51 protein-coding genes (1 of these 51 running past the window's edge) are annotated in these 57,671 nt (G+C 56.4%); 25 read left to right on the plus strand and 26 right to left on the minus strand.

Annotated elements, in window-relative coordinates; all coding sequences use genetic code 11:
* Positions 1–123: 123 nt before the first annotated feature.
* Complete coding sequence (locus EYQ49_08540; GenBank protein ID HIG25921.1) at positions 124–1,206, plus strand: hypothetical protein; 1,083 nt, start codon at positions 124–126, stop codon at positions 1,204–1,206.
* On the plus strand, positions 1,203–1,739 hold the full coding sequence (locus EYQ49_08545) for a hypothetical protein (protein HIG25922.1): 537 nt from the start codon (positions 1,203–1,205) through the stop codon (positions 1,737–1,739). Before EYQ49_08540 ends, EYQ49_08545 begins: the two co-directional genes overlap by 4 nt.
* Here EYQ49_08545 and EYQ49_08550 read toward each other — a convergent pair.
* Complete coding sequence (locus tag EYQ49_08550) at positions 1,736–2,545, minus strand: murein L,D-transpeptidase (protein HIG25923.1); 810 nt, start codon at positions 2,543–2,545, stop codon at positions 1,736–1,738. The two genes, EYQ49_08545 and EYQ49_08550, sit on opposite strands and share 4 nt — an antisense overlap.
* 30 nt (positions 2,546–2,575) lie before the next feature.
* On the minus strand, positions 2,576–3,157 hold the full coding sequence (locus EYQ49_08555; GenBank protein HIG25924.1) for a 3'-5' exonuclease: 582 nt from the start codon (positions 3,155–3,157) through the stop codon (positions 2,576–2,578).
* A 74-nt stretch (positions 3,158–3,231) separates the two neighbouring features.
* On the opposite strand from EYQ49_08555, the gene EYQ49_08560 reads away from it, so the two are divergent.
* Positions 3,232–4,485 (plus strand): MFS transporter, encoded by a 1,254-nt coding sequence (locus EYQ49_08560; protein ID HIG25925.1) that lies wholly within the window; start codon positions 3,232–3,234, stop codon positions 4,483–4,485.
* The gene (locus EYQ49_08565; protein ID HIG25926.1) at positions 4,485–5,171 is read left to right on the plus strand and encodes an alpha/beta fold hydrolase; all 687 of its coding nucleotides are present in this window, start codon (positions 4,485–4,487) and stop codon (positions 5,169–5,171) included. The genes EYQ49_08560 and EYQ49_08565 overlap by 1 nt, the downstream gene beginning before the upstream one ends.
* Positions 5,172–5,265: 94 nt before the next feature.
* Here the strand turns inward: EYQ49_08565 and EYQ49_08570 are convergent, their stop codons facing one another.
* Both EYQ49_08570 and gltB read right to left on the minus strand, forming a co-directional pair.
* The gene (locus tag EYQ49_08570) at positions 5,266–6,726 is read right to left on the minus strand and encodes a glutamate synthase subunit beta (protein HIG25927.1); all 1,461 of its coding nucleotides are present in this window, start codon (positions 6,724–6,726) and stop codon (positions 5,266–5,268) included.
* Positions 6,727–6,734: 8 nt separating this feature from the next.
* Entirely contained in the window at positions 6,735–11,366 is a 4,632-nt protein-coding gene (gene gltB, locus EYQ49_08575) for a glutamate synthase large subunit (GenBank protein HIG25928.1), read from the minus strand.
* A 227-nt stretch (positions 11,367–11,593) separates the two neighbouring features.
* Between gltB and EYQ49_08580 the strand changes: the two genes are divergently transcribed.
* Positions 11,594–12,841 carry a M18 family aminopeptidase gene (locus EYQ49_08580; protein ID HIG25929.1) on the plus strand — a complete coding sequence of 416 codons (1,248 nt, stop codon included), beginning with the start codon at positions 11,594–11,596 and terminating at the stop codon, positions 12,839–12,841.
* A 10-nt stretch (positions 12,842–12,851) separates the two neighbouring features.
* Here the strand turns inward: EYQ49_08580 and EYQ49_08585 are convergent, their stop codons facing one another.
* The 4 genes from EYQ49_08585 to EYQ49_08600 are packed head-to-tail and all read right to left on the minus strand — an operon-like array spanning position 12,852 to position 17,907.
* Positions 12,852–14,396, minus strand: a complete 1,545-nt coding sequence (locus EYQ49_08585) for a TrkH family potassium uptake protein (protein ID HIG25930.1) — start codon at positions 14,394–14,396, stop codon at positions 12,852–12,854.
* Positions 14,393–15,931 carry a TrkH family potassium uptake protein gene (locus tag EYQ49_08590; GenBank protein ID HIG25931.1) on the minus strand — a complete coding sequence of 513 codons (1,539 nt, stop codon included), beginning with the start codon at positions 15,929–15,931 and terminating at the stop codon, positions 14,393–14,395. The genes EYQ49_08585 and EYQ49_08590 overlap by 4 nt, the downstream gene beginning before the upstream one ends.
* Positions 15,928–17,319, minus strand: a complete 1,392-nt coding sequence (gene trkA, locus EYQ49_08595) for a Trk system potassium transporter TrkA (GenBank protein HIG25932.1) — start codon at positions 17,317–17,319, stop codon at positions 15,928–15,930. The genes EYQ49_08590 and trkA overlap by 4 nt, the downstream gene beginning before the upstream one ends.
* A 3-nt stretch (positions 17,320–17,322) precedes the next feature.
* Entirely contained in the window at positions 17,323–17,907 is a 585-nt protein-coding gene (locus EYQ49_08600; protein HIG25933.1) for a 5-formyltetrahydrofolate cyclo-ligase, read from the minus strand.
* A gap of 201 nt (positions 17,908–18,108) precedes the next feature.
* Here EYQ49_08600 and EYQ49_08605 point away from each other — a divergent pair, with 201 nt between their 5' ends.
* Entirely contained in the window at positions 18,109–20,205 is a 2,097-nt protein-coding gene (locus EYQ49_08605; protein ID HIG25934.1) for a sodium-translocating pyrophosphatase, read from the plus strand.
* 132 nt (positions 20,206–20,337) lie between these two features.
* Here EYQ49_08605 and EYQ49_08610 read toward each other — a convergent pair whose 3' ends face one another.
* The gene (locus EYQ49_08610) at positions 20,338–21,480 is read right to left on the minus strand and encodes a hypothetical protein (protein ID HIG25935.1); all 1,143 of its coding nucleotides are present in this window, start codon (positions 21,478–21,480) and stop codon (positions 20,338–20,340) included.
* A 45-nt stretch (positions 21,481–21,525) separates the two neighbouring features.
* On the opposite strand from EYQ49_08610, the gene EYQ49_08615 reads away from it, so the two are divergent.
* Positions 21,526–22,491 carry a 1,4-dihydroxy-2-naphthoyl-CoA synthase gene (locus EYQ49_08615; GenBank protein ID HIG25936.1) on the plus strand — a complete coding sequence of 322 codons (966 nt, stop codon included), beginning with the start codon at positions 21,526–21,528 and terminating at the stop codon, positions 22,489–22,491.
* A gap of 33 nt (positions 22,492–22,524) precedes the next feature.
* Positions 22,525–23,307 (plus strand): metal ABC transporter ATP-binding protein, encoded by a 783-nt coding sequence (locus EYQ49_08620; GenBank protein HIG25937.1) that lies wholly within the window; start codon positions 22,525–22,527, stop codon positions 23,305–23,307.
* Here the strand turns inward: EYQ49_08620 and EYQ49_08625 are convergent.
* A complete protein-coding gene (locus EYQ49_08625; protein HIG25938.1) occupies positions 23,304–24,101 on the minus strand; it encodes a 1-acyl-sn-glycerol-3-phosphate acyltransferase in 798 nt (265 codons plus the stop codon). The two genes, EYQ49_08620 and EYQ49_08625, sit on opposite strands and share 4 nt — an antisense overlap.
* Positions 23,983–24,606, minus strand: a complete 624-nt coding sequence (locus tag EYQ49_08630) for a uracil phosphoribosyltransferase (protein HIG25939.1) — start codon at positions 24,604–24,606, stop codon at positions 23,983–23,985. The genes EYQ49_08625 and EYQ49_08630 overlap by 119 nt, the downstream gene beginning before the upstream one ends.
* Positions 24,607–24,671: 65 nt before the next feature.
* On the opposite strand from EYQ49_08630, the gene EYQ49_08635 reads away from it, so the two are divergent.
* The 8 genes from EYQ49_08635 (at position 24,672) to EYQ49_08670 (ending at position 34,191) form a co-directional block, all read left to right on the plus strand.
* The gene (locus EYQ49_08635) at positions 24,672–25,952 is read left to right on the plus strand and encodes an aromatic ring-hydroxylating dioxygenase subunit alpha (GenBank protein HIG25940.1); all 1,281 of its coding nucleotides are present in this window, start codon (positions 24,672–24,674) and stop codon (positions 25,950–25,952) included.
* Between the two features lie 4 nt (positions 25,953–25,956).
* Positions 25,957–27,246, plus strand: a complete 1,290-nt coding sequence (locus EYQ49_08640) for an FAD-dependent oxidoreductase (protein HIG25941.1) — start codon at positions 25,957–25,959, stop codon at positions 27,244–27,246.
* Positions 27,246–27,488: a sarcosine oxidase subunit delta gene (locus tag EYQ49_08645; GenBank protein HIG25942.1), complete on the plus strand. Its 243-nt coding sequence runs from the start codon at positions 27,246–27,248 to the stop codon at positions 27,486–27,488. Before EYQ49_08640 ends, EYQ49_08645 begins: the two co-directional genes overlap by 1 nt.
* Positions 27,485–30,343 carry an FAD-dependent oxidoreductase gene (locus EYQ49_08650; protein ID HIG25943.1) on the plus strand — a complete coding sequence of 953 codons (2,859 nt, stop codon included), beginning with the start codon at positions 27,485–27,487 and terminating at the stop codon, positions 30,341–30,343. Before EYQ49_08645 ends, EYQ49_08650 begins: the two co-directional genes overlap by 4 nt.
* Entirely contained in the window at positions 30,303–30,890 is a 588-nt protein-coding gene (locus EYQ49_08655; GenBank protein HIG25944.1) for a hypothetical protein, read from the plus strand. Before EYQ49_08650 ends, EYQ49_08655 begins: the two co-directional genes overlap by 41 nt.
* Before the next feature lie 23 nt (positions 30,891–30,913).
* Complete coding sequence (locus tag EYQ49_08660; GenBank protein ID HIG25945.1) at positions 30,914–32,281, plus strand: amidase; 1,368 nt, start codon at positions 30,914–30,916, stop codon at positions 32,279–32,281.
* 117 nt (positions 32,282–32,398) lie between these two features.
* On the plus strand, positions 32,399–32,890 hold the full coding sequence (locus EYQ49_08665; protein ID HIG25946.1) for a thioesterase: 492 nt from the start codon (positions 32,399–32,401) through the stop codon (positions 32,888–32,890).
* Positions 32,887–34,191 (plus strand): MFS transporter, encoded by a 1,305-nt coding sequence (locus EYQ49_08670; protein HIG25947.1) that lies wholly within the window; start codon positions 32,887–32,889, stop codon positions 34,189–34,191. Before EYQ49_08665 ends, EYQ49_08670 begins: the two co-directional genes overlap by 4 nt.
* On the opposite strand, the gene EYQ49_08675 is transcribed toward EYQ49_08670, so the two are convergent.
* Positions 34,172–34,822, minus strand: a complete 651-nt coding sequence (locus tag EYQ49_08675) for a class I SAM-dependent methyltransferase (GenBank protein ID HIG25948.1) — start codon at positions 34,820–34,822, stop codon at positions 34,172–34,174. The two genes, EYQ49_08670 and EYQ49_08675, sit on opposite strands and share 20 nt — an antisense overlap.
* Before the next feature lie 108 nt (positions 34,823–34,930).
* Positions 34,931–36,499, minus strand: coding sequence for a SulP family inorganic anion transporter (locus tag EYQ49_08680; GenBank protein ID HIG25949.1), 1,569 nt, complete (start codon positions 36,497–36,499; stop codon positions 34,931–34,933).
* Positions 36,500–36,728: 229 nt separating this feature from the next.
* On the opposite strand from EYQ49_08680, the gene EYQ49_08685 reads away from it, so the two are divergent.
* The gene (locus EYQ49_08685) at positions 36,729–37,517 is read left to right on the plus strand and encodes an alpha/beta hydrolase (GenBank protein HIG25950.1); all 789 of its coding nucleotides are present in this window, start codon (positions 36,729–36,731) and stop codon (positions 37,515–37,517) included.
* Here the strand turns inward: EYQ49_08685 and EYQ49_08690 are convergent.
* The 3 genes from EYQ49_08690 to EYQ49_08700 are packed head-to-tail and all read right to left on the minus strand — an operon-like array spanning position 37,514 to position 39,297.
* The gene (locus tag EYQ49_08690) at positions 37,514–37,786 is read right to left on the minus strand and encodes a YciI family protein (GenBank protein HIG25951.1); all 273 of its coding nucleotides are present in this window, start codon (positions 37,784–37,786) and stop codon (positions 37,514–37,516) included. The genes EYQ49_08685 and EYQ49_08690 overlap by 4 nt on opposite strands.
* Positions 37,787–37,788: 2 nt before the next feature.
* Positions 37,789–39,054, minus strand: coding sequence for a flavin-dependent oxidoreductase (locus EYQ49_08695; protein HIG25952.1), 1,266 nt, complete (start codon positions 39,052–39,054; stop codon positions 37,789–37,791).
* Positions 39,055–39,081: 27 nt separating this feature from the next.
* Positions 39,082–39,297: a hypothetical protein gene (locus EYQ49_08700; protein HIG25953.1), complete on the minus strand. Its 216-nt coding sequence runs from the start codon at positions 39,295–39,297 to the stop codon at positions 39,082–39,084.
* A 97-nt stretch (positions 39,298–39,394) separates the two neighbouring features.
* Here EYQ49_08700 and EYQ49_08705 point away from each other — a divergent pair, with 97 nt between their 5' ends.
* The 4 genes from EYQ49_08705 to EYQ49_08720 are packed head-to-tail and all read left to right on the plus strand — an operon-like array spanning position 39,395 to position 42,884.
* The gene (locus tag EYQ49_08705) at positions 39,395–40,123 is read left to right on the plus strand and encodes a hypothetical protein (protein ID HIG25954.1); all 729 of its coding nucleotides are present in this window, start codon (positions 39,395–39,397) and stop codon (positions 40,121–40,123) included.
* Positions 40,124–40,162: 39 nt separating this feature from the next.
* On the plus strand, positions 40,163–41,335 hold the full coding sequence (locus EYQ49_08710) for a thiolase family protein (protein HIG25955.1): 1,173 nt from the start codon (positions 40,163–40,165) through the stop codon (positions 41,333–41,335).
* The gene (locus tag EYQ49_08715; protein ID HIG25956.1) at positions 41,335–42,114 is read left to right on the plus strand and encodes an SDR family NAD(P)-dependent oxidoreductase; all 780 of its coding nucleotides are present in this window, start codon (positions 41,335–41,337) and stop codon (positions 42,112–42,114) included. Before EYQ49_08710 ends, EYQ49_08715 begins: the two co-directional genes overlap by 1 nt.
* An 8-nt stretch (positions 42,115–42,122) precedes the next feature.
* Complete coding sequence (locus EYQ49_08720) at positions 42,123–42,884, plus strand: crotonase/enoyl-CoA hydratase family protein (protein HIG25957.1); 762 nt, start codon at positions 42,123–42,125, stop codon at positions 42,882–42,884.
* A 4-nt stretch (positions 42,885–42,888) separates the two neighbouring features.
* Here the strand turns inward: EYQ49_08720 and EYQ49_08725 are convergent, their stop codons facing one another.
* From EYQ49_08725 to EYQ49_08755, 7 genes are all read right to left on the minus strand, one after another.
* Positions 42,889–43,692, minus strand: coding sequence for a thioesterase family protein (locus EYQ49_08725; protein ID HIG25958.1), 804 nt, complete (start codon positions 43,690–43,692; stop codon positions 42,889–42,891).
* 56 nt (positions 43,693–43,748) lie between these two features.
* Positions 43,749–45,224 carry an aldehyde dehydrogenase gene (locus tag EYQ49_08730; GenBank protein ID HIG25959.1) on the minus strand — a complete coding sequence of 492 codons (1,476 nt, stop codon included), beginning with the start codon at positions 45,222–45,224 and terminating at the stop codon, positions 43,749–43,751.
* Entirely contained in the window at positions 45,209–45,979 is a 771-nt protein-coding gene (locus tag EYQ49_08735) for an alpha/beta fold hydrolase (protein ID HIG25960.1), read from the minus strand. The genes EYQ49_08730 and EYQ49_08735 overlap by 16 nt, the downstream gene beginning before the upstream one ends.
* Positions 45,980–45,999: 20 nt before the next feature.
* Positions 46,000–46,587: an amino acid synthesis family protein gene (locus EYQ49_08740; GenBank protein HIG25961.1), complete on the minus strand. Its 588-nt coding sequence runs from the start codon at positions 46,585–46,587 to the stop codon at positions 46,000–46,002.
* A complete protein-coding gene (locus tag EYQ49_08745) occupies positions 46,584–47,738 on the minus strand; it encodes an LLM class flavin-dependent oxidoreductase (protein ID HIG25962.1) in 1,155 nt (384 codons plus the stop codon). Before EYQ49_08745 ends, EYQ49_08740 begins: the two co-directional genes overlap by 4 nt.
* Positions 47,739–47,842: 104 nt before the next feature.
* Positions 47,843–49,057 (minus strand): alpha-hydroxy-acid oxidizing protein, encoded by a 1,215-nt coding sequence (locus EYQ49_08750; GenBank protein HIG25963.1) that lies wholly within the window; start codon positions 49,055–49,057, stop codon positions 47,843–47,845.
* A 42-nt stretch (positions 49,058–49,099) separates the two neighbouring features.
* Positions 49,100–50,101, minus strand: coding sequence for a hypothetical protein (locus EYQ49_08755; protein HIG25964.1), 1,002 nt, complete (start codon positions 50,099–50,101; stop codon positions 49,100–49,102).
* 74 nt (positions 50,102–50,175) lie between these two features.
* Between EYQ49_08755 and EYQ49_08760 the strand changes: the two genes are divergently transcribed.
* Entirely contained in the window at positions 50,176–51,069 is an 894-nt protein-coding gene (locus EYQ49_08760) for a ribokinase (GenBank protein HIG25965.1), read from the plus strand.
* A 22-nt stretch (positions 51,070–51,091) separates the two neighbouring features.
* Positions 51,092–52,567, plus strand: coding sequence for an NAD(P)/FAD-dependent oxidoreductase (locus tag EYQ49_08765; protein HIG25966.1), 1,476 nt, complete (start codon positions 51,092–51,094; stop codon positions 52,565–52,567).
* Positions 52,568–52,583: 16 nt separating this feature from the next.
* Here EYQ49_08765 and EYQ49_08770 read toward each other — a convergent pair whose 3' ends face one another.
* Genes EYQ49_08770 through EYQ49_08780 form a run of 3 tightly spaced genes read right to left on the minus strand, consistent with a single transcriptional unit; the run spans position 52,584 to position 56,096 of the window.
* On the minus strand, positions 52,584–53,789 hold the full coding sequence (locus tag EYQ49_08770) for a PLP-dependent transferase (GenBank protein ID HIG25967.1): 1,206 nt from the start codon (positions 53,787–53,789) through the stop codon (positions 52,584–52,586).
* The gene (locus tag EYQ49_08775) at positions 53,786–55,297 is read right to left on the minus strand and encodes an amidase (protein HIG25968.1); all 1,512 of its coding nucleotides are present in this window, start codon (positions 55,295–55,297) and stop codon (positions 53,786–53,788) included. The genes EYQ49_08770 and EYQ49_08775 overlap by 4 nt, the downstream gene beginning before the upstream one ends.
* Entirely contained in the window at positions 55,233–56,096 is an 864-nt protein-coding gene (locus tag EYQ49_08780) for a phytanoyl-CoA dioxygenase family protein (protein ID HIG25969.1), read from the minus strand. Before EYQ49_08780 ends, EYQ49_08775 begins: the two co-directional genes overlap by 65 nt.
* 109 nt (positions 56,097–56,205) lie before the next feature.
* On the opposite strand from EYQ49_08780, the gene EYQ49_08785 reads away from it, so the two are divergent.
* Both EYQ49_08785 and EYQ49_08790 read left to right on the plus strand, forming a co-directional pair.
* Positions 56,206–56,838 carry a hypothetical protein gene (locus EYQ49_08785; GenBank protein ID HIG25970.1) on the plus strand — a complete coding sequence of 211 codons (633 nt, stop codon included), beginning with the start codon at positions 56,206–56,208 and terminating at the stop codon, positions 56,836–56,838.
* Positions 56,835–57,671 carry the 5' portion of an MmgE/PrpD family protein gene (locus tag EYQ49_08790; protein ID HIG25971.1) on the plus strand. It continues 492 nt past the right edge of the window, so the window shows 837 of its 1,329 coding nt (coding positions 1–837); its start codon is at positions 56,835–56,837; its stop codon lies beyond the right edge, outside the window. Before EYQ49_08785 ends, EYQ49_08790 begins: the two co-directional genes overlap by 4 nt.

Raw genomic sequence — 57,671 nt, forward strand, 5'->3', positions numbered from 1 at the left:
AAGCGACCACGAACCGCCAGAAGTGGCAAAAGAAACCACAGCGTTAATGGCTTGCTTTTGTAGATAACGGATGTTATATTCAGGATAATCCTTCTTATCCAGAATATAAGGTGCTGTATTACAATGAATGAAACAAATTTTCAAAAAATTGATCTTGGGCCGGACTTCGAGCGTTGGGTAGAGCGACTAAGTGGCGAAGGTAAGTCAGAAGCAACGAAACGCGCATACATACAAGGCTTGAGGCGAACGGCCAAACTCTTGTCACCAAATGGTGGTTTCAACCCATGGGAGGTTGGCGACGACAAGGCGGTCCTAACTGAGAAATCGATTGACAGTCTCATGTCGTGGATGACGGCCAATAAGTTGAAACCACAAACTATGAGTACGACGTTAACCGCCCTTAAACATTTTCTGGACTGGACTGCTGCCGAGGTAGAAGAAACGCTCCGTAGAGAGGACCCACAGCGCATCTACGAAGGAAAAATGTTTGAATGGCCTATTAAGTGGGAACAAGTGCGAAAGACCTACAAAAAAGCCCTCTCTGCGCCGGAGCGGGCGCCCTCGCATTTGCGCGATACTGAGGTTATTGATCTCTTTGCAGCAGCTGGACGTTACCCACAAAAAGGAGACAAGGGGGAGCGAGTACGGTGGCCGGTTCGCGATCAAGCATTAATCATGCTTCTTATGTGGGGCGGGCTCCGAGTGGCTGAAGTCTGTAGTCTCAAAGTGAGTTCAGTTTTGAGAAAAGATGAGAACGGACAGCGGATGCTGCGAATAATTGGCAAGGGGAAGAAGATGCGCCTACTCCCCCTCTCCCCCACAGCAGAAGATTTTCTTGACCGGTATTTAGAGAAACGTGAAGACATCCCGGAAGTTGACCTCAAAAAGGACCCGCTTTTGGTCGACATTAATGGTAAAGGTTTAACCGCAAACAAAGTGACCTATCTCATGCAATTGTTGTATAAAGATGCCAAAGTGTCCGCCCCAGAAGGCGCTTTGGTACATGGTCTACGACATACCGCAGCGATCCAGTTGATCGGCGAAGGAGTTTCCGCTAATGAAGTACAAAACTGGCTCGGCCACAGTTCCCTCGAAACTACCGGTCGATACACCAAGGTAGTAGCCGTTGAGTTGGCCAAAGCAGCAAAAAAGTCGGGAATGAATAAAGTAATGAAAAATGCACCTATGAGTGAAGAGAAACAATGACTTATACCAAGGGGAAACTTCTGGTGGCGGGGGCGGCTTTAGAGGATCGTCACTTCAACCGGACGGTCGTTTTTATGCTTGAACACGACCATCAAGGTGCTTTAGGTGTGGTGCTGAACGACCCCATGTTGGTGCATCCCGAGGAAATCATTAAAGACTGGGCCGACCAGTTCGAAGACCAAGCGGTTATCTATCGGGGCGGCCCGGTAGCCACCGACGCCGTAATCGGTATTGCCCGTACTCAGGCAAGCAGCGAAAAGTCTTTGGTGGGCCGGGTGGAGATTATTGACCTGCACCTCTCGCCCGCCGAACGTTCCGACGTTAAACAGATACGGGTTTTTGCCGGTTACGGAGGTTGGTCGGCCGGTCAACTTGAGGCCGAAATCGAAGAAGGCTCCTGGTTGGTTCTCGAAGCCCAAGAAGACGATATTTTTCACCCCGAGGCCGACACGCTGTGGACCAAAGTGCTCACCCGGCAGGGTGGCCTAGTGGGTCGCATGGCGCAAGCACCCGACGACCTCTCGCAGAACTAATCGCTTACCACCACTAAAGCCCCCAACGGCAAAGCAAAGAGTGCTTCGGCAACCTCCGGGGCTACCCGCAGGCAACCCAACGAAACGGCTTGGCCTAGGAGCGACAGATCGACAGCCTCGTGGATGGCCACCGCAGGCACTCCCCCATCGACAATGGGCAGCACTTCTGAAAACCCTGAGGTCCCGAGAATCCGGTGCCCGAACACCGGGTCTTGGGCGGTCAGCGTTTCTTTATGGATCAAGAAAAAAGTACCGACCGGGGTCGGGCTGTCTACAGCGCCAATGGCTACTACGGCATCGGCAATCAACTCCCCGTCTAACCAAGCCTGCAAGGTGTGTTCACCTAAATCAATTTCTACCCGGGCGGCGTGTGTTGAGAGTTCGACACTAGACCGGAGCACCCAACCGGTGGTGCCGTTGGGTTTTACCGGCAAAGCTACTTGGAGCCAGTCGGGGTCTGAATCGTCAAGCACCCGAACTACCCGTGGGCCATCGCCGGGCCCGGGCGACAAAAACTCCCACCAAGGGTCGCCCCCGGGTTCTCGGTAGGTGACCAAAGAGTCCCCCAGCGCGGTAGCTACCTGCACCCAGTGATTGGCGGGGATTTCCACCAGTGTGGTGGTTGATGAACTGGTGGATGTTGTGCTGGTGCTCGTGTTACCCGCCGGGGTGGTGGTTGAAGGGGCTTGGGCGGGTACCGGGCCTCGGTTGGCCATGGTGGCCCATGCAGAAGGCTCAGGATCTCCAGAAGCGCTACAACTCACTATCAAAGCAGTGAGCAGGCCGACGGCCATCCATCGTCGCATACTATTTTCTAGCCGAAATAAGCGCAGGTTTCACGGCGAAGGCCTCAGCCACACCTTGCCAGTGGCTGCAGGGGTAAATAACGGCGGGCTAAAAACGGGGAAAGGCTTGGACATATCGTGGTCTTTAAGCAACTCCACCAGCACTCCAGCAAGTGCTCGAGTGTCATCAAGTGCCTGGTGGGCATCGACCAAGGGAACCCCCAGCGACTCGGCTAGAGCCCCTAACCGGCCGGGACGGCCTTGCTCGCGGGCCATGGCCAAAGTATCTAAGGCGGCAAGAGGCAGCGGACCCAGGTTGGCTCGTTCCCACTCGGTAGAAACAAACTTGACATCAAAACTGGCATTGTGAGCCACCGGAATGCAACCGTTGAAGAGTTCAGCGAGGTCGCCGGCGATTTCTACAAAAGTGGGTGCTCCAGCCAGCATGGAAGCAGAAATACCATGAATGTCGGGGCGCCCCATAACACTGGTGCCGGCATCCACTAATGAACACCATTCGGTGAGCACCTTGCCTTGGGCGGTTATTTGAACCACGGCGATTTCAATAATGTGGCCCGCTGAGGCATCCAAACTGGTGGTCTCAACATCAAAACACGCAAAGGGAGGGGTCACGTCCTAAACCGTAGCCGCCCGGTGTGATAGTCCCGGTTACTAGTTTTCATGCACCTACCCGCTAGGTTCTGCCGGTGACCGAACTTACTGCTCCCAATCATTCCGTTTTACAACGTCGGACCATCCGCACACTGATGATGGGTTTGGTGCCCGGAGGGGCGGCGTTAAGCGCTGCGTACTCCACAGCAGCGGTATTGGGTGAAGAACTCACTGGATCAGAAACCCTGGGCGGATTAGCGGCTGCCGGCATGACCACCGGTGCCGCTTTGGCTACGCTGCCTCTGGCCAAGGTGATGGCCGCTCGGGGCCGACGCCCTGGGTTGATGTTGGGCTATGGCTTGGCTGCGGTGGGCGCCTTGCTGTCGGTGGGGGCCGCGGTAAGCGGTGTGTACGTTTTGTTGCTCCTCGGGATGTTGGGGGTAGGCATCGGAAACGCCGCCAACCTGGCCTCTCGTTATGCTGCGGCGGATCTCGCCACCCCCGACCACCGGGCGCGAGCGATCGGCACCTTGGTCTGGGCCTCTACTTTTGGATCGGTTTTGGGGCCGACTATTGGCTTTGGTCCGGCAAAAGATTTTGCGAACTTTATAGGAATCCACGAGCTGGCCGGGCCGCACCTCTTTGCTGCTGTGCTCTTTACTGTTTCGGCACTGGTTGTTTTCTTTCGACTCAAGCCTGACCCTCTTGTGGTGGCTGGTGGTTTGGGAAAAGACGCTGCTGACCGGGGATTGAAGGAAGCGGCTAAGTCACTTTTTGCTTCTCCGGTAGGGCGTCTCTCGGTTGGGTCCATGGTGGCTGGCCACTGGGTGATGGTGGGGGTTATGACCATGACCCCGTTGCATCTCAAAGCGGGCGATCATAATTTGGAAGTAATCGGTTTTGTTATCTCGTTGCACATTATTGGCATGTACGCCGCTTCTCCGGTGGTGGGGTGGCTCACCGACCGCATTACCGCTCCCCCGGTGATGGCTATGGGTGGGGCGCTGCTTTTTCTGGGTGCGCAAATGGCGGCCAATACTCCGGCCCAAGAAAGCGACGGGATCTTTTTCGGATTGTTCTTTATCGGCTTGGGTTGGAGCTGTGGCCTGGTGGCCTCCTCCGCCTTGTTGGCGGTGACCTTTGACGGACCCGATCGAGTGCGGGTGCAGGGCTTGGCCGACCTCTCTATGACCACGGCTGGAGCCTTGGCGGGAGTGAGCGCAGGGCTGGTGGTGGCCGCTACCAGTTATCAGACACTCGGTGACATTGCCTCAATAGTCGGGTTGTTGCCCATCCTAGGTTTTGTTGCTTTGATGATCTCGCAGCGCAAAGCCGCCAGCGCTGCCTGATGTCTGCTCCCCCGGTACTTCTGCTCCATGGATTCGGTACGTCGTTTTCTGCTACATGGGAAGGCAACGGTTGGACAGAGATTTTGGCGGAAGCAGGCCGGCAAATAATTGGCGTTGATTTACTCGGCCATGGCCAGGCTGCCAAGCCGACCGACCCGGAGGCTTATCGAGCGGTGGCTGATGAGGTTCTCAAAGAGTTGCCGAACGAACCGGTTGATGTGGTGGCTTTTTCTTATGGGGCTCGTATTGCGTTGGAGTTAGCGGCGCTTTACCCGGAGCGCTTTCACCGCTTGGTGGTGGGCGGGGTAGGCCAGAATCTTTTTCGCCACGAGCCAGAACGGCGAGCGGCCCTGATCGAAGCAGTGCGCACCGGTCAGGCCCCAGATCCTGAACTACGGTATTTTGCCAACCTGCCTGAAGCTCCCGGGGCGGAACGCTTAGCTTTGGTGGCTTTTTTAGAGCGGCCGGTTGACCAAGAAATGAACGAAGAACTTTTGAGCAAAGTTACGGCCCCTGTTTTGGTGGCTTTGGGTGACCGAGATTTTGCCGGCCCCGGCCAACCGTTGGTGGATGCCTTGCCGCAGGGTGAGTTAACGACCTTGCGTGGCCTGGATCATTTTGCCACACCGAAAGATTTTGGTTTCCTTGACGCCGCTTTGACTTTTTTAGACGCCCACCCCTTTTAGGCCTTCCGCTAAAAGTTCGTGCTGTGGGGACAGTCCCCGTGGCACGAACTTTCCTTTTGGAGAGATGAGCAGAAACCGGCAATGGCGCCGTGGATTAGCGAAGGGGGGCAGTGGTGGGCTGAATGGGTGCCGGAAGTTGGCTGCTGCCCGTGAGGAAGACATCTACCGCATGGGCGGTCGAGCGGCCTTCGGCGATGGCCCAGACGATGAGCGACTGGCCACGCCCCATGTCACCGCACACGAACACGCCGTCTACGTTGGTGGCAAAATTTTCGTCGCGAGCCACGTTGCCTCGGGTGTCAAGGGCTACGCCTAGTTCAGCCAAAAGCGGACTCTGCTCGGGCCCGGTAAAGCCCATGGCGAGCAAAACCAAATCGGCAGGAAAGTCTTTTTCCGTGCCGGGTACCGGCTCAAAACTCATGCGGCCCTCAACGAATACTTGTTCAACTTGGTGGGTACGTAACCCAGTTACCTGGCCGTTTTCGCTCAAAAACTGTTCGGTATTGATAGCAAACTGGCGCTCGCCGCCTTCTTCGTGGGCCGAAGAAACCCGATAAATCATGGGCCAGGTAGGCCACGGGTTGGCTTCGGGGCGGTCATCAGATGGCCGCGGCATGATCTCGAACTGCTGGACCGAAGCGGCCCCCTGGCGCAATGAAGTACCTAAACAGTCGGCTCCAGTGTCTCCCCCGCCAATAACCACAACGTGTTTTCCGGCCGCACTTACCGGCGGGGCATCAATGTCGCCTTCAACAACTTTGTTTGCGCCGGGAAGAAACTCCATGGCCTGCATAATACCGGTGTTCTCTCGCCCGGGAATAGGCAGGTCACGCCACTGGCCCGCACCCCCTGCTAACACGACGGCGTCGTAGTCGGCACGCAAATCCTCCACCGAGAAATCGACGCCCACCTCGGTATTGGTGCGGAACTCGGTGCCTTCGGTTTCCATCTGGGCCAAGCGGCGATCCAGATGATGTTTTTCCATTTTGAACGAAGGAATGCCGTAACGCAGTAAACCGCCGATGCGGTCAGCTTTTTCGAACACGCTTACTTCGTGTCCGGAACGAGTGAGTTGCTGAGCGGCCGCTAAACCAGCAGGCCCGGAGCCCACAATGGCGATACGTTTTCCGGTGAACTGGTCGGCAATCGCTGGGATGATCCAGCCCTCGGCCCAAGCCCGATCAACAATGCTGACCTCTACTTGTTTAATAGTGACCGGTGGTTCGTTAATACCAAGGACACAAGCAGATTCGCAAGGTGCAGGGCAAAGCCGTCCGGTGAATTCGGGAAAGTTGTTGGTGGCGTGCAATCGGTCAAAGGCCGCTTTCCATTGCTCTCTATAGACCAAATCATTCCAGTCAGGTATCAAGTTCCCTAAAGGGCACCCGTTGTTACAAAAGGGAATCCCGCAGTCCATGCACCGGCTGGCTTGTTTTTGCAGGTCTTCGGCGGGGAACGGTGCGTTTACTTCTCGCCAGTCGCCTAACCGCACCGGCACCGAACGGCGTTCCGGAAGCTGTCGATCGTGGTTTAGAAACCCTCGTGGGTCGCCCATAGCGTCTCCTATACCCGAGAGGAAGCCATGATGGCGGCTACCTCGTCTTGTCCGGCGTTTCGTGCTGCTGCGGCAGCCTCTAACACGCGTTTGTAATCGGTAGGCATGACCTTGACAAAGCGGGCTGCGGGGGTTCCCCAGCGGCTTAAGAGTCGTTCGGCCACGCTTGACCCGGTTTCTTCTCCGTGGCGGGCAATCACTTGCTGTAGCCACGCCAAGTCTTCGTCAGAGGGGCTCTCTAAGAGAACCATTTCTAAGTTCACGGAGTGAGTGAATTCGCCCAGAGGGTCAGCTACGTAAGCGATGCCGCCAGACATGCCGGCAGCGAAGTTGCGTCCGGTGGGCCCCAATATGACTGCTCGGCCGCCGGTCATATACTCGCACCCGTGATCGCCGATACCTTCAACAACCGCTAAGGCACCGGAGTTGCGTACACAGAACCGTTCCCCTACTTTGCCGCGGATGAAAGCTTCGCCGCTGGTGGCTCCGTAAAGAAGAACGTTGCCGGCGATGATTTGCTCTTCGGCCACAAAAGAGGCGTCGCTGGGTGGTTGTACGACGAGTCGCCCACCGGAGAGCCCTTTGCCGACGTAATCGTTGGCGTCACCGGTGAGGCGCAAGGTAATGCCTCGGGGCACGAAAGCGCCAAAACTGTTGCCGGCCGACCCCGCAAAATCTATGGTGATGGTGTTGTCTTCCAGCCCGGTGCCGCCGTGGAGGCGGGTGAGCGCAGAGCCCAGCATGGTGCCGGTGGAGCGGTCCACGTTAGAGATCGGGTGGCGGAGGTGCACGCTTTGCCCAGATTCAAGGGCGGGCTGAGCTTCTTTTATTAACGTTTGGTCCAATACGTTTTCTAATCCGTGGTCTTGGCCGGTGGTTTGACGGCGGGCCGCTCCGGGTTCCAAGACCGGTACATGAAGTATCGGTGAGAGGTCCAGCCCGGAGGCTTTCCAATGGTCTACGGCGCTTCGAACATCTAGCGATTCCACTTGCCCGATGGCTTCATCAAGGGTGCGGAAACCCAATTCGGCGAGCAGTTCACGTACCTCTTCGGCGATGTATTCGAAAAAGTTGACCACGAATTCGGGGCGGCCGGTGAAGCGTTTGCGGAGTTCGGGGTTTTGGGTGGCTACGCCTACGGGGCAGGTGTCGAGGTGGCAGACCCGCATCATGACGCACCCAGAAACCACCAAAGGTGCGGTGGCGAACCCGTACTCGTCGGCGCCCAGCAGGGCGGCCACCATGACGTCTCGTCCGGTTTTTAACTGGCCGTCGGTTTGAACTACTACTCGTTCCCGCATGCGGTTCAGAAGCAAGGTTTGCTGGGTTTCGGCGAGGCCGAGTTCCCAGGGCCCGCCGGCGTGTTTAACAGAGGTCAACGGTGAGGCCCCGGTGCCCCCGTCGTGGCCAGAGACTAACACTACGTCGGCGTGGGCTTTGGCGACCCCGGTGGCTACCGTGCCGACCCCTTGTTCGGCGACCAACTTGACGTGCACCCGGCTTTGCGGGTTGGCGTTTTTGAGATCGTAAATAAGTTGAGCTAAGTCCTCGATGGAGTAGATGTCGTGGTGAGGAGGTGGAGAAATGAGCGCCACTCCGGGGGTGGAGTGCCGGGTTTTGGCTATCCACGGGTACACCTTGTGGCCGGGAAGTTGCCCGCCCTCTCCTGGTTTCGCCCCTTGGGCCATTTTTATTTGGATGTCGTCGCTGTTAACGAGGTACTCCGAGGTGACCCCGAAACGCCCAGAGGCCACTTGTTTAATGGCTGACCGTCGCGAGTCTCCGTTGGCGTCAGGGGTGAAGCGTTCGGGGTCTTCGCCGCCTTCGCCGGTGTTTGATTTAGCCCCCAAGCGGTTCATGGCTACGGCCAAAGTTTCGTGGGCTTCTGAAGAGATCGACCCGTAAGACATCGCACCGGTAGAGAAGCGTTTTACGATTTCGCTGACTGGCTCTACTTCGCTTAGCGGTACGGCGGGTCGTTGGTCGCTGTGGAAGGTAAACAGTCCGCGTAAGGTGGCTAGTTCAGTTGATTGGTCGTTGACTAGTGCGGTGTATTCTTTGAACAGGTCGTAGCGGCCTTTTCGGGTGGCGTGTTGGAGGCGGAACACTGTTTCTGGGTTAAAGAGGTGGTGTTCGCCTTCTTGGCGCCACTGGTATTCGCCCCCAACTTCGAGGCTGCGGTGAGCGCGTTGGTGTGGGTTACTGGGGAAAGCCAGGTCATGGCGGAGCGAGATTTCTTTGGCCAGTACATCAAAACCGATTCCGCCGAGGCGACTGGTGGTTCCGGTGAAGCAGTCGTCGATGACTTCTTGGTTCAAGCCGATGCTTTCAAAAATTTGTGCCCCGGTGTAGGAGGCCACGGTAGCGATGCCCATTTTGGACATTATTTTCAAGAGGCCTTTGTCGCAGGCCGAGAGATAGTTTTTTCGTGCTTGTTCTTTGCTCATTTTGGGAGAAAGACCGTGGTAGCCACCTTCGATCATTTGGTCGATGCTTTCAAAGGCCATGTAGGGGCAAACGGCGGTAGCGCCGTACCCCAAGAGGAGGGCCATATGGTGGGTTTCCCGGGCGTCGCCGCTTTCTACTACCAGGCCGACCTGGCTGCGGCGGTGGGTGGCGATCAAATGGTGGTGTACCGCTCCTACGGCTAGCAAGGAGGGAATCGGTGCGGTGGTTGGTGTTGCTCCTCGGTCGCTAATCACGAGGATGCCTGCCCCGTCGTCTACTGCTTTTTCGGCGGCTTGTCGTAGCGCTTGGAGCCCTACTTCGAGCCCCTGGGTGCCTTCGCTTACCGTATACAGCGTGCTTATTTGGATGGTTTTTAAGGCTGCCGGGCGTTCTTCGTTGCGGAGGATTTTGGCTAATTGCGCTTCGGTAATAATCGGCCGGTTGAGTTGTATCTGTCGGCAACTCTCCGCTGAGGGTTCAAGGAGGTTGCCGCGTGGCCCCAAGGTGGCGCAAACGGCGGTTACCAGTTCTTCGCGCATGGCGTCAAGCGGCGGGTTCGTGACTTGAGCAAAAAGTTGTTGAAAGTAATCGTAGAGCAGTCGCGACCGGCCGGAGAGTACGGCCATCGGTGTGTCGGTGCCCATGGAGCCGATGGCTTCTTTGCTGTCTCGGGCCATGGGGGCCACCAACATCTTGAGTTGTTCGTGGGTGTAGCCGAACGTTAGTTGGCGCTGCTCTAAAGAGGCTGGGTCGATTATTTCACGCGTGGCCTCGGGCAGATCGTTGAGGCGAATCAAGTTTTCGTCTAGCCATTGGCGGTAGGGGTGCGTTTTGACGATCCCATTTTTGATTTCTTCGTCACGGATTATTCTTCCTTGTTCCATGTCAATGAGAAACATTTTTCCGGGCTCAAGGCGGCCTTTTTCGACGATTTGGTTGCTGGGTACGTCTACTACCCCAACTTCGCTGGCCATGATGACCAAGTCGTCTTCGGTAACCCAGTAGCGACTGGGGCGTAAACCATTGCGGTCCAATACTGCACCCATGACGGCGCCATCGGTGAAGGCAATAGAGGCTGGGCCGTCCCAGGGTTCCATCAAGGTGGCGTGAAACTCGTAGAAAGATTTTTGGTGGTCATCCATGGTGGCATGACGTTCCCACGGTTCGGGGATCATGATCATCATGGCTTCAGGCAGCGAATACCCGCCCATGGTTAAGAGTTCTAGGGCTTCGTCAAAACCGGCGGTGTCGCTGGCCCCTGGGGTACAGATGGGGAAGATGCGCTCCAGGTCGCCGGGCAGCAGGTCGGTGGCCAGTACGGCTTGGCGGGCTCGCATCCAGTTGCGGTTGCCTTGTACGGTGTTGATTTCGCCGTTGTGGGCCACCAGTCGGTAGGGGTGGGCTAGTGGCCATGAGGGGAAGGTATTAGTAGAAAAACGTGAGTGCACTAGTGCTAAGGCACTCTCGGTGCGTGGGTCGGCTAAGTCAAGGAAGAACTCCGCTAGTTGAGGGGTGGTTAACATGCCTTTGTAAATCATGGTGCGGGCGCTTAGCGACGGGAAGTAAATGCCGGTGTAGGCCGCTGATGCCCCGGCCATGCCGGCGGCTGGTTGGCCGGCCGTGCTGATCTTTATTTCGTGTTCCGACCGTTTGCGTAATAAGTAAGTGCGCCGGTCAAGCTCCAACCCCGCCAAAAGTTCTCCGTCGGGTCCGGCTGGAGCAGTCAGAAATACCTGTCGAAACATGGGCTGAGCTGCTTTGGCCGCCGGGCCGATCATGTGGTCAGCGATGGGTACCTCGCGCCAGCCCAAAATGGTTAGACCTTCCGCTTGTACCAACGATTCAAACTGGGCCACTGCCGCATCGGCCAACTCGAGGCTTTGTGGGAGAAAAGCAATCCCCGTGGCGTATTGGCCGGCGGTCGGCAAAGCAAAGTCAACGTCTGCTCGGTAAAGCCCATCCGGTACTTGCAACAGAAGCCCGGCTCCGTCGCCGGTATTGGTTTCTGCCCCTAATGCTCCCCGGTGCTGCATTTTACAAAGTGCGCCGATGCCCAATTGCACGATCTCATGGCTGGCCTGGCCGCGCAGATGGCAGACAAAGTTGACCCCACAAGCATCGTGTTCGAAAGCAGGGTTATAGAGCCCCTGGGCGGAGGGGAGGTCAAGGTTTTGTTGGCCGTGCTGAAAAATAACCGGTCTCCTGGGTGGATACTAAAAGGTTCGCTACCTGTGGAGCATCGTTGATCCGGAGCAGAGACTAATAATAGATGGTTTTCACTCATTCGCCTACCCGGGCGGCAGGCATTAACTTCTGGTATGAGTTTGGGGAACGCTTATGGCGCTGATGGGCAAACTAAACATAAAAATTCCGACACCCAAACACCACATTGCGGTAAATTCTTGCCAACATAGAGCACATGACTACCGCCGAACAAAAAACCGTCCAAAACCTGTGCGCTTTCATTGACGCTTCACCGAGCCCTTTTCACGTGGTGCAAACCGCCGCCAATCAACTCGCTACCGCCGGTTTTACCGAAATCTTCACAACTTCCGAAGCCGCCGGTGGCCACCCCGTGTACCTCCGTCGTGACGGCGCCCTCCTGGCGGCCGCCGGCACCGGAACCCAAGCCGCCAAAATCATTGGCGCCCACACCGACAGCCCCAACCTCCGTTTAAAGCCAAACCCCGACCAAACCGCATCCGGCTGGCGCTCCCTCGGCATAGAGGTCTACGGCGGAACCCTCAACAACACCTGGTTAGACCGCGACCTGGGCTGTTCGGGCCGACTAATTGTTCAAGACCCAGACGCCCTACGCGAAGTTTTGGTCTTGTTGGACCGCCCCGTAGCGCGAATACCCCAGTTGGCTATCCACCTTGACCAAGGGGTCAACGAAAAAGGTTTAATCCTCAACCGCCAACAACACCTCCGACCGTTGCTGGGCTTAGGCGATGGGCCTGGCCTGCTGGATGCACTAGCCCAACAAGCCGACGTAAACCCCGAGCACATCGTTTCTTTTGATCTGATGCTTCACGACCTCACCCCAGCCACCCTGGCCGGACTCGACCAAGAATTCATCAGCGCACCCCGACTCGACAACCAACTCTCCTGCCACGCCGGGCTAAACGCCTTGTTGACCGCCCACCAAAACCCCGGACCCAACGCCATGGTCCTGGCCCTCTACGACCACGAAGAAGTAGGAAGCACCACCGCCACCGGAGCCAGCGGACCCCTACTAAACGCCTTCCTCGCCGCCCGATGCTCTACAGAAACACTGGCCGCTCCAGAAACATTAGTTATCTCCGCCGACGGCGCCCACGCCACCCACCCCAACTACCCCGACCGCCACGACCCCGACCACCAAATATTTTTAAACCAAGGGCCCGTACTCAAACACAACGCCAATCAGCGCTACGCCACCGACGCCCCCGGCGCTGCCCAAATACACCAAGCAGCAGAAAAAGCCGGTGTACCTCTACAAACCTTCGTGAGCCGCAGCAACCTGGCCTGTGGGTCGACCATCGGGCCACTAACCGCCGCCGCCACCGGCCTACGTACCGTAGACCTCGGCGCCGCCCAACTCGCCATGCACAGCGCCCGAGAACTCTGCGGTAGCCAAGACCCAGAAATGCTGAAGCAACTCCTGGTTGCTTTGCTTTGCAACTAGCGGACGGTATCTAGAGGCGAGGCAACCGGTGACGGAGCGTGCGATACGGCGCCACCAGCATCAAAACCATAGGGAAAATCTCTAAACGCCCCACCAGCATCATGAACGCCAAAACCAGACGAGCCGGCGCCGAATAGCCATCCACAAACGAAGCAGTCGGCCCCGCATTTTGTAACGCCGGCCCCATATTGCCCAACGAACTAATCACCCCGCTGGCCGCCGTCAACAAATCGGTACCTAAAGCCGCCAAAACAAAAGTACCGCCCACCACCAGCATGGCGTAAATCACCATAAAACCGGCAATGCGCTCCACCAAGGAATCCGGGATGGGGCGACGCCCAAGAAACACCGGAAAGACAGCCCGGGGATGACGGAAACTCCGCAACGAGCGCCGAGCATGCGCTAACCCCACCTGAAGGCGCAACACCTTCACCCCGCCCGAAGTAGATCCCGTACAGCCGCCAAAGACCAGCAGGATCAGCAAAATAACCTGCGCTCCCCCGGCCCACAAAACAAAGTTCCCATCGCTCATGGTGCTGGTGGCGTTACCGAACCCGGTGCTGGTGCCCAAAGTAACCACATTGAAAACAGCGGCCCGGACCGAACGGCCAAAAGTCAAGCCGTTCGCAAAAAGTATCCAAATAACGGCGGCCGAAGCAGCGGTCAACATAAAAAGGTAACCCCGAAACTCCGGGTCGGAAAAATGAACAAGCCTCTTTTTGTTAAAAGACCGCCAATGGAGGGTGAAGTTCGCCCCACCAAAAATCATGCCCGCAATCAACACCGCCTCAATCGTGGCGCTATCCCAATAACCGATCGAAGTATCCCGAGTCGAAAACCCTCCCGTGGAAGCAGTGGTCAAAGCATGAGCCACCGCATCAAAAATACTCATGCCAGCAAACAAAAGAGCACCAGCCACCGCCGCCGTAAACACAAAATACAACTTCCAGAACCGCTGGGCAGTATCAGTAACCCGAGGTGCCAAACGATCAGCAGAACCAGTGCCCGGCGCTTCAGCACTCATAAGCCCCAGGCCAGAAGCCCGCAACGACGGCAAAATCGAAACAACCAACACGACAATGCCCATCCCGCCCATCCACTGCGTCAACTGTCGATAAAAAAGTATGCCCGCCCCTTGAGACTCAATAGGATTATGTGCCCCAAAAACGGTCGAACCCGTACAAGAAAACCCCGAAATCGACTCAAAAAGAGCATCGGCTACCTCCACCGGAAAACCAATACCCGGCCGAGCAAAAGTAGCAGCCAACAAGTAAGGCAAAGCCCCGAAAACCGAAACAATCAACCACGTGCCGCCCACCGCCGCAAAAATCTCCGCCTGCCCCGTCTTTCCCGTTTCTGTAGACAAACGAGCCACCGTGCCCACCGCCAAAGTAAACAAACCAGCAGCCAACAAAGGAACAATCGACCCACCGTCATTTAGCTCTAAAAACGAACAAAACACCATGCCCAAAGCCACAAACTGCAAGGCAATCCCCGTGATATGCCAAGTAGTCGACGACCAGCGCGGCGAAGAGGCAAGACGATAAGCGGTCATGAGCGTCTTAAATTCTTACGCACTCGACGGCCCGCAAAATGCAGTTTCTGCTGGGTAACGGCCACCACCGAGGTAGCAGTCACCAAGACAGGGAAAATAGCCATACGACCCGCCACCATGGCTGGTATCAAAACCAATCGGGAAAGCACGCCCCAGTTCGCCGGATCTTGAGGAATGCCGTCAATGCTGCGCACCGGGCCACCGGTAGCCGTGGCATGCACCGCCATCCCAAGAGCATCAACAACGCTGAAACCAGTAAGGGCGACCGCCAAAGACGTAGCGATCACCGTGGCAATAAACAAAAACTGCAAAACCACCATTCGTTCAATAGTGCGTTCGTCCACCGGCACGCCCCCCAACCGAAGCGGTAACACCATGCGAGGGTGAAGTTGTCGAAGCAATTCACGACGAGAAAGCCGAACCAAAGCCACCAAAGGCTGCAGATGAAAGCCCCCAGAGATTGACCCAGACATACCGCCAATGGCCGTGGCACACAAAATAGCTACCGGCACCAACGGCACCCAAGGGCCAAAAGGTTGGGCCGCAAAACCAGTGGTAGAAATAGCAGAGGAAGCAATAAAAGCGGCATGGCGAACACTGTCTAGGCCAAAATCCCCTGCGGAATAAATCAAAAGCAAGGCAAGCCCGAGGGTGCCCAGAAGATAAAACCGAAGTTCCATAGAGCGCCAAAGACCCTGAGTTTTGCGTTGAGCAAGCCGCCACAAAACAACCAGGCTGACCCCACTAAGCGACATGCCGGCAACGGCAATCCACTGAACCACGCCGCTGCGAAAAGGGTCCCCGGGAACAGCTAAACCGCCCGTAGAAACAACCGAAAGAGCCAACAAAAGCCCATCAAAAACACCCATGCCGGTTAGCGCGAAAGCCAGCCAAAGGACCAGAGAAAGAGGCAAATAGATAAAAAGAATATTTCTGGCCGCTTGCCCACCGCTGGGGGCCAACGGCAACATCCCGCTCTGCCCAACCCGGTCAGCGAGGTCACGCCCCGCACCCAAAGTCGGAATAATTGCCACCCCCAAAAGCAAAGTAGCGAGCCCACCCGTCCACTGCAGACCGGCCCGAAAAATCTGCGACCCTGCACTCAGAGCCTCAACGTTTACCCCGCTCAGCGCAGTCGTAGTAATGGCATTGGCAGACTCATAAAGGCCCAAAGAAAATGAAGGCACAGCCTCTGTGAGAACCATGAGATAACCAGCAGCAAAGATTACTGTCACCATGGCGACGGTAAGCCCGCCCAAAATATCGGCGCCCCGATGCCGCTCTGGTCGCTGGACAAAAGTCAATAAAACCCACCCGCACAGCAAGAGAAAAACCCCGGCCAGAAAAAAAGTCCCTCCGTGCGGAGCAGCAACAAGACGATTAGTGGCGGCGGCCAACAATGCGTTGCCGCCTACCGCCAAAAACCCAAGAGCAAACCCCAAAGCGCTGGCCGAACGCCATGACGACCACGTACGGCGAGTTTCATGACCAGAAAAGCCAGAAGCCAACCCCTCGGCAAATTTGAGGGAACTCACCCGAAGAGTTCGCTCACCCGGTCCGCCGACTCGGGAAGGGCAATAACAATCACATGATCACGGTCTCGCAGAACACTTCGACCGCGAGCAATCTGTGGTTTGCCATCACGCACAATGGCCGCTACCAATGCCTTATCCGGCACCCCAATTTCGGCAATAGTTTTACCTTCGCAGCGACTGTCATCGTGAATGGCGAACTCAAGGATTTCTGCTTCGCCTTGCAGAAAGGTAGCCACCTGGGCCACGTCACCGCGAACAAAACGCAGCACACTGTTTGCGGTAGCAGTACGGGGGCTCAAGGTGGCTCCCACATCATGGGCAGCGAGCAAGGGCATAAGCTTGAGCCGGTGCACCACGGCAATAGTCTGGGGCCCGCTTTTACCCTTGCCCCCTGAGGCTGAGCGGGTGCCAACATCTTGGGCATACAAACTGGCCAGAACATTTGCATCGTCTTCGCCGGTGAGCGCAACCACTACGTCTTGTTCCCCCACCTCGGCTTCTTCGAGCACATCTACATCGGTGATGTCACCATGAAAAATTGTTGTGCCAGGCAGCGACTCACTAAGCTCGGTTGCTCGTTGCAGGTTTTTTTCAATAATGGCCACGCTGATGCCTTCTTTGCCTAACGACTCCGCCAACATAGAGGCGGTACGACCCCCACCGAGCAACAAGGCGCGATCGGGCGAGTCAAAGGCGATTCCCAAACGATGGGTGACATCGTCCAAGGCCCGGTTTTTGCAAATCACCCGAATCAGGTCGCCTTCTTGCAGCGTTTCATCTTGGCGAGGGATAATGGTGGTTTCGATATCGTCACGGCAACGCGTAATAGTGCCCACGATGAAATCCCAATCGGGTTCGAGTTCTTTACCAAGGTCATGAAGAGAGACGCCAACGAAAGGGGCGTCGGCTTCCAAACGAGCGCTGATTACCACGACCTCTCCCCCGGCCATGTCAATCTTGTCAAGCGCCCCCGGGTATTTCATAAGGCGCTGCACGTCGTGAGCGATTTCTTGATCAGGGTCGATCATAAGAAACGACCCGGGGCTGCCTAAAAGTTTGCCCACCTCTTTGTTGCGTAGCCGTCGAGATTCAATGCGAACCACGGTGCGTTCAACACCCGCTTGACGGGCCAGCAAAGCGGCCACAATATTTGCTTCATCATTTTTGGTAACCGCCACCAGAAGTTCGGTGTCGGCAAGCCCCGCAGCACTCAAAGCATCAGGGTCAGTGCCGCTGCCATAAACCGTCAGCACATCGAGGCTGCTGTCGGTGTCGATTTCTCGAAACCGCTCCAGGTTGTTTTCAACCAAAGCCACGTCGTGTTGTTTGTTGAGACGTTCGGCAACATACGTGCCGACCTCTCCTGCTCCTACCACAATTATTTTCACGGTCTAATCTTTCCCTATGGGCGGCTCAAGGTGGTTCATACCCGGGCCGGCAAGGCCAGTATCGGTGATGATGAGATCTAAGGGGACGTCCCAAGGTTGAGAAATGAGGGCGTCCACTACTTGGAAGCTATGCGCTACCCCCACTAAAAATGGTGGTTTTCCGGCTTGGCGGTTGGCGAACGTTCGGTCATAAAAGCCGGCCCCGTGACCGATGCGGTTGCCTTGCAGGTCTGCCGCCACCAACGGCATCAAGACCAGATCCAAGTCTAACGGGTCGACTTCTTGACCGACCATCGGCTCTTTGGTGCCAAAGGGGCCGTCGACCAAAGGCCCGTTGGGAATCATAAAACGCAACGGCTCGCCAGGCATGGTGAGAGGAAAAGCTAACTGTGGCCCCGTTTGATTTTCTAAAGCCGACAAATCAATCTCGCCCCGGATGCTGTGATAAGTCCCCACCACCGCGGCCTGCCGATACGCCGGCAAGCAAGAAATGCGGCCCGCCACCAAAGTGCTGGTCGCAGCAACCTGGGTCGAGTTCAAAGCACGACGCTGAGCGAGGAGTCGCTGGCGGGTTTCTGCGGGGTCCATAAGCCCATGCTTACTCACCCGGGAGCAAAACGCCAACAATCTTTCTGGTCAGATGTCACCAACTGGTTTTGCGCAAAGGTATGAACACTCGGCCAGTCTTTGCTAGCGTTGTCTCGGTTCCGGTCGGGCTTTGTTCGACTGGACCCGCCTTGCCGATGTGGTGAGTGCGGCCTTTACCCCCAATACCTAGGAGAGCAGTCCTTGGACGCCATCCCTTACCTGGCAGGACTATCAGCCTTACTCGGCCTTGTCCTTGCTGGTTATTTTTTCACAAAAGTTAAAGCAGCCGATCCCGGCGACGAACGTATGGTCTTTTTGATGACCGAAATCCAGAAAGGAGCCCGGGCCTTCCTTAAGCAGGAATACATCTGGGTTTCGGGTTTCGTAGTTGTTATGGCCATTTTGATCGGCGCCTTGATCGTGCCCACCGCCGCTATTACCTACGTCATTGGGGCCGTTCTGTCGGCTACCGCTGGGTATGTCGGCATGACCGTGGCCACCATGGCTAACGCTCGTACCACGCAAGCCGCTAAAGACGGCCCTGGCCCAGCTTTGTCTGTGGCGTTCCGCGGCGGTGCCGTGATGGGCTTCTCAGTAGCTGGGTTGGCTTTGGCTGGCCTTATGGCCGTGTACATCATCTTCGTGCTCATGTTCGAAGTTGACAAAGCATTCGAAGTTGTTACCGCATACGGCTTGGGCGCCAGTTCTATTGCCCTGTTCAGCCGGGTAGGTGGCGGCATCTACACCAAAGCAGCCGACGTAGGAGCGGACTTGGTAGGCAAGGTTGAAGCGGGCATCCCAGAAGATGACCCTCGTAACCCAGCCACCATTGCCGACAACGTCGGTGACAATGTTGGCGACGTCGCCGGCATGGGCGCAGACCTTTTCGAAAGCTACGCCGGCTCCATTTTGGCTCCCATTTCTTTGGTGGCTTTCGCTACAGGTTTGGCGGCAGAAAACGCCTCCGATGCAGTAACCATTTCGCTGTTGGGTTTCCCAATGGCCATTGCCCTAGCGGGCATGGTGGCGTCCATCATCGGTTCCTTCTTTGTCAAGGGCGGCGACTCCACCGACTCCAAGGCGCTCTCCCATGCGCTACACATGGGCACCAACGTAGCCATGGGCTTAACCATTGTCGCCACGGTTGTGCTGGCCGGTTGGATGTTCGGCTCAGACTCTGTCTTTGAAAACCCTTACGGCCTGGCTATTTCCGTCATCGGCGGTTTGATCATTGGTTGGGCGCTGGGCAAGACCGCCGAGTACTACACCTCAGACCAGTTTGGCCCGGTTAAAAAGATTGCCGACCAAACCAAAACCGGCCCCGCTACCACCATTTTGGGTGGCATTTCTGCCGGCATGATTTCGGTAGCTGCTTCGGTGGGCCTTTTGGTCCTCGGGATAGGCGTGGCTTACTGGGGTGGCGAGATGGCGTTTGATTCCATCGGCAACCTCGACGGCGGCATTTACGGCATCGCCGTAGCGGCCATCGGCATGTTGGCCACCACCGGCGTGGTTGTTTCGGTTGATGCTTACGGGCCAATCGCTGACAACGCCGGCGGCATCGCTGAAATGGCCGAATTGGACCCCAGCGTGCGTGAAGTAACCGATGCTTTGGATTCCTTGGGTAACACCACGGCCGCCATTGCTAAGGGCTTTGCCGTTGGTTCTGCAGCACTCACCGCTTTGGCTCTTTTCAAGAGTTTCGAGTTTGCGGTCATTCAGGCTGGCGGAACGCTCTCGCTAAACATTGGCGAGGTCAGCGTATTTATCGGCATGTTCCTCGGAGCAATGCTGCCCTTCTTGTTTGCTGCTTTGACCATCGATGCTGTTGGTCGTGCCGCACAAGAAATGATCGAAGAAGTACGCCGTCAATTCAGGGAAATCCCGGGCTTGCGTGAAGGCTTGCCAGGGGTTAACCCTGATTCAGCTCGCTGCGTCGAAATCTCTACCAAAGCCTCTCTTAAAGAGATGGTGGTTCCCGGGGCCTTGGCCATCGTGGTTCCTTTGGTAATCGGCTTCATAAGCGTAAACGCTTTGGGCGGCTTCTTAGCTGGCGCTTTGGTTACCGGTTTCTGCTTGGCCATCTTTATGGCTAACGCCGGTGGTGCTTGGGACAACGCGAAAAAGTACATCGAAGCCGGTGCGCTTGGTGGCAAGGGTTCCGACAACCACAAAGCAGCCGTAGTTGGCGACACCGTAGGCGACCCCTTCAAAGACACTTCTGGCCCAGCCATGAACATTTTGATCAAGGTCATGACCATTGTTTCACTGGTCTTTGCCTCAGCCTTTGTTGGCTAACTAAACCAATCTTTACAAAAAAGGAGCGGGGCTTTTGAGCCTCGCTCCTTTTTGCTTTTCCAAGGTGAAACCTGGAGCCTGGTCCCATGTTTCACCTCGGGGGAAGTTCCTGCTACGGGCGGACAGCGGGCGTTAGGGCAGAACGAGAAGGGGGTCACGGGCTTCGCCGCCTACCCTCACCTCGAAGTGAAGGTGGGGGCCAGTGGACCAGCCGGTTGAGCCACACTTGCCGATGAGTTCACCGGTATCTACGGTGTGTCCGGTAGATACGAGCACCTGGTTTTGGTGGGCATAGACGGTCACTACCGAGCCTTGATGCTCAATAAGTACCACATTGCCGAAGCCGTTACGCCAGCCAGAAAAAAGGATGGTGCCTGCTTTGGCTGCCCAAATAGGTTGGTCGGTGACGCAGCCGATGTCCACCCCGTTGTGTTGGCGGGTGGTGCCGAAAATCGGGTGTACGCGTGGACCAAAGCCCGAGCCGATGCGACCCTCCATGGGCATGATGAAACCAGAGGCGGACTCTGAGGTGAAATCAGGAGCGGAAGCACGGAGCTCTTCGGCAATCAACGTGTCGATGAGTATGGCCATGCGGTATTGCTCGCGTTCAAACTGGCGTATTTCTTCTTCATAGTTCAATATTCGTTGACGAAGTTCGTCTTGGGCTGCTTCTTGCGCCACGATGCGTTGGTCTAAAATAGTTAGCGAAGCTTCAAGTTCACGTTGTTGGCGTTCGGCATCCACGATGGCGTTGTCGGCAAAACGAGCAACATCTTCTCGGTCAGACTCTAAAGAACGAAACTGTTCTATAAGGTCGCCACGGTCACCAGTTACTGCTTTAAGAATGGCTGATTTGCGTATGCCTGCGGTGAGGTCTTCGGCCTCCAGCAGCGTCCCGGGACGAATGCTCTGCACATAAGCGTCAACAGCAAGTTCTTGTATCTGTTGTCGGAGGGCCACGATTTCTTTGTCGACCGACCCGGCTTCGATCCAACGGAGGGTGGCTTCTGCTTCGGCGGCTTCTATGGATTGGCGAGCGCTGGCTATTTTGGCCATCTGTAAAGCCACATAATCATCAAGAGCATCAAGGGCTTCAGCCACTTCAATATCTTCGGCTTCGATGAGGTCCAGTTCCTCGGCCGCAGAAGCCTCTTGGTCTGCGGCCTCTTCACGGCGATCGCGGGCATCACGAATCGACTCAGAAACCCCAAAAGCCACGGTGGGCAGTGAGAGGGCAGCCACTACCAAAAGCGCTGCGGGGAGGTGCCGTTTCATGACGGCAGGGTAACCGCCAAAAGGCCGTGATGGCGGTACCCCGAGATGCAGGCAGAGCAGTTGTCTAAACAAAGCCCGGTTGGGCTCTATGCTGTCCTAGTGACTGAGAACAAGATTTCTGCAACCTTTGACCCTGAACTTTGGCAGGAAGTGCCAGGCTTCGATTTTGGCGACATTACTTATCATCGAGCAATCGGTAAAGGCACGGTGCGCATAGCTTTTGCTCGGCCCGAAGTGCGCAACGCTTTTCGGCCTCGTACCGTCGATGAGCTTTATCAAGCGCTTGATCATGCCCGCATGACCGCCGACGTGGGCACAATTTTATTGACCGGAAACGGCCCGTCGCCCCGAGACGGTGGGTGGGCTTTTTGTTCCGGTGGGGATCAACGCATCCGTGGCCGCGATGGTTATCAATATGCGGAAGGGGAAACGGCGGAAAGCGTTGACCCGGTGCGAACCGGCCGTTTACATATTTTAGAAGTCCAGCGCCTCATCCGTTTTATGCCTAAAGTAGTTATTGCCGTGGTCCCGGGGTGGGCAGTGGGAGGCGGCCATAGTTTGCATGTGGTTTGCGATCTCACCTTGGCCAGCCGTCAGCACGCAGTGTTTAAACAAACGGACGCCGACGTGGCCAGTTTTGACGGAGGTTTTGGTTCGGCCTACCTGGCTCGTCAAGTGGGGCAAAAACGGGCCCGAGAGATCTTCTTTTTAGGTCGGGATTATTCCGCCGAAGAGGCGCACGCCATGGGCATGGTTAATGCGGTGATCGACCATCAAGAGTTAGAAGCCACCGCTTTGGAGTGGGCTGAAGAAATTAACGCAAAGAGCCCGACCGCTCAACGCATGTTGAAGTTTGCTTTCAACATGATTGACGACGGCTTGGTGGGTCAACAGTTGTTTGCTGGAGAAGCTACTCGGTTGGCTTACGGCACCGATGAGGCCGCCGAAGGTAGAGACGCCTTTTTAGAAAAACGATCGCAAGATTTTAGCGAGTTCCCTTACCACTTTTAGAACAGGTTGTGTCTCGGCCTTCGCTGAGCGAGAATGATTCTCACTATGAACGATTTACCTCCGCTTTCACTCCACGAGGTATACGTAGAGCGCGGCAACAAATGGGCCCTAGAAAACTTATGTTTAGACTTCCCGGCCGCCAGCATCACCGCTTTGGTGGGCCCCAACGGCTCGGGAAAAACAACCCTTCTGGAAGTCCTCGCCGGACTACGCAAACCAACCAAAGGGACCATAACCCACCTCCCCGACTCGATTTCCTTAGTAACCCAGCACCACGAAAACCCGTGGATGCCGTTAACCGTGGCCGAAGTCGTACGCATGGGCCGCTACCAAAAAAAACTCCTCCCCAACCGCCTCTCCCCCGCCGACCATGCCCATGTGGAACAAGCACTAGAAAAACTCGACATCTCAGCGCTGGCTGGGCACCCCATAAGCGAACTTTCCGGCGGCCAACGCCAGCGGGCCTTTATCGCCCAAGCATTGGCTCGAGACGCCTCACTGCTGCTCCTCGACGAACCAATAACTGGCCTAGATTTTTCTAGCCAAGAAATCATTATGCGGGTCATTGAACAAACCCGCCAGGCCGGAGGAACCGTGGTTCTCTCTACCCACCATTTAGACGAAGCCCGCCATGCGGATCAAGTAGCGGTGCTGGCTACCACCTTGGTGGCCGCCGGTGCACCCGACGCGGTGCTCTGCCCAGATGTGTTGCGTCAGGCCTACGGAGCCCGCCTCTTAGGCGACCACAGCGAACATGATCACCGCCACGAAATGCTACTCATTGACGATCACGGCCACGGTCACCACGAAAATTAGCTGTCCTTGCGGACTTGGTCGGCAAGATTCACCTGGCGCCGCACGCCCTCCCAGATTTTTTCGAGTGCTACACGAGCCTCAAGGTTTTCAACGACCCCAATTACCTCATGGCGAGCTACCAACAAGGGGCGACGCCACGGCCGCACCCGAGGCAACGTGCTCTTACGAGGCCACAACACCTCGGTGCCCGCAGCCCCCACCGCGATAACCGGACGTTTGCTTTCCAAAGCCAAACGCCCCACCCCGGTACGCGCCTCCCCAACCCCCGTGGGCTGCCACTCTTCGGGCCGCACCACGCGCCCCTCGGGCATAATGGCCACCGAGGTACCTTCCGCTAAGATCTCGGCCGCTCTTTCAACGGCTTCTCGGCCAGAAACCGGGATGCACCCCAAGCCTCGCAAAAGAGACCCAATGCCCGGTTTTTCAAAATAAGCAGCAGCCACCAGCGAACGAACCGGCCAACCCCAGAGGTGATACAAAGCGGCTGCGAACAAAAGATCAGCCAAGCTTCGATGGTTGGCGGCCAAAATAACTGGGCCGTCTACCCCCGTGGGGGGCGGCCCCAAATCAAAACGAGCCATTGGGCGAATGGCATGGTAGAGCCGGCGCTGAACCAGAAGTTGCTTTTTCTCTTCCTGAGGAGTCATAGCTTTAAAAACACAAGCGGGCGGATGCTCACGTGGTGCCGAAGATGCGATCACCGGCGTCGCCCAGACCAGGTACGATGTACCCCACCTCGTTGAGGCACTCGTCCACGGAAGCAGTCCAAATAGGCACATCAGGGTGCGCTTCATGCAAAGCGGCGATTCCCTCAGGAGCAGCCAACAAACAAAGAAAACGAATGGCTGCCGGCCCATCGGCTTTAACACGCTCAAGAGCAGCGGCGGCCGAGTTTCCGGTAGCCAACATAGGGTCAACCACGATCACCGTTTGCCCCTCCAACGAAGGAAACTTGCAATAGTACTCGACCGGTTGAAGAGTTTCATGGTCTCGATAAAGCCCAACATGGCCGACACGAGCCCCAGGGATGACCTGCAACACGCCATCAAGGAGCCCGTTGCCGGCTCGCAAAATAGAGACCACTACCGGGTGTTCAACTAGTTCAGGCGCTTCAGTTTCAACCAAAGGGGTCGTGATGGTCGTCGTGGTGAGCGGCAATTCGCGCGTCACCTCATAAGTAAGCAACAAACTGGTTTCAGTAAGCAGTTGGCGAAAACGCTCACTGGGAGTATCAAACCGGCGCATCTGGGTCAACTTGTGTTGAACAAGGGGATGGTCTACGACATGAAGTTCTGGCATACCTGCACTGTAGGGCATGTCGACAGAAAAAAGTGTTCCCGCAATATGGGAACACTGGCGCGGGAATGGGAACTTGCTCTACGCTCACCGAGATGACCGGTGAGCAGAGACAGTCTCCCTCAGCACCATGGACCGATGACGCATTCTGGGCCCCCACGCGCCGAGCGGTAGAAGAGGCCTCAGCATTACCCGCCGACTGCTATGCCGACCAAGAATTTTTTGATTTAGAGAGTGAAAAAGTTTTTGAAACCGCATGGGTCTGTGTCGGGACAGCCAACGAACTAAACGCACCCGGCCAAGTGTTGGTCAGGAAACTTGGTAAACGATCGGTGCTCTTAATGCGCACCGAGGCCGGAGAACTTCACGGTTTTTACAATTCGTGCCGCCACCGAGGCACCGAACTTTTTGCTAACGACTGCACCGCCGGAGCCACCCTGCGCTGCCCCTATCACCGTTGGGGGTACGACCGAGACGGGGTGCTCAACACCACGCCGCTCTTTGAAGAAGTAACGGTAAAAGATTTTGACCCCACAGATTTTAGTCTGCACCCAGTGCGTACCGCCCAGTGGGGGTGCTTGCTCTTTGCCTGCGCCGACCCCCACACCGTTGAAATAGACGAATGGTTCGGCGACCTCACCGAACGAGTAGCCAACTACCAATTGGAAAACTGGGTAACCCACCTTGAAGTCGACCTTGAAATGAACGCCAATTGGAAACTTATTTCAGAGAACTATCAAGAATATTATCATGTCCCGTGGATACACCCAGAACTCGCCAAGGTCTCTCGAGTAGTCGACCACTACCGCTTTCAAGGCCCTGGCATGTATTGCGGGCAAACCACCACACCCATAACTGAAACCAGTCGTGACGACTGGACGGTCATGCCTAAAGCAACCACTCTGAGTAACGGCGAAGCGGTAAGCGGACGCTTCTTAGCCATTTTCCCAAATGTCTTGTTGAGCCTGCTCCCCAACCACGCCTTCGTGTTACGCCTCGAACCTCTTGAACCCGGCAAAACCCGCGAACATTGCACGTGGCTCCTCCCTCCAGGAAACGAAAAGGTTTCCGACGAAGAGTTTGCCGCAACCCGTGATTTTTGGATCGACATCAACAACGAGGACATCGACATCGTAGAACGCAACCAACGAGGCATCAGCCAAGGCGCCTACACCCCCGGTCGCCTCTCCCCCCGCTTTGAAGAACCACTTCACCGCTTTTATAATATGTTGGCCGACCATATGACCGGAACCCGCCGCATACCAAAAGGCGACGAATCCGACAAAATTCCCTCCTACGGAGAAGGAACAAACCCGGACCCATGGACAAAAGAAGCAAGAAAGTCCTGAACTGATGCCCCAACACGCCTACAAATATTCGGCAGCCAAACTGCTGCGCCACGGCTTAACCCGCGGCACCTGGCCCCGCATGTGGCGCCAACCCGAATTCAAAGACACCTATGACGTAGTCATCATCGGCGGCGGCCTCCACGGCCTCGCAACTGCCTACTACTTGGCCACCGAACACGGCATAACCAACGTGGCCGTAGTGGACAAGGGCTACTTGGGCGGCGGCGGGTCGGGCCGCAACACGGCCATCGTGCGCTCCAACTATCTGACCCCGGAAGGCGTGGCCTTTTACGACCGCTCGCTGCATCTTTATAACCAAATGGCCGATGACCTAAACCTCAACGTCATGTTCTCTCGCCGTGGCCACTTGACCCTGGCCCACACCGACTCGGCACTGCGCACCATGCACTGGAGAGCCGAAGTCAACAAGTTGCAAGGCATCGACTCCAGCGTTATCGACCCGGCAGACGTCAAAAAAGAAGCCCCCAGCTTGGACGTCTCGCCCAACACTCGTTACCCCATTTTAGGCGCCCTCTTTCACCCTCCCGGAGGCACCGTGCGCCACGACGCAGTGGTTTGGGGCTACGCCCGAGCCGCCGACCATCACGGCGTGCATTTACACCAACAAACCGAAGTGCTCGACATTTTGTGCGAAGGAGGCACCGGACCCGAAGGCAAAGGCCCGGGCGGCAAAGTCACCGGAGTGAGAACCAGTCGAGGTGACATCAGCGCACCCGTAGTCGTCAACTGCACTGCAGGGTGGGCATCGCTTATCTCCAACATGGCGGGAGTCCCCCTACCCATCACCACCCACCCTCTGCAAGCTGCAGTCACCGAACCAACCAAAGTTTTCCTGCCTACCGTGGTGGTCTCGGGTTCGCTGCACGTCTATGTCAGCCAAACCGACCGCGGCGAACTGGTCTTCGGCGCATCAGTAGACCCCGTTGGCACCTACCGGGTCAACGGCACCTTGGAATTCACCGAAGAACTGGCCGGCCACGTATTAGAACTCATGCCGGGAATCTCCAAAATGCGGCTCATGCGGCAATGGTCCGGCCTCTGCGATATGACCCCCGACTACTCCCCCGTCATGGGTTTCACCCCAGTAGATGGCTATTTAGTTGATGTGGGATGGGGTACCTACGGTTTTAAAGCCGGCCCAGTCTCCGGTGAAACCATGGCCCGAACCATTGCCACCGGAAAGACCGATGAAATGATCGCCCCCTTTAACCTCAGCCGATTTACCGAAGGCGACCTGGTCGGCGAAAAAGGCGCCGCTGCGGTGGGTCACTAATGATCATTGTTCCTTGCCCCCACTGCGGCCCCCGCAACTCGGCCGATCTCCGTAACTGCGGCGAAGTTGTCCATCGCCCCAACCCCGACACCGCCACGCTCACCGAGTGGCGCACCTACCTTTACCTACGCGAAAACGCTGCCGGTTGGGTAACCGAAACCTGGTACTGCCGTGCTGGCTGCCGCCGCTATTTCACCATTGAGCGCAACACCGTGACCAATGAGATTCGAGACCACTCATGAGTAGCCATCGCCTACCCCCACAACCCGGTGAGGCCATCGACCGCTCAACGGCCATCAACTTCACTTGGAACGGGCAACCAGTCACCGGTTTTGCCGGCGACACCATTGCCTCTGCCTTAGCAGCCCAAGGCGTTGACGTGTTTTCTCGATCCATGAAATACCACCGGCACCGGGGCATCATGACCGCCGACCATTGGGACCCAAACCTGTCGCTCCAAGTAGGCGACGAACCCAACGTGCGCGCCGGCACCCGTCTTTTAGAAGAAGGCATGCAGGTAAGCACCCAAAACGTGTGGCCCAGCCTAAAACACGATGTGGGCGTTTTAAACAAGGTGGTTGGACGCTTTCTTTCGGCCGGGTTCTATTACAAAACGTTCATGAAGCCGAAATTCTTGTGGGACAACGTTTATCAGTCTGTCTTGCGCAAGTTCGCCCCTGGCGGCCGAGTGCATTGGAAAACCAGCACCCACGGGGCCTACGACAAGCGATACGCGCACCCCGACGTGCTGGTAGCCGGTGGCGGCCCTGCCGGAATGGCTGCCGCTTTAGGAGCGGCACAGTCCGGAGCCGCCGTCTTGCTGGTAGAGATGGGTCCCGACTTAGGCGGTCACCTGCGCTGGGGTAATGAGAACAACCGGGCCGACCTCGCCAAACTGGTAGCCGCCGTCACTGCCGAAGAAAACATTGAGGTGATGACCCGGTCTACGGTGACCGGCCGTTACGACCACAACTGGGTGGCCATAATGCAAGGCGACCACCACCTCGCCCCCGAACGCTTAGTCAAGGCTCGTGTCGGCTCGTTGGTTGTGGCCCCGGGCCTTATCGAACGACCGCTTATTTTCTCTGGCAACGACACCCCTGGGGTCATGTTGTCGGGAGCGGCACGCCGCCTAATTAACCTCTGGGCAGTTAAACCCGGCCAACGAGCGGTCGTGCTGACCGCCAATGCCGAAGGAGACGCCGCAGTAAAAGACCTCCAAGCCGCCGGCGTGGTAGTCGTCGAGGTGGTAGATGTACGCACCGGCGCCATGGTGGCCTCCGCGGTAGGCAAGAGCCGACTGCAAAAAGTTGTACTCGAAGACGGGCGCACTATCGAGGCCGACCTTTTGGTCACCGCTACCGGCTGGACCGCCCCGACCTCGCTCCTCAACATGGCCGGCAACCGCCCAATCTACGACCCGCAGGCCGCTCGCTACTTTCCAGAAAACCTCCCCGAAGAAATATTGACAACCGGCGGCATCGCTGGCAACGGCAGCACCGACGAACTCGTGGCACACGGGAGCGCTACCGGTGTTTTGGCTGCCAACCGGTCGTTGCGTTTGCGTCATAGTCGCCGAGCGGCCACCGCTCGCTCACGCGGCCCAGAAGGACCCGCACCGGAATCTTTGACCGACGCCCGTACGCCGCTCCGGCGAGAAGCCCACCCCGAGTGTTACCGGGCTAGCACCCATGGTTTGGTTGATTACGCCGAAGACGTTTCGTCAAAAGACTTGATTCAAGCGGCTGGTGAAGGCTTTGACTCCATTGAGTTGATGAAGCGCTACACCACAGTCACCATGGGGCCCGCCCAAGGCAAGCTCGAAACCGTAAACGCCGCGGCGGTGCTTGCTGAGTCTCGCAACATGGACTTAGCCGACATCGGCACCACGGTCTGGCGACCCCCATTTGCGCCCATTTCTTTAGGTGCGCTAGCGGGCCGCATTTTTGAGCCAGTACGCAGGTCTGCTCTGCAAGACTGGCACGAAGCCCACGGAGCGACGGCTTTACTGGCCGGCCAATGGGTGCGCCCCGACCACTACGGCGATGCGGTAGCCGAGGCCTTAAACGTGCGCAACGGAGTGGGCATCATTGACGTTACGCCTCTGGGGAAAATTGACCTTCAAGGCCCCGACGTGGCCAAACTTTTGGAACTGGTTTACGTAAACCGTTGGGAATCACTGCAAGTCGGGCGGGTGCGTTACGGTGCCATGGTGGCCGAAGACGGAGTGGTCTCCGACGATGGAGTAACCGGCCGCTTGAGCGAAAACCATTGGCTCATGACCACCACCTCATCAGGGGCAGGCGCCGTATGGGAGATGCTCGAAGACTGGCTCCAAACCGGACACCCAGAATGGCAAGTACACGTCACCCCGGTCACCGGCGGCTTAACCAGTATCAACGTGGCGGGGCCGCATTCACGACAACTCTTGGAGCGCCTAGTTTCAGACGTTAATTTGTCTTCGGAGGTATTCCCGTATTTCAGCGTGCGCAGCGGCACCGTGGCGGGGGTTCCCGACTGTGTGATCTGGCGTATTGGCTTTACTGGAGAGCTCTCCTTCGAAGTACACGTGCCCTCTGGGCACGCCCTGGAGGTCTGGGAAGCACTGCTTGCTGAGGGCCAAGACCTCGGTTGCGCTCCCTTTGGTGTTGAAGCGCAACGGATTCTTCGCCTAGAAAAAGGGCATTACATCGTTGGTCAAGACACCGATGGTCTTTCTAAAGCCCCGACCGCTGGCTTGGGTGGGCTGGTAAAACTAGACAAAACCGACACCATCGGGCTCCCGGAGTTACGGGCCGCTTACCAACGAGAAGATCTGCCGATTCTGGTTGCCGTGCAACCCGACGACCCCACGGTGCTCCCCGAAGAGGCCGCTCAAATAGTAGATGGCCAGACCACAACTATTTTGGGCCGGATTACCTCCAGCCGTCACTCCCCTACCTTGGATCGTTCCATCTGCTTAGCCCAGGTGGCCCCCCAACTGGCCGCCCCGGGCACGATCATTACCGTATTGATGGCCGACGGGCGGCGCATCCCAGCCACCGTGCAGGGGCATCATGCGCATTTCGATCACCAAGGAGCACGCCAACGTGTCTGAACAACTTTTTCACAGCCCACTAAATGATCGAACGTTGACCTCGTCAGACGGAGTCATTGAGCTAACCGATGAGTCGGCCACCACCAAGATTTTGGTACGTGGCCAGGGGCCCGTCGTGGCCTATGGCCAAAGTAAACTGCTGCCCAACGGCACGCTAATTTGCGGCAGTCGGCCTGATGAATGGCTCTTTTTGGCCGGCCCAGGCAAAAGCACTGAGGTGCAAGCCGCAATTGACCAATCAGAGGCCACCTCGATCATTGATATCACCCACGGGCGAGCCATGATGCGTCTCTCTGGTCCGGCGGCGACACAAGCCTTAGCAAAAGTTTGCAGCATCGACCTGGCCGATGACCTGACCCCGGACGGCGCAGCATTTTCTGCTTCGGTGGCCAAAGTAACCTGCGATCTCGTGCGCGCCGACCGCCAAGGCATCCAAACCTATTTGATTTCCTGTGAGCGTTCTTTTGGGGCTTACCTCTTTTCTGCGGTGGCTGATGCCTCACTAGAATTCGGTCTTTCCGTGCCGGCCGAGTTATCCCTGCACTAAGCCGGCCGTTGTAGTGTTTGTCCATGGACCTTCCTGACCTCTCTGCAGTAGCCCAACAAGAATTGCTCAAATCTGGTGAAATTTCTGCAGCTGAGTTGCTTGCTGCTTGTGCAGAGCGGGCGGCTTTGGTTGAGCCCGTAGTTAACGCTCTCCCGATGGAACGCTGGGAACAAGCGACGCAGCAAGCGAATGCCGTAGCGGTCGACGGACCTTTGGGCGGGTTGGTGACTGCTTTTAAAGACCTCGCCGATACCAAAGACCTCCCCACCACCTACGGGAGTCTCGTTTTTGCTGACCATCAACCGGTTGCCGACCACCCGGCGGTTGCTTTGGTGCGCCAAGCAGGGGTACAAGTGGTGGGTAAAACCAACACGCCTGAGTTTGGCGCCGGGTCGCACACCTTTAACCCTGTTTATGGATTGACCCGAAACCCCTGGGACCCCACCCGGAGTGCCGGGGGCTCGAGCGGCGGAGCGGCGGCCGCCGTGGCCTGCGGGGTGCTCTCAATCGCCGATGGATCCGATTTGGGCGGATCGTTGCGCAACCCGCCCTCTTTTTGCGGCGTAGTGGGTTTGCGGCCTACCTCGGGCCGAGTGCCCGGCGGCGACCCAAAATATGTGATGGCTACCCAAGGGTCTATTGGCCGCACGGTGGCCGACGTTGCTCTGCACGATGCAGTCTTAAGCGGGCAAGATGACCGGCCACTTACCGAAATGCCTCTCCCGGTGGCTTACTCCCCGGACCTCGGCGGCCTCCCCGTAGCACCAGAGGTGCACCGCATTATCAAAAAAGCTGCCGAAACCATTGAACAACTGGGGTGGAGCGTCGACCAGCAAGAGCCTGACTTCTCTAAAGCCGACCGTTGCTTTGAAACCCTGCGAGCCGCCTTTTACGCCCAGAAGTTTTTTGCTCTGGCGGAAGATGAACGAGTCAAAGCAACGGTACGAGCTGAGGTCAACTTAGGCCTCGGGTTGCCTGCCGAAAGCATCGAACAAGCACTAGCCACCGAGCAGAACCTTCGAGAAGATTGGGACGTGTTCTTTAGCAAATACGATCTGCTGATAGCCCCCACCAGTCAGGTGCCGGCTTTTCCGGTGGGTCAAGAGTGGGTAAGGGAAATCAACGGCACCTCTTTAGATCACTACACCAACTGGATGCGGTCCTCTTCTCGGGTCACCGTGTCGGGCTGCCCCTCAATAAGTTTGCCCGCGGGTTTCACCTCAGAGGGACTACCGGTGGGAGTACAAATTGTGGCTCCACGGGGCACAGACCGGCAGTTATTGTCTTGGGCCGGCCTCATTGAAGAAGCGCTCGGGGTACCGGTTCGCCCGCCTATCGAAGCGCTTGCAGCCACGGACCCATCTCGGTTGCCGCCGGGCCCCTTGGGGTAAAGAAAAAGCGGTCACCGGTGGTTGCAACTTAAAGAGTTTTGGGCATAGATTGCCGGGTCTTCTCACGAATTTGTGCCAAGATAACCCTGCTAAACGAGCGAAGCGAAAGGTCATACTATGGCTGATGCCTTGAAACCTGTTGAACGGTGGCGCACTGTGGTGCCCCCCGAGTGGATCGACTACAACGGCCATCTAACCGAAGGCTTTTACGGCGTGGCTTTTGGCTCGGCGGGCGATGCTTTACTTGAGTATTTATCTTTCGGCGAAAACTACCGGCAGGCCCACGGCACTTTTTACACAGTAGAAAGCACCATCCATTTTTTACGTGAGATTCATCAAGGGGCAGAAATCTGGGTAAAAGGCTGGTTGTTGGGAGCCGATCAAAAACGCCTCCACTGGTACCAAGAACTCTTTGTCGCCGATGACCCAGAACCCGCAGCCAGTCAAGAAGCCATGTTGTTGCACGTCGTGCAAGGCGCAGATGGCCAGGCACCCAAAGTGGGTCCCATGGCAGAACCCGTACTCTCGGCTGCTCAAGATTTAGCTGCGACCCATACAGGTTTTCCTCGCCCGAGCCACGTAGGCCGAGGCATCCGGTCGCTGCAATGAGCGACACCATGACCCCGAGCGCCCCCTCGGCCCGGTCAGGACCCGCTATGGCCGGCATCGGGGCCCTCTTTGTGGCTTTCTTGCTTTTACAAGTGGGTAATGGTTTGCAGCGCATTTTGTTGCCGTTGCGCGCCGAGGCCGAAGGCTTTACCGCCTTGGCCATGGGTTTAGTTATGGCGGCCCACTTTTCTGGCTATCTCGTTGGGGCTCGAATAATTCGCACCATGCTCACCTCGGTGGGTCACATCCGTGCCTTTGCTGCGCTGGCTTCTACCGCTTCGGCTGCCGTTTTAGTAAACGCCGTGATCGTTCTGCCTGCTTCTTGGATGTTGGTTTATTTCATCAGCGGGATATGTAACGCCGGGGTGTTCGTGGTCTTAGAAAGCTGGCTTAACGACCGCGCCACCAACGAGACCCGAGGCAAAATATTGGGCTGGTACATGATGATCATGATGGGAGGCACGGCGGGCGGCTTACTGCTGGTCAACTTGGGGTCAGTCGAAGGCTTCGAAATGTTTGTCCTTTCTTCGGTCTTGATCTCGGCGGCGGTTATCCCCGTGACCCTGTCGGCGTCTTCTGCCCCACCCATGCCTTCTACCGAGCAAATGTCAATAAAAGAGCTCTACCGCTTAGTCCCCTCAGCGGTTGTTGGCTTATTCCTTGCTTCTTTTGTACAAGCCTCGGCCAGTTCGATGAGTTCTGTTTATGGGACCGAATCAGGAATGCCAGGTAGCCAAGTCGCCTTGTTTGCCGCTGCCGGTGTTTCTGGAGCGGTCCTTTTGCAAGTTCCGTTGGGCAAGCTTTCCGATCGCTACCCCCGCCGCTCGGTCATCATGGTGGTGGCTATCACAGCCGGAGCGGTGGCTCTTTTTGCAACCACCGTGGAACCAACCGGATGGTTAATCATTTTGGCCAACTTCACTTTCGGGGCTTTTGTTTTCCCTCTTTATGGGCTATTTGTCGCTCTGGCTAACGACTGGGTCCCGACCGAGAAACGCACCGCTGCTGCCTCTGCTTTGGTGTTGACCAGCAGTTTCGGTGCGGTGGCCTCCCCCATGGTCACCTCAATGGCTATGCGTGCGCTGGGCCCCGCCGGCTACTACTGGACCTTCGCCGTAGTCATGGGAATCTTGGTGGTTTATCTGAGTTACCGCATCAAGGTCCGCGATGCTGTGCCGGTTGAACGACAGTCAAAGTTCCAGCCTTTGGGTGCTCGTTCCGGCGAGATGGCTCACGCCGTAGGGCGTTGGGTACGTAAACCAGTGCAGCGCAAAAAACCGACTACTGGCGAGAAAAAGTAAGCACCAACCCCAGGTGGCCTTCATGCTCGCCACGACTATAAACCGATGAAGTGTGCACCACTGGATCGGTAATGCGGCCCTGCTGGGCGTCTTTGCTAAAACGGTGGGCAAAGCCTTGCTCGGCGTAGAACTCTTTGTTTATGCCGACAACAAATAATGCCCCGGGGCGGGTGATTCGGTACAACTCATCGAAGGCTTCGGGACCCACATGGCCATGGGTAAATGTGCCAGCGCTCATTACGGCCCCATAGGCTCCGGCGTCGATAGGCAGGGTTTCTTTAAGGTTGGCTTGGTGGAAAGCCCGGTAAACCTGCGCTCCATGTGGGTCTTCTTTTTGTGCCGCTTCGGCAATCATCTCGGCGGAGAGGTCCAGTCCGTCTACCAGAATCGGCCCGTCGGCCACGAGGGCCTGGCCGCCCAAACCGGTCCCGCACCCCACATCTAACACGGGTTGGTGGTCTCGCCCGCCCAAGGCCAACAACTCAGCGGCCACCATAAACGGGTGCTGATACCCGTTGCGTTCCACGAAAGTTTCGTAAGTGCTGGCCCAACGAGCGTAAAGTTCTACGTTGTCTTGCGGCGTCTCTACGGCATACGCCTCATCAAGATCAAAATCTTCCGACTGAGTCACGGAGTTCCTTTCGGTTGCAACCTACCAAAAAGTCCGTTACACGGGGACAGTCCCCATGTAACGGACTTTAGACAAGGAGGGACTGTGTGATATGGCCTCAGAGGCGGGTTAGTGCGAGGGAGTGAGCGAATCTGTGGTGTCGCGGTGAAGTTTTGCTGCGTGACGGTTTAGGCCAACTAATTCGGCTTTGATTCCACGCTGGGCAAACTTGGCCACTACGGCATCGATAGCCACAATGGCTGAGGTATCCCAAATACGGGCCTCGCTCACATCAATCTCAACTCGCTTCACCTTTACGGCGTCATAGTCAAAGGAATGCACGAGGTCGTTTGTTGAAGCAAAGAACAACTGGCCGGTGACTGCATAGAGGCGTTCAGCATTGTCAGGGTCAAGCACGCTGGTTACTTCCACCAAGTGCGACACACGCCGGACAAAGAAGATCGCCGAAAGGGCTACCCCACCACCGACGCCGTAAGCCAGGTTGTGGGTTAAAACCACGATGCCGACCGTAGCGACCATCACGATGGTCTCGGTACGGGGCATGACCCGCAGCGTGGCCAGTCGAGCGCTCTTCCAATCAAAGGTGCTAGCAGAAACCATAATCATTACGGCAACTAGCGCTGCCATGGGGATACGAGCCACAAAACCTCCGAGGGTCAGGATCATGACCAGCAAAAACACCCCCGAGGCCAAAGTTGACAATCGGGTACGTCCACCCGAGCGGTAGTTGATGATGGACTGGCCAATCATGGCGCAGCCGGCCATACCACCCAAGAAACCCGTAGCAATGTTGGCCACTCCCTGGCCACGGGACTCACGGTTCTTGTCGGAGTTTGAGTCGGTGAGGTCATCAAGGATTTGAGCAGTGAGGAGCGACTCAAGTAGCCCCACGAGGGCCAGGGTAATAGAGAACGGAAGAATTATCCGTAGCGTTTCAACGGTCCAAGGGATGTTTGGTATCGCTAATCCAGGTAAAGAATCAGGCAACGCTCCCATGTCGCCCACCGTGGGGAGATGCAGGTCAAAGCCAATGGCGACCCCAGCCAACACAATGATGGCCACCAGAGGGGACGGCACGGCAGTGGTGATTCGCGGCAAACCGTAAATGATGCAAAGCCCAGCAGCAATAAAGGCCAGATTCAGCCAAAGGACGCTTTGGTCAACATGGCCCGACGGGAAGATATGCGGCAGTTGGGCCAGAAAAATAAGGATGGCCAGCGCATTAACGAAGCCCACCATGACCGTTCGGGGGATAAACCGCATAAGAGAGCCAACGCCCAACCGGCCCAAGCCAACCTGAATTACTCCGGCCAGAATCGTGGCGGCGAAAAGATGGCCGAGCCCGTAGTCGGCAACTAAAGGCACAACCACTAAGGCCATGGCGCCGGTGGCGGCCGAGATCATGCCTGGACGACCCCCGGCGAAAGAAATAATTATGGCAATAGAGAACGATGCGTAGAGTCCAACTTTGGGGTCAACCCCCGCGATGATAGAAAAGGAAATGGCTTCAGGAATCAAAGCAAGAGCTACCACCATGCCCGACAGCAGGTTCGCCGTGGGGTTCACCAACCACTGGTCACGGAACCTTTGGCTGGTGGCTCGCTGGGCCGGGGACCGCCAATCGAAGCGACGACCAGGTGAACGGTCGCGCACTGATGTCTGAGAATTCTGAATCATTTACACCCCTGAAAGCGATAAACAACGCCTCCGGTTTAGGGCGTAGGCAAGGCTACCAATTGCCCGCCCTCGCCTGATGTCGCAAGAGTCACACCGGCCTTCGCCCACCAATCGCCGCTTTCCCAAAAAGTTCGTGTGGTGGGGATAGCCCCCACCACACGAACTTTTGCCGATTCGCTTAGCAAGATGCAAGACGCTATGTTTTGAGTACCCTCTATAAGGAGTTTTCATGCCATTCGCTGACGTAAACGGACAAAACCTTCATTATGTAGACCACGGAGGCGAAGGGCCGGCCATTATTTTGAGCCACGGTTTCGCCATGGGCCACGAAATGTGGGATGAACAACTCGCCCCGCTAGCCGCCGCCGGGTGGCGGGTTATTACCCACGACGAACGTGGCTGGGGGCAAACCGTCTATAGCGGGGCCTTTACCTACTGGGATTTAGCCGACGACGTTTTTGGCCTTATGGACCACCTCGGAATCGAACAAGCAGTGCTGGGCGGCATGTCCCAAGGCGGCTTCCTCTCCATGCGGGCCGCGCTAAAAGCCCCAGAACGCGTTCGAGCTTTAGTACTGGTCGACACCGAAGGCGGCGCCTACGGAGACGAAGAACGCCAACAATTCGAGGCGCTCTTCGGCGCCATGATGGAACACGGTTTCGTCGGCCCAGTTGGCGACATGTTGGCTAGCGTTTTGTTTGCCCCCGGTTTTGCCGGAGCAAACATTTGGCGAGCCAAGTGGAACGCCCGGCCCGGCGCAGCCTGGCTCGATGCCAAAGAATGCTTATTTGAACGCGACGACATCAACGCCCGTTTAAGTGAAATCTCTTGCCCCTCCATCACTTTCCACGGAGAAGGAGATGCTGCTATCCCGTTAGCACGCGGCCAAGAAATGGTCGAAATGCTAGGCGGCGACACCACCATGGTGGTGGTACCCGGGGCCGGTCATTCAGCGAACCTCGAGAACCCTGCGGTGGTGAACCCCGCCCTGGTGGAGTTTCTCAGTAACTTGAGTTAGTGCCCCAACACCGGTTTCAAACCGGTAATGGTTACCTGAGCAAATAGGCCAGCGAGGGCGTAAGGATCGCCCGCGGCCATGGCTTCAATCTCTGCGCGGTCATCCATGTCGGTAACTATGAGCGATCCACACATGTTTCCCTCGGCATCCATGAGCGGCCCGCCGTAAACAATGTTGAAGTTACTCATGTAAGCCAGATGCTCCTCACGAGTTTGGCTGCGCAAATCGCCAGCGTCGGGGCGGTCAAGAGCGTGGAGTACAAAATGCATGTTTATTCCTGGGGTTGTTGGGCGAGTGCTTGAAGTTGAGAAATGTCAAAACCGGCAAGTTTTTTGTAAGCGTTGGCTTCTCGTTCGAGGTCGCTGGTCGGCACGCACTGGTGCTGACCTTGACAAGTCCCGTCGCAGCGGTCGTGCACCCATTGCATGACTCGCTCGGGCCCGGCCTGCCGGTTTGCTAAAACCAAGCGCCCAGTTGGGTCAACCCGTTGCTGATCGTAAGCCAACAAAGCACGCTCTGGGTCGGCATGTTCACTTAGTGCACCGGTAAGTGCTTCGGCATCCAAAATCCCTTGCGCTGCTCCATTGCTGCCGTTGGGGCGCATGGGGTGGGCAGCATCGCCCAACAAGGTGACCCGCCCGTGGCTCCACTGAGACAACGGATGACGGTCCACCATGGGGAACTCGTAAGCCACCGGGGTAGAAGCAATTAACTCCCCCACGTTTAGCCAGCCGAAGTCCCAGTCCTTAAACATTTCGGCAATAACCAGCGGGTCGGTTTCGGAGTTCCAGTCGGCTGCAGCCACATCCATGTCTACCGGCCGCTCGGCCACCCAGTTGGTTAGCACGGTTCCACCGAATTCTTGAGGGCCGCGTATTGGGTAAATCACCGCTTTTTGCTGATCATGGCCGGCCATGATCATGGTGCGACCATCCAGAAAAGCCGGGGCTTCCACGGCGCCCCGCCACAAAACCAAACCACTATAAAACAAATCGTCGTTCCCGGTGACCAGCAACTTCCGCAAAACCGAGTGCAACCCGTCGGCACCCACCAGTACATCCCCAGTGAAACTTTTACGAGGTCGGCCAGATTTCCGGTCGGTGAAATGCGCCTCGACGTGATCGCTTTGCTCGGTGTAATGCGAAAAATGGTGGCCCAAGAAAAGTGCCTCGGAGCCAAGCGTTCTTTTTACGGCATCCAGCAAAACCATTTGCAATCGGCCACGGTGTATCGAATACTGCGGCCAAGGGTTGCCGGCCGCTTCACCGCGTGGTTCTTCCCAAATGGTGACCCCATTTTCGGAACAAAACCTTAATGCTGAGGTTTGTACGGCCGCCGCCGCCAACTGATCAGCTAATCCAAGGTCATGAAGAATTCGCACTGAGTGAGGTAAAAGGTTGAGCCCCACGCCGAGTTCTCGAGGTTCAGCGACCGATTCGAAAACCTGCACTTGGTGACCCGCTCGGTGCAGGCACAATGCAGCGGTTAAGCCACTGATGCCGCCCCCCGCAATGAGAACTCTTTTCGACCCGCTCATGGAAAGTGACCATACCGCAAACAAACCTTAGGCCGGTACGGGGAGCCCCAAAGCCTGGTAACGGCGACGACGCTCCGTAATCACCCACTGCTTCCGAACTTCAATTGCTAAACGAAAATTACGGTCAGCTTGGAATTGGCTCCATCGGCGCTGAAACAGACCAGCAAGGCCAAAACTTAGGCTGTTGGCCAGGCATTGAGCGAGGCCTCCGGGAATCTTGTTACTTCCTCCAGTGGTGTGCATAATGTCTCCTTTGTGGCTTTCCTTAATGACCCGCCAGGGAGGTTTTTCTGACAGGTTCGATTTTTTTATTCCCTAGGCCGGCAGGTAGACTGCGGTCATGACCCAAGAGGAGACACTCCGAGTTGATTTAACGGCTGCTTTCCGCCTTGCAGTACGTTTTGGGTGGCACGAGTCAGTAGCGAACCATTTCAGCGCTGCAGTCTCTGACGATGGAAAAAAGTTTCTCCTCAACCCACGATGGCGCCATTTTTCTCTCATCAAGGCCAGCGACTTGTTGCTGCTTGATGCTGACGACCCAGCCACCCTGGAGCGCCCCGATGCTCCGGACCCATCGGCCTGGTGCATCCATGGTGCCGTACATGCGGCAATCCCCGAAGCAAAAGTGCTGCTTCATCTGCACCCGCCTTATGCCACCGCACTGGCCGGGCTAGCCGACCCAACCATTTTGCCCATTGATCAAAACACGGCACGATTTTACGACCGAGTGGCCTACGATTTGAACTTTGGTGGCATGGGCGACGTCATCGAAGAAGGTCAACGTATCGCACAGGTCATGCAAGACAAGCCAGTGATGATGATGGGAAACCATGGGGTCATGGTGGCTGCTGCCTCCGTGGCCTATGCCTTCGAAGAAATGTATTACTTAGAAATTGCTTGCCGAACCATGGTTTTGGCACTCTCTACCGGGCAACCACTCAGTATTATTAGCGACAAAATTGCAAGAAAAACGCTCCTCGGTTGGGAAAAGTTTCTCCCGGTAGGGCAGTATCACTTTACGCAACTCAAAGAGTTACTTGACCGGGACGACCCCTCATACCGTGATTAAAAATCTATCAGGCCATACCGGCCGCCTAAGGAGAAAATTATGTACGAAGCAGTAATCGTTGATGCTGTACGAACCCCTGGAGGACGCCGTAATGGCCGACTCAAAGACTGGCATCCGGCAGCGCTGGCTGCCCACGTACTTAAAGCCTTAGAAGAGCGCAACAACCTTGACCCTGCGTTGGTCGACGATGTGGTCATGGGCTGTGTAATGCAGGTCGGGCAGCAGTCGCTCAACATTGGACGTAGCGCCGTGTTGGCCGCTGGTTGGCCAGAATCGGTTCCTTCAACCACCGTAGATCGCCAGTGTGGTTCTAGCCAGCAAGCAATTCACTTTGCCGCCCAAGGGGTTATGGCCGGAGCCTACGACATAGTTGTTGCCGCAGGTGTTGAGTCCATGAGCAACGTCCCCATGGGGTCTTCGGTAGTAGGCGGAGAAATGGGCCACCCCTTTCCCCCCGCCATGTTGGAGCGCTACAGCGAAACCGGTCTCCCTCCCCAGGGCATCGGCGCCGACATGATTTCCGATGAGTACAACATTAGCCGAGAAGACCTGGATGCTTTTGGAGCTCAGTCTCAACAACGGGCCGAACAAGCCACCACCGAAGGCCGTTTCGACAACGAGATCATTCCGGTCCCCATCGACATTGATGGTGTTACCGAAATGCATACGGTAGACGAGGGCATACGCCCAGGAACTACTGCGGAAAAACTCGGCGCCTTAAAGCCAGCGTTCAAAGAGGATGGCCGCATTACTGCAGGCAACTCTTCGCAAATTTGCGATGGCGCCGCGGCTATTTTGATTATGAGCGCAGAAAAAGCCGCCGAACTGGGCTTGAAGCCTCGGGCACGCTTTCATACCTTTGCCTTGGCTGGCACCGACCCCGTGACCATGCTTAAGGGCCCTATTCCGGCTACTGAAAAAGTATTCGAACGCAGCGGTCTGACCGTTGAAGACATTGACTTGTTCGAAATTAACGAAGCATTTGCGTCGGTTGTATTGGCCTGGCAAAAAGAAACCGGTGCTGACCTCAGCAAAGTAAACGTCAACGGCGGCGCCATTGCTCTGGGCCACCCCCTTGGTTGCTCGGGAGCCAAGCTCATGACCACTTTGCTTAACGAACTTGAACGCACCGACGGCCGTTATGGCCTCCAAGCTATGTGTGAAGGCGGTGGCTTAGCTAATGCCACCATTATCGAAAGGATTGGCGCCTAATGCCACGTATGAACCTTGAGGGGTCTTCCTCGATCATTACCGGGGGTGCCTCGGGTATCGGCGAGGCCAGCGCCCGCCAATTGGCTGCTGCGGGTTCTCGAGTGGTCATAGCCGACCTCAACGAAGAGCGCGGCACCGAAGTTGCTTCGGAACTTGGCGGCTTATTTGTTAAGTGCGATGTTTCCAGCACCGAAGACGCAGAGACCGCAGTAGCGGCAGCCAGCGAAATGGGGCCCTTGCGGGCTTTGGTTAACTCGGCCGGCTTAGGTTTCGCCGGTCGCACCATTGACCGCAACAACGAACCCATGGACTTAGAGAAGTTCCGCTTCGTCATTAACGTCAACCTGATTGGCTCGTTCAACATGTTGAGCCGGGCCGCCGGTGCTATGGCACAAACTGAGCCGGTAGACGACGACGGCACACGGGGAGCCATTGTTAACATGGCTTCAGCGGCGGCCTTCGACGGCCAGATCGGTCAGTGCGCCTACTCAGCCTCAAAGGGCGGCGTGGTCGGCATGACGCTGCCCATTGCCCGTGACCTGTCCGTGGTGGGCATTCGGGTAAACACCGTGGCCCCCGGGCTTATCGACACCCCGATCTACGGTGAAGGCGAAGCCAGCGAACAGTTCAAAGCCCACCTTGGGCAGTCGGTGTTGTTTCCTAAGCGTTTGGGAAGCGGCGAAGAGTTGGCTTTCATGGTGATGGACCTAATTACCAACCCTTACATGAACGGCGAAACCATTCGCGTGGACGGCGGCATTCGCATGCCACCCAAATAGGAGTCGATATGTCTGAAAATACTGCGGTACTGACCGAAAAACGTGGCCGGGTTCTGCTCATTACCTTAAACCGTCCCGAGGCCATGAACGCCATCAACGGTGACTTAGCCAACGGTCTTTGGGATGCCGTGCAAATGCTTAACGATGATCCAGACTTAACCGCCGGGGTACTCACCGGTAACGGGCGAGGGTTTTGCGCTGGCATGGACCTCAAAGCTTTCTTGCGGGGTGAAAACATTGGCCCCTTTATGGAATTCGTTAAAGAAGGAGCGCAAAAGCCTTTGATTGGTGCCATCGAAGGCTTTGCCTTAGCTGGTGGCTTGGAGTTGGCTTTGAGCTGCGACCTTCTGGTGGCTTCGGAGGGCGCCAAAATGGGCATTCCTGAAGTAGGGGTGGGCCTATTTGCGGCCGCCGGTGGCGTACTGCGCTTGTCTAGCCGCGTCGGCCACGGCAAAGCAATGGAAATGGCTATCACCGCCGACCCGATCTTGGCCGAAGAAGCTTTGCAGTTCGGGCTGATTGCCCGCATGACCGAAAAAGGTGGAGCGGTAGAAGGAGCACTCAAACTTGCGGAACGAGTCGCTCAAAATGCTCCACTTGCCGTGGCCGCTTCCAAAAAATTAGTCCAGGCAGCTTCCTCGGGAGCCAGCGAAGAGGAACTCTGGGCATTGAACACGGAAATGCAAATGAAGGTGTTTGTTTCCAACGACTCTAAAGAAGGCCCCAAAGCTTTCGCTGAAAAACGCCCACCCGAGTGGACCGGTACTTAAACCTTTAACCCTCCGGGGTTAACAACATGGCCAGTTGTCGTGACTGAGCAACCAACGCTCCGGTGGAATCCCAGAGCCGACCGCTTTCAATCATGCGGCCATCGTGAAGGTCTTCGGTGACAAATTCTGCTTGCACCCAACCAGGTGCAGGTAGCCGGCGAATATGTACCGTGAGTTCGATGGTGGGAACCCAGCCTATTCTTCCCAGCAAGCCAAAAATGGGGGGCGGGAAGGCATCGGCAAACAACACCAGACCCAATGGGTCGGGTTGGCGGCCATCTAAGAAGCGTATCCAACCAGAGATTTTGGCTTTCTCTGGGGCTCCTGCCTTGACCTGCTCTGGATGAATGCGCATCTCGACTCGGTTCTGAATCACCAGTTCCACGCCCTGTTCAAGGCCTGAGCGGGACCGACATTGGTCGGGCCCTGATATTTCTGGGGCGGGGATACTCACTTGAGGTGCTTGATCAGAACCGGCGCCCAAGGTGCCAAAGGCCGCCAAAACCTCTACTCGGGTTTTTTCTGCTTGCTCTAACGAGCCCCGCAACGTGCTGATGTTGCGGCCCGAACGGACCAGAGAACCATGCACCAGGGCCGAGGCGTTGCCGCTTCCGGGGCGCAAATAGTGTGCGGTCACGCTGAGCGGGTCGCTATGTGGGCTCAAGGTGCTCAAGCCACGCAGCAAGGGAGCCAACAAGTAGCCCCCGTTGGGGTTGTCGCCAATATTCCATTGGTCGCTTAAGGTCAGCGACCACTCCCCCGGGCTTTGCTCGGTGAGTTGGGTTTCGGTATCAAATTGAAAAGCCACAAGGTCCCTTGATTCTTAAATACAGATGGGCGTACCTTAGAGGGCGGCTGGCCGGTTTAACGCATCACGAAAGGATTAGCCATGGGTTCTTTTGAGGTGTTGATCCACACGGTTTTGGTGCGGGTGTAGTCGTAGATGGCGTCGATGCCGGCTTCTCGCCCGTAACCGCTTTGCCCAAACCCTCCAAAGGGAGCCACCGGCGAAATCGCTCGGTAAGTGTTGACCCAAACGATGCCGGCGTGCAGGCCAGCGGCTACCCGATGGGCTCGCCCTAAGTCGTTGGTGAACACACCAGAACCCAGTCCAAAGACCGTGTCGTTGGCCATAGCGATGGCTTCTTCTTCCGTACTGAATTTGATGACCGACATGACGGGCCCAAAAAGTTCTACCTGGGTGCTGAGAATTTCTTGGTTGGGGCAAGACACCACGGTGGGTTCGAAATACCACCCCTGGTCAAACCCTTCGGGGCGTTGACCGCCGGCCATAATCTCGGCGCCTTGGGCCACTGATTCACTCAAGGTTTTTTCAATGTTGTCTCGCTGCTTTTTTGTGGCCAACGGCCCAACTTGTGTAGTTGCATCAAGCGGGTCGCCAATTTGCACCGCTCGGGCACGTTGGGCAACGGCCTCCAAAAAACGGTCGAAGATACCCGCTTGTACAAAAACCCTGGACCCTGCTACGCAACTTTGGCCGGAGGCACCAAAGTTGCCTGCTACTGCACCGTTAACGGCGGCTTCAAAGTCGGCGTCGTCAAAAATTAAGATAGGAGACTTGCCGCCCAGTTCTAACGAAACGGGGGCAAAGTTTTGTGCCGTGTTGGCCACCACCTGGCGGGCGGCGTCGATGCCTCCGGTGAAAGAAACTTTGCTGACCAGTGGGTGGCTGGTGAGGGCCCGACCGCAGGGCTCGCCAAAACCGGTGATGAGGTTAAATACTCCCGGGGGAAAACCTGCCTGGTCAACCAATTCGGCAAACGCTAAAACAGGGGCTGGCGCTTCTTCTGAAGATTTAATCACCACGGTGTTGCCGGCCGCCAAAGCAGGAGCGGCTTTGGTGGCGGTGAGGAGCATTTCGGCATTCCAAGGCACGATGCCGGCCACTACCCCGATGGGTTCCCGAGTGGTAAAAACGTGCAAGTTGGGTTTGTCAATAGGCAAGGTGCTGCCTTGCAGTTTGTCGGCCAGCCCCCCGTAGTAGCGGTAGTACTCGGCCACGTAGGCCGACTGGCCACGAGTTTCGACGGCTAATTTACCGCTATCGGTGGTTTCCACGGAACCTAAATGTTCAGAATGTTCGGCCAGCAAATCGGCTAAAACAAAAAGCAATTTGCCCCGTTCGGTGGCTGTCATGTCAGCCCAAGGGCCCTCGTGGAGCGCTCGGTGGGCTGCTTTGACGGCACGGTCTACATCATCTTCGGTGGCCGCCGGAGCAGTAGCCCAAGCCTCGCCCGTCGCCGGGTTGAGAGTTTCGAAGGTCGCTCCGTCGGAGGCCGAACAAAACTCGCCGTCGATGTACATCAGGTAATCGTGCATGGGGTGATCTCCTTATTTAAAAAGATAAGTAATGAGGTAGTGAACAAAAAGGGGTCTTCCCACAGGGGAAGGTGATGCAAGTCCGGCAGTATTTGGGCTTCGCCGCAGGGCAAAGCGGCGGCGAGGGCTTCGCTCATTTCGGGAGTTGACCCGGCATCAAGGGATCCCGTCATGACGAGCGTGGGCGCTTCTATTTGCTTAAGAGATTCCGGCACCATGGGGTCGCCATCTAAAAAACATTGGTAAGCCGCCAAATAACCTTGATGGTCGGTGGTGCGTAAGCGGGCAGAAATTTTGTCCACCAGTTTAGGGTTTGCTTCTTGCCAATCCGGGGTGAACCAACGGTCTTGCGCCAGTTGCGCAACTGCCGCCATACCACCTTGGCGGCAGAGGTCTAAGCGCTGCTGTTGAGCAGAGTGCTGTTCGGCGCTACGTTCGAACACCGTGCTAAGCAGCGCCACACGACGAACCAGTTCCGGCTGGCGTAAAGCTAGCGCCAAAGCGATGCTGCCACCCAGTGAAAGGCCGGCTACATCCAGTTTTTCACCTTCGGCCACTGCAGCGACTTCTCGGGCCTGATGAACGAAGTCAGCAATAGTTAATGGACCGACTCCCGCGGAGGTCTGCCCATGGCCGAGGAGATCGTAACGAATAACCGTGCGCTCATCTTGGAGCTGCTCCATGGCGGGATCCCACATGGTGTGATCAAGCCCCACCCCATGAATGAGCAGCAACGGCGGACCTTGGCCCTCCATACGAAGATAGGTTTGCCCACTCACTGCGGGTCGATTCCCATTTCTTCCATGTCTTGATAACGGTTACCGATGCGATGATGCGGCCGCCCACCTACCGAAGCACCAATAGCCACCACGATTTCATCGGGTCCAGGCGCATCGGCGATGGTCATTTCAAGGGTGAGGTAGTGAGAGCGCCAACCGGGATCTTCTTTGTGCATCATGGGAATACTCACCGTGGCTCCCGGGCCACCTCGGGTATTGGTAAACGACAAGTAAGCCGTGCCATTAACGGCGTCACGAAAAACATTACCAAAGCGCAAAGTATGTATAAGCGCCGACCCGTGCTCTATCTCACCACTGGTCCCCACCATGGAGGCTTTCCCATAGGCCTCGATGGCCTCTCCCCCGCCAGCCAAGGCAGTAAGGCGAGGCACCAGCACCTCACCTAAAGCCGGAGCGGTCGCCAATATTGCCGGGCGGAGATCTTCTACAAAGCCTTGACCAGCCCACGGGTTAGCAAGCACGGCGGCCACTCCGTACAGGTGCAACGAGGGGGCGGCGGCTTTTCCGCCTTCCACCAAGACTTCTTCGTGGTGCGAAACGATTTTGCGTATTTCTAAACTCATGAGTTGTTCTCCTCAGCAAATTGGGGTATCACATCTTCGGTGAAACGCTGCACACTGTCCATCACGGCTCGTTGATCCATCCCGGGGAAGTTGGACCACACCAGCAAAGACTGCAGGTTTAGTTTTTCTTTCATTTCCTGAATTTGTTCGGCCACATAGTCTGCAGTGCCGAACAACATGTTGCGCGGGTGTAGCCACTGGTAGCTCAAGAGGTCCAGTTTTCCCGGGGTTTCCGGGAGCTCTTCCCCTGGGTACCGATGGTTGCTTAGCCCCCGAAAATGGCAGACCCACTCCATGTAACGTAAGAAGGCTTCTCCGGCTAAATCCTCGGCTTCAGCCATAGTTTCGGTAATAAACATGTCGCGCACTAAAGTGACTCCCTCCCCCATTGGCACGTCATGACCTCGGGCCTCCGAAGCAGTCTCGCTATAGAGTTCAAAGCGGTCCACCATGGCATCGGTGGGGGGAATCCAAAACATTCCTTGCAAACCGTTGCGGGCCGCGAACTCAATAGAAGGAGCGGAGTCAATAACTTGCCACAGGGGCGGGTGCGGCGACTGGTAAGGCTTCGGCACAACAGACAGCGCCGTAATGTGCCCGGTTACTGGGTCAGTGTTATCGCTACGAGGCGGGCTCATGGCGTGGTTAAAGGTGACGCCCGGGTAAGGGAACTCAAAAAATTCCCCTTTGAAGGAGAAGAATTCATCGGTCCAGCAGTGCCTTATTACTTCAAGAGTTTCTTCAAAGAGCGACCGGTTGACCGCCGGGTTGCGTACATCGGCCACCGGGTTCATGTTGACCGTCTCTCGAGGGTAGACGCCACGGCCCACCCCTACTTCAAGGCGGCCAGCGCTCATGTGATCCAACATGGCGAGGTCTTCGGCCATCTGCACCGGATGGCGGAAGGTAATAATGTTGGCCGCTTGCCCCAGGCGAATTCGTTCGGTGTGGGCGGCTAGGTCAACACACATCAGCACGGGGTTAGGGCAAACTTCTAGCCCTTCATGACCAAAATGGTGTTCGGTGGTCCAAATGGACTCCCAGCCGTTTTGGTCACAATACTGAGCGATTTCTCGCCCCTCGTTGACCACCTCATGGAAAGGTTTGGTTAAACCCCAATTGTTTTGATTCAGAAAATACCCGAATCGCATGATTGCGCTTTCTGTCGAGGAACAATGGCCATGGGCGCACACCTTTTATTCTCGCTGCCTGCCCGACTCGAGTGAGCACAAGGTACCGCAAAAATTTTCAAGGGTCAATATTTGTTAACCGACAGGTATTGGGGACCTAACTCATCTACGGACGGGCAGCCCAGCAGAGCCAAGGTTCGCTCCAACCCGGTGGCAAAGTGATCAATAACAAAGTCCACCCCGACCTCTCCGGCCGCACCCAGACCATAAAGGTACGGGCGGCCCACCATGCATGCGTTGGCTCCCAAGGCCACCGCTTTAACAATGTCGGACCCCCTCCGCACCCCTCCGTCCACAATTATTTCTGTTTGCCCGCCGAGAGCAGCGACTACCTCCGGCAAAAGATCAATCGGTGCTGGGGCATCGTCTAACTGCCGCCCCCCATGATTTGAGAGTGCCACCGCATCCACCCCGTAATTCACGGAAAGTAGTGCATCGTTTACCGACTGGATGCCTTTGATGACCAACTTCCCTTTCCATCGGTCGCGCAACCACGCCAGATCTTCCCAACTCAGGCTGGGGTCCAATTGGGTATTGATGTAGGTGGCGAGAGAGACCGGGTCCGACCCATCGCCAACCGTGCTTTCGGTCAGGTTGGCAAACTTTATGGGTTCTGACGTTATGAAGTCCCAAGTCCAACTGGGGTGACGAAGGCCGTCAAAAATCGTGTCTAAGCCGATTTTGGGCGGCAAGGTGAAGCCACGCCGAACGTCTCGCTCACGCCTGCCCAAAACCGTGTTGTCGACCGTCAAAATGATGGTCGAATAGTTACATGCCGCAGCCCGTTCGAGCATTTCATCAACCAGGTCGCGGTCTCTCCAAACATAAACTTGGAACCATCTCTCGCCGGACGAAACCGCCGCTACCTCTTCGATAGAGCGCGTGGACAGCGTGGAGAGACCGTAGGGAAGCCCGGCCCGTTCAGCGGCTCGGGCCACCGAAAGTTCACCGGCCGAGTTAGCCATGCGAGTAAAGCCCGTGGGCGCTAAAATCAGAGGCAAAGGGAGCCGCTTGCCCAGTAATTCTGTAGAGGTGTCGATGCTTTCAATACCTCGTAGAACCCTGGGTTTAAATGTAATGGCAGCAAAACCCTGCATGTTGCGGGCCGCCGTGCGCTCATCTTCAGCCGCACCATCGATGTAATCAAAAACCCCACCGGGGAGGCGCTTTTTTGCCAACAAGCGGAGATCCTCCAAATTGCTGGCTCGCTCTAAGCGGCGAAGTGCCCCGTTGCGTTCAAATCTTCTCAACCGCACTACCGAGCGAAGGGCTTTTAACATGTAACTATTGTGCCATCTGCCGTCTCCAAGACAAGACTCGGCCTAATACATGATGGTTCGCGTTAGGTGATGAGGCCAAAAGGTGGCGTGATAAGTATTCCAGAAGCGGAAGTCCACTTGGGGCACAACGATTTGTTGATCAGGCGGCCGTAGCTCGTTGATGGCATCGGTTAGCAAGGCCGTGGCATAAACCGTGTGGGCACGAATCTCGATTTCTTGGTCGCTGTCACGTTCAATAATTTGACCCGCCATAATCTTGGCCTCTAACGCCGGCGCATACGAGATCAACCCCATAAGGCGCAACCCCACCGGCACGATGTAGTCAGCAAATGCGGTCATGTCGTCAAGGTCTTCTAATGCCCACTGACCGCTGCGAAAGAGCGCTCGGTGGAGCGACCACAGGGTGAGTTGGGGCAATTTATGAAACTCAACTTTTTGTCCGTGGTAGATGCTGGAATCATCAAAGCGAGGAAACTCTTGAGCCATACGCTCCATAAGGCCGTTGCCATCGGCATACATCGCTGGAGCGCACGAACGCACAAAGGCATGAAAAGAACCCTGGTGTCGGTCAACCAAGGTGGCGCCGATTTCGTTCAAAATGGCCACTCGATCGTCCAGCATGGGGAGTTCCACATTGCCGGCAAACAATAGTTTCAAATCTCTTCTGGTCACCGACGCCAAATATTGACCGCTAAAAATGTCTTGCCCTGCAGCGAGGGCTTCATGGATGCGGGCAAACATGCCTTCGGTGTCGGACCAAGTTTGGCCGCGATAGTCAACGGCAAACTTTACGCTGGTGGAAAAGTCAGTAAAAGCAAAATTAAGCGCCCCAATAAAAAAGTTTACGTCAAACAATAAATCCGGATCATTGCCCATATCAAAAGGCCCGGTGCCGGTGTCATCAGGAATGGAGAAATGCTCGTAAGCCATCCAACTGGCCACTTCCTGGACCTTCGCCAAAGAAGTGGAAACATGGGTCGACTGTTCAATAACCGGGAGCACGGATTTCAGCACCGGCTTTTGCCATTTACTACTGGTTTGCATTTGGTCTCCGTTTAGTGAACAGAATCAACCATACTGACATGAACGAACGCCGCTCCGGGTGACCAAAGGAAACCATGACCCACGAAACTCAACCAACCTTGGCCGTTGTCGGCTCCACCATGATCGACTTGGTTGCTTATGCCGAAGTGCTGCCCGGAGATGGCGAGACCCTGCTCGGTGAAAAGTTTCAAATGGGCTTCGGCGGCAAGGGCGCCAACCAAGCGGTAATGGCCAAACTGATGGGCGCCGAGGTAGCCATGATCAATTGTCTCGGCGACGACGACTACGCCCAGTTGTACCGTAAAAACTTTGCCGACTACGGCATCAACACCGACCACGTTTACCCCTCACCCGGGGCCAGCGGGGTAGCCCCCATTTGGGTGGACGGTCAAGGCAATAATCGCATCATCATTATTCCCGGCGCCAACCATGCGCTTACGCCAAACCAAGCAGCAGCAGCCATACACGCATTGGCCCCCCTGCAGGTAGTGGTCGGCCAGTTTGAGATTCCTCAAGAGGTCACCCAAGCCGGGTTTGCGGCAGCCCAAGAACTTGGTGCCGTTACCGTCTTGAATCCTGCCCCGGCCAGTGCGCTGAGCCCAGAACTCCTCGCCGTTACTGACTGGGTGATTCCTAACGAACACGAGTTTGCCCTTTTGGCCGGGAGCGAACCTACCGACACAGCAATTATGGATTTTGCCACACAAACCTCTACGAATCTTTTGGTTACGCTCGGCCAATCCGGGGTGGCCCTCGTTGCCGATGGCCAGGTTCTGCGTTTGCCTGCCCAGCAGGTCACCGCCCTTGACACCACAGGAGCCGGCGACGCTTTCGTAGGAGCTTTTGCTTACGGACTGGCCAAAGGCCTAGATCCAGTAGTGGCCGCCAAACTGGGCATGGATCGGGCCACCGACTCGGTCACCAAATTGGGCACTCAATCTTCTTACGCCCCGCTTTCACTAGAATAGTTTTCCTTATTAGGGTAGAGAAATGACCTCACCTCAACATTTTGATGTCCTCATTGTGGGCGCCGGTATTTCGGGCATCGGCGCTGCCTACCATTTGCAAAAAAACTGCCCCGATCATTCCTTCGCAATTCTCGAAGGCCGGCCCGACCTAGGCGGCACTTGGGATCTCTTTCGCTACCCCGGTATTCGTTCTGATAGCGACATGCACACCCTGGGTTACAGTTTTAAGCCTTGGACCAACGCAAAATCCATTGCCGACGGCCCCTCGATTTTGGCATACCTTCTAGAGACTGCCGAAGAACACAATATTGGCCCACACATTCGCTTCAACCATCAAGTTTCTGACGCCCAATGGTCAAGCCAGAACAGCACCTGGACCCTGACTGCTGATGTCCAAGGAGAGTCAACAACCCACACTTGCAACTTTTTGTTCATGTGCTCCGGTTACTACAGTTACCGAGAGGGTCACAGCCCCGAATTTGCTGGCCGAGAAAACTTCCATGGCCAAATAGTACACCCCCAAGAGTGGCCAGAAGATTTGGATTACGCCGACAAGAAAGTCGTGGTCATTGGCTCAGGAGCAACCGCCATGACGCTGATTCCCGCTATGGCTGACCAAGCAGCACACATCACCATGTTGCAGCGCTCCCCCACCTACGTGGTAGCCCGACCCGACCATGACGTCGTCGCCAACCGTCTCCGTAAGTTCCTGCCCGAGAAACTTGCCTACTGGTTGACCCGCAAAAAGAATGTGTTTCGCCAAGGTTTGGTTTATCGCAAGTCTCGCACCGACCCCGAAAAAGTTAAAGAAATGCTTTTGGCCGGAGTACGAGAAGGCCTGGGGCCCGACTACGACGTAGAGAAACACTTCACCCCTTCCTACAACCCGTGGGACCAACGACTTTGCTTGCTTCCCAACGGGGACCTTTTTGACTCCATAAAGTCTGGCCAAGCTTCGGTAGTGACCGACACCATTGACACTTTTACCCCCAACGGTATTCGCTTGACTTCTGGCCTGGAACTCGAAGCCGACATCATCGTGACTGCTACTGGTTTGAATCTCGTGACCTTAGGAGAAATGAGTTTTAGTGTCGACGATCAACCAGTCGATTTTGCGCAGACCTGGAGTTACAAAGGTTTGGCCTACTCGGACATTCCTAACCTGGTTTCCTCATTTGGTTACATCAATGCCTCGTGGACGCTGCGCTCCGATTTGATCGGTGAACACGTGTGCCGTTTATTGAACCACATGCGTAAAACCGACACCACGCAATGCACCCCAAGGCTGCGGGCCAGCGACCACGACATGCCGCCACGGCCATGGGTAGACGACTTCCCCGCCGGTTACATGAATCGAGTCATGCCGTTGCTGCCTCGCCAAGGCGACCGGGCCCCCTGGCTAAACACCCAGGACTACCGTAAAGACGTCAAATTGCTGGGCAAAGCCCCCGTGGACGACGGGGTCATGGAATTCAGCAAACCTGAGGTCTCGCAGTAAACCGCATTAAACGTGGCTAAATACGAGAAAGACCGCTTTCAAGGTCAGCCACCAAGTCTTGAGCATCTTCGATACCTACCGAAATGCGCACCATGCCATCGGTGATGCCCGAAGCGGCTCGGTCTTCCGGCGGCACAACCCGGTGGGTCATAGAAGCCGGATGCTCAACCAAAGTGTCAACGTTGCCCAAACTTACCGCTAGCGAGCAAATGCTAAGCCCATCAAGAAACTGGGTAGCTGCCGAATAACTGCCCAAATCAATGGTGATCATGGCCCCAAAATCGTCCATTTGTTGAGCAGCTAAAGCGTGCTGCGGGTGGCTCGCGAGCCCCGGCCAAAGCGTGACGCCCACCTTGGGATGTGCCTCTAAGAATTCAGCAACAGTACGCGCATTGCTGCAATGTTGTTTCATACGCAAAGGCAAAGTTTTGAGGCCAATGCTGGTTAGCCAACAATCGAAGGGGCTCGGCACTGCACCTACAAAACGGATCATGGACCCGGCGCCGGTATCCATAAACTCGGCGTCGGCACTTACTACAGCCCCACCCAGAACGGTTCCGTGGCCGTTAATATATTTGGTTGTGCTGTGCACCACCACATCGGCGCCCAAGGTTAAGGGCCGCTGCAAAATAGGGGTGGCGAAGGTGTTATCCACTACGACTTTTGCCCCATGGGCGTGGGCCAACTCGGCCGTTCGGGCAATGTCTATAACCGTCATGGTGGGGTTAGCGGGGGTCTCTAAATAGACCGCCGTGGTTTCTGGGTGGGCGGCCAACTCTTGTTCTAAAAGATCCGGGTCCAGAAGAGGAACCCGGGTGTTGGTAACTCCATAGTTGGGAAGTACATCGGAAATCAAGTGGTCGGTGGAGCCGTAGAGGGCCCGCTGGGTGATCACATGGTCCCCCGCTTTGGTGAGACCCAGCAACGCTGCGCTGACCGCACCCATGCCCGAGCCAAATATTTCTGCGTTTACTGGCTCTGAGCCTGGATAGTCAAAACCTTCCAAGGCGGCGATCTTGGCTGCTAACGCTTGGCGTGTGGGGTTCGAGCCACGGGAATACATGTAGCCGGCCGTTTCTCCATTTCCGTAAGATTCAACGGCCGCCGCATCGGCAAAAGTAAAGGTAGAGGTTTGGTGGATGGGTGCCACGTGGGCGCCCGAGGGGTCATGGGGTTCACCGGCATGTACTGCTTGGGTGGCCAGTTGATGCTTTTTGCTCATGATTTCTCCGTTGTTAGATTTTCTTCAAGGGTAGTAGCGGTCTGATACAGGAGTGCTTCGCTGTGCGGTGCCCCAATAAGCATCAAACCGATAGGTAGGCCGTCGCTAAACCCGCAGGGTAGCGACATGGCCGGGTGACCGGTGTTGTTGAAAGGCCAAGTGTTGCTTAGCGGCTCACCAGAGCGAGTCATCACTTCGGCTAACCCGGCATCGGACCCCGGCAGTCGAGTAGCCCGCATGGGGGTGGTAGGCATGACCAGCAAGTCGAAATCTTCTAAAGCAGTGTCGTAGGCCGCCCGCAACTGGTTTGTTTCTTCTAGCGCTCGCCCTACCAGCGCGGTGCCGTGGCGTTGGCGCAAGATCTCACGAGACACCAACGAGACTTGTACCGATTGAGGCAAATCGTTGGGGCGGGTGCGCCACTGCGCTTGCTGGCGCAAAAAAGCTTCGTCCACCGGTTCGCCGCCCAAGGCTTGACCGTCGTTGGTGAAAATGTTGTCTATGACCAACTGGGCCAAGGCTGCAGAGATCGGTGCGCCGGCGAGATGGAGAGGTATGGAGACCTCGCTTACTGAGGCCCCTTGACTGGACAGTTGGTGCACAGCCGTCCGGACAGAGTCATCAACCACAGTTTCCGAGGTGGGGCGACCAAAACCTTCGCTGACTAGGCCGATGCGTAAGCCTTGAACCCCTGAAGTTTTGGGAAACACCTGCTCGCTATTGGCCAGCACCGAAAGCACTAAAGCATTTTCTGCCACGGTGCGAGTAATCGGCCCGACATGGTCGATGCCGGGGGCCATGCCGAGAATCCCGGTATAAGGCACCAGGCCGTGCGTAGCTTTCATGCCCACTAAGCCGCAAAAAGAGGCTGGCACCCGCACCGACCCGCCTTGGTCGCACCCTAAAGCGTAGTCCACTCCCCCGCTGGCCACCAAAGCAGCACTCCCCGACGATGACCCTCCGGCCGAGCGTTCAGGGTCGTGCGGGTGCAATACCGGGCCGGTGTCGCTCACATGGCTGCCTCCGGAAAAGCAATAAGCATTGCAGGTGGATTTTCCGGCGATGGTGGCTCCGGCGCCCAGGAGCCGGGTGACCACCGTGGCGTCAACTTGCGGTACATAGCCTTCAAGAATTTTTGTGCCGTTCATGAGGGGTACGCCGGCCACACGAATGTTGTCTTTAATGGCGACGGTTTTTCCCGCTAGCGGCCCGGAGGTGGCCTCGGTTATCTCGGTGCGCACATACCAGGCGTTAAGGGGGTTTTCTTGCGCAGAGGGAACCGACCATTGGCGGCGCACCGGTTCTTGGCGACTAGTGGGAAAGTCAAGAATTCCTTCGGCGTCAGCTACTTGCCGCCGCACGGCTGCCACGTAAGCCTCTGGTTCATCAACGGAGAGACCTAAGGCTTGCGCCCGGTCAAGGATCTCTTGATCTTCGAGTCGTTTATCGGGGGGCATCTTGTTGATCAAAAAATGAGGCGGTAACGGGCATTTGGGGGCGTTGAACATCGAAATCTATGCTGCGAATACGCCCGCTGCGCTGCCCGGCGACCAGCAAGCCTTCGTACTCGGTGGGCATAGGGTTCGGGGCACACGGCACGGCATCGTCGGCCGAGTAAACCGAAATAAATAAGGTACGTGGCAGATCAGAGCGATTGGCTGCAGAGCCGTGCAAAAGGCGGGTGTGCATCAAACAAACAGAGCCCGCCGACCCCGTGCAGAGGACCGCTTTTTCTTTGCTTTGTTCAACCACTTGGTCGGCCACTGCACCGGTAAATAATCCGTCATGCCAAAGGCTATAAAGCGGGCCTCGGTGTGAACCCGGCACCACCTCGAGGGCACCATTTTCTTCGGTCACTTCGTCAATCATCAACAAAGCGGTCACCAGGTCGTCGTTGGTATGCGGGGTATAAGGAAAATCTTGATGCCATTTAACTTCGGTATGACCACCGGGCTGTTTGGAATTAATCTTGGTGTGGTGCAGTTTGACATTCGGCCCGATGAGGTCCACCACACAGTCCGCCATATGGCTATCGGCCATGGTTTGGTAGTAGGCCGCTGAGGCTTCCACCGGGGCGTTCACCCGACGCAACCGGGGTTGGTCTGCGGCGTGGCCGCTTTCCATATCGAAACGAGGGCGGCCGTCCAGAGTGTCGCCGTAGGGAGCCTCATGGCTGCGGCTCTCTTGTACCCAGGCCGCGAAATCTTCTTGCATTTCTCGTAACAACTCGGTACTTACCGCTTGGTCCACTACCAAAAACCCGTCACGCCAAAACTGGTCTTTTTGTTCTTGAGTTAAGGCAGGCATAAGCGTTCCTTTTGTCGGGTTCTGGCAGTCTAGACTCCGGGGCGAAAGCACCAAGAACCCCGCAAGGAGATTTCTCGTGGCCACTAGCGTAGAAAAAGATCAGCGATCCATGGCTCAGTGGCTCGGCAACGTCCCCGACAAAGAGGCCGTTAAAAACTTTGTGCACGGGCCGGGTATCGATTTGTTGGATTTGCGTTTCGACATCAATGAGTTAAAGACCGCCTTAAGCGACCTTCGCCAGGCAACAGATTTCACGGCGGCTGCCGAAGCCGACAGTTTCGGAGCGCTAGCGGTTACCCGCCGGCCAGGGGTTGAAGTGCCTACCGCCAACGATTTGTCTGGGCTCTACTGGCTACGGGCCGACGACCGCTACCAAGAAGAACCTCGCGAAGAGGCCGTAAACGAAGCCGCCTTCACCGAGTTAGTTCCTACCTTTGTCGGGACCTACTTTGAACACGTTCATCAAGAGTTGACGGCCCGCTTCCCTATAGGGCGTATGCGTTTGTTGTGGAAAGACCTCTACAACTGCAATTCGTGGCACCGAGACCCCGAGCCACGCATTCACGTACCTATTGTGTCCAACCCCGGGTCGCTGTTTGTGGTCAACAACCATTGCACCCACTTGCCGGCCGATGGGTCGGTTTACTTCACCGATACCCGGGGCTACCACACCGCCCTCAACGGTGGGCTCGTTGAACGGGTGCATTTGGTAGCAACCGTTCCTTGGGTTGCTCCGGAGTGAACACGCTGGCGGAGTTCGCTTTAGATCTCACCTTTGACGACCTCCCCGACCCGGTGGTGGCCTTTACCCAACGCTGCCTGCTCGATGTTCTGGGGGTTGCCGCTTCGGGCACGACCACCGATTTATCAATACTCATTCGCCAACATGCGGTAGAGCAGTTTGCTTCGGGTGGCCGGCCCGCCCGCTTGCTCTTCGATGGTCGGCCGGTAAGCGCTGCGGGGGCCACCTTGGCTGGCGGCATGACCATTGATGCCATCGATGCCCACGACGGTCACAAACTCACCAAAGGGCATGTGGGCTGCGGGGTAGTACCGGCCGTTCTGGCCCTCGGGCAAGCCGAAACCATCATGGAGTCTCGCGAACTGCTCACCATGGTGGCTGTGGGCTACGAAATCGGCACTCGAGCAGGCATCGCTATGCACCAGACGGTGCCCGATTATCACTCTTCGGGAGCATCCATATCTTTAGCAACCGCAGCGCTGGGGGCACGAGCCCTCGGTCTTGACGGTCGGGGCCTGGCCGAAGCACTAGGTATTGCCGAGTATCACGGCCCACGCAGCCAAATGATGCGGGTCATCGACCACCCCACCATGGTAAAAGACGGTTCAGGGTGGGGTGCAATGGCCGGGGTAAGCGCGGCCTACCTGGCGGCTAATGGGTTTACCGGGGCGCCGGCCATCACCGTGGAAAGCCCAGAAGTCAACGACCTTTGGCAAGACCTGGGCAGCAACTGGCGTATTTTTGAGCAGTACTTTAAGCCTCACCCGGTCTGCCGGTGGGCACAACCTGCCGTAGAAGCAGCGTTGGCTCTACGCCAAAAACATGGTTTGGAT

Source organism: Acidimicrobiia bacterium (genome assembly GCA_012959995.1).
Classification (GTDB): Bacteria; Actinomycetota; Acidimicrobiia; order Acidimicrobiales; family MedAcidi-G1; genus MedAcidi-G2B.

Excerpts from the sequence above, each read along its gene's own strand:
- EYQ49_08540 (HIG25921.1), top strand. The coding sequence starts at position 124 with ATGAATGAAACAAATTTTCAAAAAATTGATCTTGGGCCGGACTTCGAG.
- EYQ49_08620 (HIG25937.1), top strand. The coding sequence starts at position 22,525 with ATGATTCTCACTATGAACGATTTACCTCCGCTTTCACTCCACGAGGTA.
- EYQ49_08655 (HIG25944.1), top strand. The coding sequence starts at position 30,303 with ATGCGCATTTCGATCACCAAGGAGCACGCCAACGTGTCTGAACAACTT.
- EYQ49_08690 (HIG25951.1), bottom strand. The coding sequence starts at position 37,786 with ATGCATTTTGTACTCCACGCTCTTGACCGCCCCGACGCTGGCGATTTG.
- EYQ49_08720 (HIG25957.1), top strand. The coding sequence starts at position 42,123 with ATGTCTGAAAATACTGCGGTACTGACCGAAAAACGTGGCCGGGTTCTG.
- EYQ49_08670 (HIG25947.1), top strand. The coding sequence starts at position 32,887 with ATGAGCGACACCATGACCCCGAGCGCCCCCTCGGCCCGGTCAGGACCC.
- EYQ49_08745 (HIG25962.1), bottom strand. The coding sequence starts at position 47,738 with ATGCGATTCGGGTATTTTCTGAATCAAAACAATTGGGGTTTAACCAAA.
- EYQ49_08730 (HIG25959.1), bottom strand. The coding sequence starts at position 45,224 with ATGCACGATTACCTGATGTACATCGACGGCGAGTTTTGTTCGGCCTCC.
- EYQ49_08775 (HIG25968.1), bottom strand. The coding sequence starts at position 55,297 with ATGTTCAACGCCCCCAAATGCCCGTTACCGCCTCATTTTTTGATCAAC.
- EYQ49_08550 (HIG25923.1), bottom strand. The coding sequence starts at position 2,545 with ATGCGACGATGGATGGCCGTCGGCCTGCTCACTGCTTTGATAGTGAGT.
- EYQ49_08630 (HIG25939.1), bottom strand. The coding sequence starts at position 24,606 with ATGCCAGAACTTCATGTCGTAGACCATCCCCTTGTTCAACACAAGTTG.
- EYQ49_08770 (HIG25967.1), bottom strand. The coding sequence starts at position 53,789 with ATGAGCAAAAAGCATCAACTGGCCACCCAAGCAGTACATGCCGGTGAA.
- EYQ49_08625 (HIG25938.1), bottom strand. The coding sequence starts at position 24,101 with ATGAAGCGCACCCTGATGTGCCTATTTGGACTGCTTCCGTGGACGAGT.
- EYQ49_08645 (HIG25942.1), top strand. The coding sequence starts at position 27,246 with ATGATCATTGTTCCTTGCCCCCACTGCGGCCCCCGCAACTCGGCCGAT.
- EYQ49_08580 (HIG25929.1), top strand. The coding sequence starts at position 11,594 with ATGACTACCGCCGAACAAAAAACCGTCCAAAACCTGTGCGCTTTCATT.
- EYQ49_08765 (HIG25966.1), top strand. The coding sequence starts at position 51,092 with ATGACCTCACCTCAACATTTTGATGTCCTCATTGTGGGCGCCGGTATT.
- EYQ49_08695 (HIG25952.1), bottom strand. The coding sequence starts at position 39,054 with ATGAGCGGGTCGAAAAGAGTTCTCATTGCGGGGGGCGGCATCAGTGGC.
- EYQ49_08585 (HIG25930.1), bottom strand. The coding sequence starts at position 14,396 with ATGACCGCTTATCGTCTTGCCTCTTCGCCGCGCTGGTCGTCGACTACT.
- EYQ49_08665 (HIG25946.1), top strand. The coding sequence starts at position 32,399 with ATGGCTGATGCCTTGAAACCTGTTGAACGGTGGCGCACTGTGGTGCCC.
- EYQ49_08565 (HIG25926.1), top strand. The coding sequence starts at position 4,485 with ATGTCTGCTCCCCCGGTACTTCTGCTCCATGGATTCGGTACGTCGTTT.
- EYQ49_08615 (HIG25936.1), top strand. The coding sequence starts at position 21,526 with ATGCAGGCAGAGCAGTTGTCTAAACAAAGCCCGGTTGGGCTCTATGCT.
- EYQ49_08545 (HIG25922.1), top strand. The coding sequence starts at position 1,203 with ATGACTTATACCAAGGGGAAACTTCTGGTGGCGGGGGCGGCTTTAGAG.
- EYQ49_08640 (HIG25941.1), top strand. The coding sequence starts at position 25,957 with ATGCCCCAACACGCCTACAAATATTCGGCAGCCAAACTGCTGCGCCAC.
- EYQ49_08610 (HIG25935.1), bottom strand. The coding sequence starts at position 21,480 with ATGAAACGGCACCTCCCCGCAGCGCTTTTGGTAGTGGCTGCCCTCTCA.
- EYQ49_08710 (HIG25955.1), top strand. The coding sequence starts at position 40,163 with ATGTACGAAGCAGTAATCGTTGATGCTGTACGAACCCCTGGAGGACGC.
- EYQ49_08635 (HIG25940.1), top strand. The coding sequence starts at position 24,672 with ATGGGAACTTGCTCTACGCTCACCGAGATGACCGGTGAGCAGAGACAG.
- EYQ49_08740 (HIG25961.1), bottom strand. The coding sequence starts at position 46,587 with ATGAGTTTAGAAATACGCAAAATCGTTTCGCACCACGAAGAAGTCTTG.
- EYQ49_08700 (HIG25953.1), bottom strand. The coding sequence starts at position 39,297 with ATGCACACCACTGGAGGAAGTAACAAGATTCCCGGAGGCCTCGCTCAA.
- EYQ49_08785 (HIG25970.1), top strand. The coding sequence starts at position 56,206 with ATGGCTCAGTGGCTCGGCAACGTCCCCGACAAAGAGGCCGTTAAAAAC.
- EYQ49_08680 (HIG25949.1), bottom strand. The coding sequence starts at position 36,499 with ATGATTCAGAATTCTCAGACATCAGTGCGCGACCGTTCACCTGGTCGT.
- EYQ49_08735 (HIG25960.1), bottom strand. The coding sequence starts at position 45,979 with ATGGAGGGCCAAGGTCCGCCGTTGCTGCTCATTCATGGGGTGGGGCTT.
- EYQ49_08755 (HIG25964.1), bottom strand. The coding sequence starts at position 50,101 with ATGCAAACCAGTAGTAAATGGCAAAAGCCGGTGCTGAAATCCGTGCTC.
- EYQ49_08650 (HIG25943.1), top strand. The coding sequence starts at position 27,485 with ATGAGTAGCCATCGCCTACCCCCACAACCCGGTGAGGCCATCGACCGC.
- EYQ49_08705 (HIG25954.1), top strand. The coding sequence starts at position 39,395 with ATGACCCAAGAGGAGACACTCCGAGTTGATTTAACGGCTGCTTTCCGC.
- EYQ49_08780 (HIG25969.1), bottom strand. The coding sequence starts at position 56,096 with ATGCCTGCCTTAACTCAAGAACAAAAAGACCAGTTTTGGCGTGACGGG.
- EYQ49_08750 (HIG25963.1), bottom strand. The coding sequence starts at position 49,057 with ATGTTAAAAGCCCTTCGCTCGGTAGTGCGGTTGAGAAGATTTGAACGC.
- EYQ49_08570 (HIG25927.1), bottom strand. The coding sequence starts at position 6,726 with ATGGGCGACCCACGAGGGTTTCTAAACCACGATCGACAGCTTCCGGAA.
- EYQ49_08685 (HIG25950.1), top strand. The coding sequence starts at position 36,729 with ATGCCATTCGCTGACGTAAACGGACAAAACCTTCATTATGTAGACCAC.
- EYQ49_08660 (HIG25945.1), top strand. The coding sequence starts at position 30,914 with ATGGACCTTCCTGACCTCTCTGCAGTAGCCCAACAAGAATTGCTCAAA.
- EYQ49_08715 (HIG25956.1), top strand. The coding sequence starts at position 41,335 with ATGCCACGTATGAACCTTGAGGGGTCTTCCTCGATCATTACCGGGGGT.
- EYQ49_08600 (HIG25933.1), bottom strand. The coding sequence starts at position 17,907 with ATGGACCCCGCAGAAACCCGCCAGCGACTCCTCGCTCAGCGTCGTGCT.
- EYQ49_08760 (HIG25965.1), top strand. The coding sequence starts at position 50,176 with ATGACCCACGAAACTCAACCAACCTTGGCCGTTGTCGGCTCCACCATG.